Here is a 57,671-nt window from a genome sequence, read left to right as displayed (position 1 = left end):
GCTAGTTTGTTGCCGTGCGATTGCGATCAATCTACCGATGAACTTGAGTTCCATTGCACGCTCACGCGCTGCGGCGAATAAATGCGCCTCAGCAAGCGGAGTCGAGCAGTGTTTGATCGCCTTGAATGTTGCTGTATCGAGGGGTATATCCTGCAGCGATCCGACTGCGGACGAGTCGCGCTCGACCGCGGTTGTTTCTCTCTAATCTCTCGTGCTGCGGTAGCAGCCTCGACGTTGCCGCCCGCCCGCGCGAGCGATGGCTGCGATGTTCCTTGGGGATTACCGCAATGACAACATTCGCTGTGCGCGTTCGGCGCTCATTCCTCGCACTCGGTGTCGGTACTCTCGTGGTAGCAAGTGGGGCACCGCTCGCGGCCTCGAACAATTCAGAAACAGAGGAACGCAGCCGCATTGCCGCGGCGAATCTCGAAGATGCGATCGTCGTCGACTGTCAGCTGCCCGGAAAGCTGCAGAAGCTCGGCGGCATGCGCTCTTATCTAACACCCGGTCGCCTGGTGCGATTGTCGGCAGTCGACTGTCGCGCACGCGGCGGCGAGTACACCATCGGAGATCTTGCGAGCGGCACACTGTCTATCGAGCGCTGGATGCCACTCGCGAAAGCGGGTGAGCCAGAAGCTCAATACTATGTCGCGCGAATCTATGCGAACGGCATGGGCGGCGTGGAGAGCGATCCTGCGGTCGCGGCGACTTGGTATCAGCGCGCCGCCGATCAGAATTATTCGCCGGCGATCCAGGAACTGGGGTATCTGTACGAGCAGGGCCTGGGAGTCCAGAAGGATCCGATGCTCGCGCTCAATCTGCAGCGCAAGGCTGCGGGCCTGGGTGACGAGCTCGACTACGCGTGGAAGATTTCAGAAGCGGAAGAGGAAGGTGCCAAGCAAGTCGCGGCGCTGAGTGAGCAACTCGACGCTTCCAACGCGGAGCTGCAGAGCCTGAGGTCGCAGCTGTCCGATACCACGAATGCTGCCTTCCAGGCGCGAGCCCGACTCGCCAAGTCCGAATCCGCTGCACTCGATCTGCGCGAGCAGTTGGCTGCAGCCAAGCAAGGTCAGGGGGATGGAGCGAAGGTCGCGGAACTGCGCAATGCACTGGCCGCCAAGGAAAGTGAGCTCGGTGCGGCGCGTGACCAGATGAATGCTCTGAATGCGCAGCTCACCGAACAACAGACAAAACTGTCGAGCCGCATGGCGCAGTCGCAGGCCTCCAGCATGGAGCTCAATGAGCTGCTGACGGGCGAGCGGGCGAAGAATCAGCAGCTTACTGCGCGTCTGGCTCAAGCGGATCAGCGGCTGTTGCGCTCCGAACAGGAGCTTGGCGATCTGCGCACCCAATACCGTGCCGAGGTCGACCAACTAGTGGCCGAGAGGGAGGAAGTCGAGCGCGCCGCCGAGAAATCGAAGGATCAGGCAGCGGCGATGCTGTCGGCACGTGAGCGAGATCTCGATCGTCAAAAAATGCGCGCTGCCTCGCTCGAGAAAGCGTTGGCAGAGGCAAGCCGCGCGCAGGTCGATGCCGCCAAAGCTGCCGCGAAGTCGACAAACACGGACAAGCAAGCGAACGTGAATTCCTTACGATCGCAGCTGGAAGATCAGCAGAAGCAGATCAAACAGCGGGAGCAGGAAATCGCATCGCTGCGAACGCTGGCTAAACAAGACAAGGCCGCGCTCATGCGCGAGTTCGAAGGGCAGATGGCGGCCCGCAATGGCGAGCTTCAGGAGAAGCAGCGTCGCTTGACCGCCTTGAGCTCTGAAACCGAGACCTTGCGCTCGGAAGTGCAGCGGCTGAATCAACAGCGCGACAAGGATCAGGGCGGAGCAGCCGATGAAGCGGCGCGAGCACGCGCATCCTTGCGAATGGCACAGCAGAAGCTCAACGAGCAGCGCGAACGGCTCGATCAGCTGCAGACGGAAAAGGCCACCGACATGGCGGCACTGGCCCAGGCGCGCGATGAGCTGCAACGTCAGCTCTCGACGAACCGCCAGGCCAGCGAAATGCAGATCGCGTTCCTTAGAAAAGATCTGGAAGCGCGCCAACAGGATCTCAAAGCGAAGGATTCTCAGATCGCCGGCCTCAATGAGCGATTACAGGAGCAGTCGAAGCGATTCGACGCGCTGGTGGCGCAGACACTGTCTAACGACAAGACAGCGGATAAAGGCACGGTCCTGGCGAGCGCTCAGGTTCCGCCGACCCAAGGCATGGGCAAGATGCGCTCGGTCGACAGCCGGCCGACCCCGGTCCAGCTCTCGCTCGGCGAGCTTCGCAGTAGCAGTAGTGGGAACTATCACGCCATCGTCATCGGCAACAGTCTCTATCACTACATGGAGTCGCTGGATACGCCGGCGAACGACGCGAAGGAAATTGCGCAGCTGTTGAAGGAGCGCTATGGCTTCCAGGTGCAGTTGCTGCTCGATGCGACGCGCGAACAGATCATGGTGGCGTTGCATGATGCGAAGCGCACGCTGACGCCCCAGGACAACCTGCTTATCTATTACGCCGGGCATGGCGATGTGGATGCCGCCTCCGGTCGTGCGTTCTGGCTGGGCGTCGAGGCCGATCGGGACACGCATGCGGGCTGGCTCGAAGCCGATCACATTCGCGCCAAGATCAAAGAAATGAATGCGAAGCATGTGCTGCTGGTGGCGGACTCGTGCTTCTCCGGTGCCATCACTCATCCGAAGACCACAACCATCGGCCGGGGCCTGAACGAAACACGGCTGCGCGTTCAATGGAATCGCCGGGCGCGCATGGTTCTGACTTCGGGCGAAGTCACGCCCGTCGCGGACAGCTCAGGCGACAGCAATCACTCCGTATTCGCTCGATATTTCATCCAGGTCCTGCGCCAGAACGACAACGTCATGAGCGGCGAGATGCTGTCGCACGAGCTCAGCGGTCGGATGCTCGCGCAGCCCGTCCAGGTCGGGCAGAACGGCCAGCGTCAGCGGCCGACGTATTCGACCTTGCAAGACGCCAATCACGATATCGGCGATTTCTTCTTTGTGCCGGTGGCCGAGCCGGTGAAAGTCGCCGCGCTGAATTACTGACCATCCTACAAGACCAGGGAGACGCCGACGATGAATACAAAACTGGCAACGAGAACGGTGGCGTACTGTGCGATGGCGGCCGCCGGCGCCTGCGCGACCGCTGTGCACGCGCAGACAGCGAGTCAAACCGGTGCGCTCTCATTGTTCGTTAACGACCCGCTCAGCGCTGCCTCGAATCTACAGCAGCAGACCGGCTATGCCGTGCAGGGCATGTGCACTTCGCTGGCTGGGGAAGGCGGATTGCGACTGACGGGTGCCAAGCAGGATTTGTTTCTACGTTGCAACGAGATGGTAGAGACGGCGCGCGTCTTTCAAGGCATCCCGGCCGGCACTGGCCGCAACATGGGATATACCGACCGCAGCCAGCTGCTGGCGGCCGTTCAACAAGTGTCCGGCGAGGAACTGGCCGCGCAAGGCACGATGTCCACTCAGGTATCGTCGGGACAGTTCTCTAACATCGGCGGTCGATTGACGGCGTTGCGAATGGGCACGGCCAATCAGCGCTTCGGCGGAGGTGCCGCTGCCGACGAACAAGCCACATCGGCGGAAGGCAAGAAGCTGGGCTGGTTCGCCGAGAGCAGCTATGGCTTCGGCGACCAGGACCAGACCGTCGCCGTCGATGCCTTCGACTACGATTCCGTGAGCGTGACGACTGGCGTCGACTACAACTTCGGCTCGAGCGTGCTCGGCTTCTCCCTGGGCTACGACAACTACAAGGCGGATTTCGATCACGCGGTGTTCGTCAGTGGCGGCGACGTGGAAGTGAAGGGCATCAGCGGATCGGTGTTCGGCGGCTACTTTGGCGAAGGGTGGACGGTCAGCGGCATCGCTACTTATGGCTCGCTGTCGTCGGATGTTTCTCGACGGGTCGTCTACGATTCCGCCAATGCGGCTTGTAACCCGAGCTGCGGCGCTGTGCGAACGATGACAGGCAGCCCGGACGGCAGCTACATCGCGCTGGGTGCGACGGTCGGGTATGACTTCCACCTGGGCGGTTGGGATCTCACACCATCGCTGAGCGGCAGTTACCGCGATGTCGACATCGACGGTTACAGCGAGACCGATCAGGCCGGCGGCGGCCTGGCGCTGCGCTACGACGACCAGACGATCAAATCGACGCGATCCATTGTCGGCGTTGCTTTGTCTCGTCCCATCAGCCGCACCTTCGGCGTGCTGGTGCCGAGCTTGCGGGGCGAGTGGCACCACGAGTTCGAGGACGATGCGCGGACGGTTCGGGCCAAGTACGTGCTCGAGGATTCGCTGGCGCTGGGCGCGTCGGATCCAAAGAATTTCTCTTGTTCGATCTCGTGCTTCAGCATGCTGACCGATCAGGTCGATGCGGATTTCGGCGTTGCCAGCATCGGGCTGTCAGCCGTGTTCCCTCGGCGTCTGCAGGCTTATCTGGTCTACGAGGCGTTGTTGGGAACGTCCAATGTCAGCGGCAACTCGATTGCCGCCGGTCTGCGCGGCCAGTTCTAGTTGTGGGCTAGCGCATCCATCCGACAGAAGCTCTGTTCGAGCCGGAATAATTCCTGGCTCGAAGGGAGCACCTGTCGGCCGTAACGAATCAAATCGAGCGCCTCGGTCACGCGGTGCTCGTTTGCCAGTGTTCCTGCCCGTTCCGCGTATACGTTCGCCACATCCGCCTGCAGCTGCAGGGCGTCCCGCTGCGACGGGTCCATCCTTAGGACCGCGTTCAAGATGTCAGTGACGCTGTTGGGCCCGTCGCTGAGGATGTATTTGAGATCCTCGATGCGCGTGGCCGGGGTCGCGTCGAGCATATAGTCGCGTGCCAGCGCGATATGGTCGTCGATCTCCTGTTGCTGTTCGGCGGTCAGTGCCGGCCGCGGCTGTTGAGCATTCGTGACGGCGGGCTTGGGAATCTGCGCACACTGCAGGACTTCCATCGTCGAATCTTCCACGGCCACACGGTAGTAACGTGCGCCGACTGCCACTGCGCCGACAGTGACCAGCACGCCGGCAATCGCGCCGGGCAGGGCGTATTTCTTCAAGCGACTCTGCGGCATGAACGCTTTGAGGAAAGCACCGACACTCGGCGTGCGATCTTCGCGATTTAGTGCGAGCCCCTGCTTCAATCCTTCCCATTGATCGCGCGTGAGCGATGGGATGCGCTTCGGCACGAGCTTGCGCTCGTTGACGATCTTGGCCGATTGCCGGTCGAAGGGGTGACGCCCGCTCAGCAACTCGTAGGTGACACAGGCGAGCGCATAGATGTCGTCGCGCGGATCGGGCGAGGCTTGTTTCCACATTTCCAGCGATGCATAGGCTGGAGTCAGTCCATGCAACACCAGGGCTGGGTCGAAAATGGTCTGTTCGCTACGGGTATCGGTGGTTTGAATCAATCGGGCGATGCCAAAGTCGAGCACCTTCACCGTGCCATCGTTGCAGACGAAAATATTGCCGGGCTTGAGATCGCAATGAACGATGCGTTTCTGATGGCCGTACTCCAGCGCCATCGCCACGCCCCGAATAATCGGCAGAACTTCAGCGAGCGGCAGCCCTTCGGAACAGCGCGCGTCGATGAACTCGTCGAGGCCCTGGCCCTCGAGATATTCCATCGTCATATAGATGCGTGAGCCGTCGCGGTCGAAGTCGTAAACCGTGACGACGTTCGGGTGGGCGAGGGTGCTGGCGCGACGAGCTTCGCGCTGCAATGCCATAAACGATTCGGGATGCGCGCTCACTTCCCGATTCAATACTTTCAGCGCGATGTAGGGCTGTCGGTCGTGCGCTTCTTGCCGTCGCCGGTCGAGCGCTTTGAACACCTGGCCCATGCCGCCTCGACCAAGCCGCTCGACCAGCAGGAATCGTTCCTTCACGACCATGTTCGGAACCAGCGTTTCGCACGCGACTTCCGGATCGGGCTCGAACAGCGGCGGTTCCTCGCGCGCTTGAGCGGTTTCGACATGAGCCGACTGGCCGCGAGCGAGCACGGTCGCCTTCGATTGCATTGCACTGCGCGGCGGTTCCAGCGTCGCGGCCGGCGGTTCGAACAAATCTCTCAAGGTGAGCCAGATGGTCGCCGACAGCCGGCCTTCTTCGACGGTATTTCTCAACCAGCGTGAGATCGATTCCCGCTCTTGCGGATGTCGTGTGAGGTAGGCGCGAAACAGAGCGCGCAATTGATCGAGGTCGATCGCGCCGCTGATGAACCGTCCGAGTTCGTTGCTCAGCTCGTGCATGCGGGCAGTGTAACCAAAATCATGGTGACCGGATGAGCGGGCGCAAGATAAATCGTGCGGCGCGATGAAACATTCGCGTGCGTGTCTCACTGACACACTTTTGGCCGTGCCAAATAGATCGAACGAACAGTGGTGGCGGGATGAGAGGCTGCTATGCTTCATCCTCATTGCATCTCACATCGACGACGAACCGAATGGATTCGGTCGTGGGGAGAACACAGTGAACCACCGAGGTCCGCTTGATCGCGTCGAATGGATTCGAGCGCTGACACTGGCAACCGTCGCGACGCTCGTCGCCGGTTGCAGCACCGTCCAGGGTCCTGAGTACAAGCGCCCCGACGTTCCCGATAAACCGCAGTGGTCGCAGCTCGAAGGCCGCGAGATCACTGCCTCCGAAGTCATTCAGCCCGATTGGTGGCACGGCTTCGGCGATCCTTATCTGATCCAGCTCATCCAGCGCGCCATCGATCAAGGCCTCGACATGAGGATCGCGGCGCTGCGCCTCGACAAAGCCGGCGTGCAACTCGGCAAGGATCACTTTGCGGCCACACCGAAAGTGGCCGTCGTGCCAGCGGATGCCATCGCTCGCGGCAAAAGAAACAACGAGACGGCCAAGACCACTCGCGAGACCGAATCGCTCGGCGCCGGGCTCACGTGGGAGCTGGATATCTGGGGCAAGATTCACAAGGAAATGCAGGCGGCCGATGCGCGCTATCGGGCGACTGAAATGGACTGGCGGGCCACGCAGCTCGCGCTCATCGCGAGCGTCGCGGAACGTTATTTTCAGATCCGGCAGTTCGACGAGCAGGTCGCTCAGCAGATCGATTCGAAGAAGCAGGCTGAGCAGTTGCTGGATATCTACTACGCCCAGCACAAGGAAGGCATGGTGCCGGAGACGAAGATCCGGTCGCAGAAGGCAGAGGTGGCCAATCTGCAAAACAGATTGCTCGACTTGCAGCGCGGCCGGGCCGAGGCGGAGCTGAAGCTCGCGACACTGGTCGGCGTGCCGGCGGGTGAGTTGTCTGTGCCCGTCGGTAACTTACGCGACAGCGTGCGAATTCTCGAAATGCCTGAAGTGTTGCCCGCCGACGTGCTGGCGCGACGGCCCGATGTGCTCAAAGCGGAGTATGACGTGCTTGCCGCTCATCATCTGGTCGGCAAGGCGAGACTGGCGAGACTGCCGACGTTTTCTCTGACGGGCGCAGCGAAGACCGGCCAGAGCTTCACCTCGCGGGTGATCAACACCTGGACCTTTGGATTGGCCGCGACGTGGGGCGGGATGTTCGATCGCGATCTGAAGATGGATGTGAAGCTCAACGAGGCGGATCTGGCGATCTCGCGGGAGGAGTATCGGAAGACGGTGCTGGGTGCGTACGAAGAAGTCGAGATTGCGATGCTCAATCTGACGGCCCGGCGCGAACAGATCAAACAGCTCGAAGCCCAGGTTGCGGATCTGCAGGTCGTTCGCAATGTGCAGGACGCCCGCCTGCGTGAAGGGTTGGTGTCGCAGCTCGAAGTCTTCGATACCGAGCGCAGCCTGCTCGGCGCACAGCAGGAAATCCTCTCGACTTATGAGCAACTGCTGACTGACACCGTCACGCTCTACAAAGCGCTGGGCGGAGGTTGGGAGTCCGAGCAGGTGGGTGGGCGGGAAGTCGCCGACTCGAAGACGGTGAAGTGAGCGCTGTAGTTCATCATGAAAGCCATTCTAAAACCGGTTTCTCATCCGGGCCTCGGTGACATCAGTATCGTCGATGACCTGTTTGCGATCGGGCGCAATGAAGAGCCGTTCGCGTCCAGGCTCGGCGCGGAGGCTTCCAGCCTGTCGCGGCGTCATGCGCGCGTGTTCCAGGAGGACGGCAAGTTGTTCATCGCCGACCTGGGCAGCCTCAACGGCACTCGCATCAACGAGCGCGAGCTGAAGAACGACGTCGCTCTGCTGAACAATAACGATCACATCACACTGGGCGGCGCCGTCGAATTCCGCGTGGAGATCCGGCAGGCCGACGAGCCTACTGCGAACAAGAACGCGGCGATCCGTGTCACCTTGACCCCGGAACAGCCGGCTAGCGGCCTGGATGCGATTGCGATCCAGAACTTTCCGTTCTTGATCTCGCGGAACGAAGCCGGCTTCGATCAATACCGGGAGCGGCTGTCGAGTGCCTGGCGGAAGCTGTCCCGTCGCCACGCGGTGATCGCGCTCAAAGGCGGGCGTGTCAATGTCGAAGATTTGGAGAGTTCCAACGGGACGTTTGTATCGGGGGTGAGACTGGACGAGCGATCGCGCCAGCTCTCCGATGGAGACGTCGTCGCGTTCGGTGATCCCACGTTCTCTTACAGAGTGCGCATTGAGAACTTGCACGAGCCGACGCAGTTCGCCGCGACTGTGTTCGGGCGTTCGGAGCAGGCGGCGGCGCCGCCTCGAACGACACAGCAGCCGAGGATTGATCTGCAGCTGAGGTCGGCGACGCAGCCCGAGGTTGAGCAGCAGCAGCCCAGACCGGCCACGCAGCCCGAGGTTGAACAGCAGCCCAGACCGGCGATTCAGCGCGATGTGAAGCAGCAATTTGGGCGGGCAACGCAGCCTGATGTAGTCGAGCAACCCGGGTCGGTCAGGCAATTCGAACCAGTCGAGCACGCAGAACCGGCGGCTGCGGTCGAGCGACCGGCAGCGGCAGCAGCGGCGTCGCGCGGTGGCGCCAATCGCACCCGGTTCGTCAGCTCGGCGGATTCATTCATCAATGTGTTCTGCTCCGATGACGAAGTGGTTCAAGGTGCGAACGCCGGCGCCCACGCGGCGACGATGGAGACACCGCAACTCAACGTGCCGCCCAAGGGACTGCAGAAGTTGCGGGGCACGGTCAGGCAAGTGTGGCGTGCGCTGGGTGGTGGGACGGTTGATCGGCGCTTCCTGTGGGGCGCAACGGCATTGGTCGGCGTGATCGTGATGGCTATCACGATCACATATATCGTCGGCTTGGACCGTCACCAGATCAAACAGCTGCTCGACACTGGGCAGTACTCCGAGAGCGCGGTCGCTGCCAATCGTTACCTAGAACACAATCCGAAAGACACTGAAGTCAACGCCTGGGGGGAAGAAGCGCTGACCCGGGCCATCGTGCCGACCTGGATGGATCACATCGAGCACGACCGCTATCCGGAAGCCGATCAATATCTGGAGGCACAACGCAAGGCGCATCCTTTCATTCCACGCGGGCTGCAGATGATCGATACGCTCGCCTGGGCGGGGAAAATGGAAGCGCACATGGCGGAGCGCGGCGGCACGTCCGGTCCGATCGTGATGTTCCGGGACGAAGCGCCGATCCGTGCTCTCGTGGAGGAGTGGGGCGCCGATAGTTTCCGGCGTCAGCAGATCCTGGATCAGATCGTCACTCAGATCCCGCAGTTCGAACCCACTCACTCGCGGATCTTCAGCAGTCTCACCACTCTCCGCAGCGACAACTCGCTCTACGTGAAGGCCATCGACGAATTGAAGACGTCGATTCAATCGGCGCTGAAGCGCGATGAGCGCCAGAGTATCGACAAGCTGCTCAGCGAATTCACCACCAACTATCCCCGCGTCTCAGGCATCGATGCCCTGCGCGACGATCTGGCTCGCTATGACACGCTAAAGCAGCTCGTTCAACGCAAGGAGCTGTTGCAGCTGGCAGAGTTGCAGCGAACTGCAAAGTTCCAGACGCCCATCTTCACGGACTACGTCGATACCTGGCTCGCGAGGGAAATGCCGCCGCCCGATGTTGTCGCCAAGCATGCGAAGGCGGCCGAAGCCTGGCGGGCCGGCAATCATGACGAGGCGATCGCGATTCTCCAGTCCGTGACAGACGCCCCGTGGGGCGAAGTGGCGACGCGCCAGATCGCGCGCTACCAGAAGGTCGGCGCTGACTACGACGCCTTGCTGATGACCAAAGGAAAAGATGAGTACTGGGATCGCTTGCTGGTGGTGTGGTCGTCGCTGCGTCCTGACGAAGACGGGCACTTGATCGCGACCCTCGAGCCGGACTTCGTTGCTCACAAAGAAAAAGTACTGCCGCGAATGGATCAATCGCTCGCTCGCGTGCGCACCTACTGGAGCGAGTATCAAAGCGCCGGCGGCATTCCGGGCGTGATTCGCGTGGAGGAGCGTGTGTCGCCGCGGTTCTCGGGCCAAGCGAAGCGTCTATCTGGCGCATACCGCGAGATCAGCAGCGGCGCGCGAACCTATCAACTCCTGCAGGTCACACCGCCGCCTGAATGGCAATCGTTGCAGCAGGAAGTCGTCGATGAAGTGCAGCGTCAACGGCGCTGGCTGCAGGATCTGAACATCGTGCTGGAGCCGGTGCTCCTGCACGCCAAACTGGAGCTGCTGCCCGAAATCTCGGAGCAATCGTTATGGGTACAGTCTACTACCGATCCAAAAAAGGACTGAATCGTTTCCTCGAGGATCACGGCCCGGAAGGTGTCGCCATCGTGACGGATCAACCGTCACGACTGATACGCGGCACCATCCTCGTGTTCTTCGGGTTGCTGATCGCCGCGGTGCTGTGGTCGTTCATCGGCAAGTCCGACGTGGTCGTGGAAAGCACGGGCATGGTGAAGCCCGAGCTGGAACAGCAAGGCGTGTATCTGCCCATCAAGGGCGAACTGGTCAATGTCTATGTGACCGAAGGCATGCCCATCCAGAAGGGCGACGTGGTGGCGCGCATCGATTCTCCCAATGCCATTGAGCTGGCCGGGCAGGCGACGCAAGCCTCGGTGCATCTGGCGGCCGCCGAGCGCGGCTATGAAATGTTTCCCACCAAGAAGAAAGCCATGGAGAAGGAAATCGCGGCGCTCAAAGACAAGATCGCCGCCGACGAGCGCGACAACGATTGGCGGGTCGCGGAGAGCGTCAAGAAGCTCGCGGAAGAGCAGCAGTTGAAACTGGAAAAGGCCCGCGCCAAGCTGGCGAAGGCCGGCGCCGAGCGCGATCAGGCGCAGCGCGTGTTGGAGCAGCATGAACGGTTGTTCAATTCGCCGGGCAACGGCGGATTGTCCAGGGATCAAGTGGAGGAGAAGCGCGGGTTCCTGCGTGAAAAGACTCTGGACTACAAGCTGGCGGAAAGCGAGCTTGGCGAGTTCGAAGTGTCACTGATGCAGGAGTACGACAAGAAGAAACAGGACCTGCAAAAGAAATCCCAGGACCTGCTCGCGGCTCAGGCCCAGTACGAGAACATGCTGCTGCGTCTGACGCAGGACGAGGAACAGGCCGAGACGGATCTGCGGCTGGCGCGGGCCAAGTCCAAAGCCGCATCGCGCATCAGCTACGAGGATATCGACGAGGACAACTTCCTTCGCATCCGGGCGCCCATGGATGGAGTTGTGACCACCGTGACCTTCACCGACGTTGGCGCGCAGGTCGATGAGAAAACGCCCGTGGTGCTGATCGCGCCGAAGGGCGCCCGCAAGGTGCTCGAGATCGAGATCAACGAGCGCGATCGGGCCTTCTTGAAACCCGGCATGCCGGTGCGGATCAAAGTGAATGCCTTTCCCTATCAGCGCTACGGCGTGCTGACCGGCGAGCTGGAGCATATCTCGCCGGCCTCCAGCCCCAATCGCGACACCAAGCAGATCGTCTACAAGGCGCGGGTCGGGCTGCAGAGCGATCACTTCACCGTCAACAACGTGGCGACGCCGATTCGCTACGGCATGGCCGCCAAAGTCGAGATCGTCGTCGAGAGCCGGCGCCTGATCGATCTCGCCATCGATCCCTTCAGAAACTCCGTCGGATGACCGTCATGAAAGAACTCCGCTCCCTGGCCGACGATGCCGTGGTTGAATTTCTCGCCACGGTCGAGATGTTCTCCGCCTTCAGCCCCGCCGATCTGCAGGTCCTCGCGACCTATGTGGACTCGCGCTGGTACGAATTCGGCGAGCCGGTGTTCGAAGCCGGTCAAAAGAACGCCGGCTTGTACGTGATCCGATCCGGAACGGTCCGCCTGTTCAGCGAAGAGAACGGCAAGGAGGTCAGTCAGGGTGTTCGCAAGGCCGGCGACGTGCTCGCTGAAATCGGCGCGCTGCGGGATCATGTTCACGATGTCTCGGCACGCGCGTCGACGAAGACGGAAGTTCTGTTCCTGTCACGCGAGGCCATCGCACCGGTACTCGCCAACAACAAGGATGCCGCGGCGTTTCTCACCAGCTACACCGCGATTCGCATGGCGGGCGGCGTGGTCAGTCGCCTGTTCGAGCTCAAGGGGAAAGTCGATCAAGCCGAGCTCGCACAGCTCGTGCGTAGTCTGGGTGTCAAACGCGTCGAAGCGGGCGCGACGATTCTTACGCAAGGCGCTTCTGATGACCGGCGTCTCTATGTCGTGCGTCAGGGCAGAGTAAAGATCACGCGTGAGGAAGAGGGCGCGCAGTATCCGATCGGCGTTGCGCGCCAGGGCGAGTTCTTCGGTGAGTTCGCCGCCCTCAATCCTGGCGAGCAACCGGCGTCAGTCGTTGCCGAAACGGACGCGCTGCTGCTAGTCATCCCCACAGATACCTTGCGGCTGCTGCTCGAACGCAAGCCGCAGATCAAGGACTTCCTGGAAAGCAGGGTCAAGGCATCGGAGCGCGAGCTGGAGCGGCAGAAGCAGCTGTCCGAACGCAGAGGTCGACGCTTGTTGCTCGATATCGCGGGTCGCACCGGCGCCGGCGAAAAAGTCCTCCCACGCTTCGAGCTGGTCGAGCAGGCAGAGGAGGCGGACTGCGGAGCGGCGTGCCTCGCGATGATCAGCAAGCACTACGGAATCGCGATCACGCTGGGCAAGCTGCGAGAGATGGCGAATGTCACGACGGAAGGAGCGACACTCGACAGTCTCGCGCGGGTGGGTGAATCGCTCGGCTTCGCGGCTCGCGGCATGAAGTGCACTTACGAGTCGATGCTCGGTTTCGAGCTGCCCTTCATCGCGCACTGGGAGGGGTACCACTACATCGTGGTCTATGGCGTGTCCAGGCGGCATGTCTGGGTTGCCGATCCGGCGCGCGGCTTTGCCAAGATGACGACGGCGGATTTCGAGAAGGGCTGGACCGGGACTTGTCTGTTGTTCTCGCCCAGCGCCGACCTGTCTCAGTCGCGGGCCGGCCAGTCGCCCTGGATGCGGTTCGTCAATTATCTCGCGCCGTTCAAGCACATCATCGGCTATGTCGCCATGGCGACGCTGGTGATCGAGCTGTTAGGCGTGGCGCCGCCCATCATCGTGCAGAACATCCTCGATCGGGTCGTGGTCCATCAGAACATCCAGCTGCTGCACGTGCTGATCGTCGGGTTGATCATCGTGCACGTGTTCACTCGCCTGACCACATTGATGCGTGGCTTCCTGGCCAACTTCATCCGGCGCAATCTGGATTTCGAGATGATCTCGCAGTTCTTCAGGCACACCTTGTCGCTGCCCCTGGACTTTTTCAACCGGCGTCGCACCGGCGACATCTTCGCGCGCTTCCAGGAAAACATGAAGGTGCGGAATTTCCTCACGGAATCGACCGTCAGCACGCTGTTGAACACGCTGATGGCGTTCATCTACTTCATCGTCATGTTCCTCTATAGCGTCAAGCTGTCGTTGCTGCTCATCGCTTTCATCGTTCCCATCGGGCTGTTGACGGTGATGGCGACGCCGCGAATCAAGCAATACGCGCGGCGCGCCTTCGAGACGTCGACAGATGCCGAATCTGTATTGATGGAGACGTTGAGCGGTGCCGAGACGGTGAAGGCGATGGGCATCGAACGACCGATGCGCATGCGCTGGGAAAGCCGTTACGCGAAGGCTCTGGATGTGCAGTATCGAGCGCAGCGCTTCGACCTGCTGGTGGGATTCACCGGACAGATGCTCAGCGCCGCGAGTTCGGTGGTGATTCTCTGGATTGGTGCGAGCCTCGTGCTGGACGAGCAGCTCACCATCGGTCAGTTGATCGCATTCACCATGTTGATGGGCAGCGCGTTGGCGCCGGTCATGGGGCTGATCGGCTTGTGGGATCAGCTGCAGGAGACGGGCGTCGCGATGGAACGGCTGGGCGATGTACTGGATCTGGATCCAGAGCAGAAGCCGCAGGACATCGAGTCACGCATCATGTTGCCCAGCCTGAAGGGCGATGTTCGCTTCGATAATGTCTTCTTCCGTTACGGCGGCAAGGAGAACCGCTTCGTGCTGGAGAACATCCGCTTCTCCATCGAGTCGGGCCAGATGGTCGCGATCGTCGGTCAAAGCGGTTCCGGCAAGACCACCCTGGCCAAGCTCGTCGCCGGCTTCTATGCGCCGACCGAGGGCTCGATCTATGTCGATGGCTACGACATGAATCTGGTCGAGAAGGAGTACTACCGTGCCCAGCTCGGCTATGTGATGCAGAACAATCTGCTGTTCTCCGGCACCGTCGCCGAGAACATCGCTGCCGGTGAGGAGAATCCCGACCGGCGACGCGTAGTCGAGGTCGCGAAGATGGCCGATGCTCACAACTTCATCAGCGCCATGCCGCTCGGCTACGAGCAGGTCGTCGGCGAGCGAGGCATGGGGTTGTCCGGTGGGCAAATGCAGCGCCTGTGCATCGCCCGAGCGCTCTATCACGATCCGCGCGTCCTGATCCTGGACGAAGCGACGTCGGCGCTCGATAGCCAATCGGAGAGCAACATTCTTCGGAACATGCAGGACGTGCTGAAGGGGCGTACGTCGATCGTGATTGCGCACCGGCTCAGCACGATCATGAATGCGGACAAGATCCTGGTGCTCTACAACGGCAGCATCGTCGAGGAAGGCGTGCACCGGGAGCTGATCGAGCGCAAGGGAATGTATCACCAGCTGGTGCAGAAGCAGATGATGAGCAGCGCCGCCTAGCGGCGCAGTTGTCTCGGCGTAAAAAAGGAGGAGACCCTTGCGGGTCTCCTCTGGTGGCGGGGAACAACGTGCGATCAGACGCGGACGAAATGATCCCAGTAGCTGTACTCGGTGTCGGTGCGCGTGCGCTTCCAACCTTCGTACGTCTGGCGAGTCAGGTAACCGTCGTGGAACGTCTGGCCCACATACGTGCTGAACATTTGCGAGTAGGCGCTCCACGAACCGGTGTTGACGTAAGAGCTGCGCAAGTGCCAGTCGGCGCCGCCGGTCAGCTCCGTCATCGCCTTGCTATCCAGAGCCTGGGAGAGGTCGAGGTCATTGAGGTTCAACGTGATCATTGCAGTATCTCCGAGTGGTGTGAGGTTTCAGCCAAGCGCTGTGCGTCTGCGCTTGAGCTAGGAATAGCAGCCTGCGTGCCAGCCGTGCCAAGCCACCGAAAACTTTTCGTAAGTCGCTGAAGGCAGCGAAGAAATAGTCAGACGATGAAAAATCGATACGACACGCCGGGAGTTCGAGGATCCGAATTCGTTGGATCGCGGCCAACAAACACAGGCCGCGATGTTGGGTCGAAACCATCACTGGAGAGACCGATGAGCAAACTCGTCATCGCGGATCTGGAAGACAGCATCGAGCTCGATCGGGAAGCGATGCGCGCGATCGTGGGGCTCGGCGCGCGTCCGATGTGGCCCAGACAATCGACGGCTTTCTTTCTGATGAATCAATCGAAGAGTGCGACCGGTCTGCGCGCCGCAGCAGGTCGCTGGTCCGCGCACCTTCGTCCGCTGCCGATCGAATCGTTGCAGCGGCGAATGAAGCAGGACGACAAGCGCTGGAAGTAACATCGGCGGAGTGCCGATGCCCTTTTGACAGCCTGGACGAATACGACTGAACGGATCACAGTAACGACGTTCCCAGAGCCCGATGTTTCTTTTGTTTGCTTCGCGAGGAGTCTTCGTCATGACCAATCTCATTCGCATCAATGACGAGATCATCAGCTCCGACAGCTTCGTCAAGCTGCTGAGGTTGAGTGGCCGGTTCGACGGGTTGATCGATGATATCGTCCAGGAAAAACTGGCCGTGCATTCAGCGAGGAAGCACGGCGTCCGGATCACGCCGGAGTCGGTGCAGCAGCGCTCGGATCAAATGCGCCGCGTGAATGGACTGCATCGTGCCGTGGAGATGAAGCGCTATCTGGAAAGCATGAGAGTCACGCCCGAGGAGTACGAGATCTACGTGACTGAAACGCTGTGCTTCGAAAAGATGATGGAGCAAGTGGTGACCGAGGATAAGGTCGAGCAGTTCTTCCGCCTGAATTCGCCTCAGTTCGACTGCATCGACGTGAGTCATATCGTGCTGGACTCGGCGGGCAAGGCCAAAGAGATCCTGGCCATTCTCGGCGACGAGCCGGAGCGATTCGCTGAGCTTGCGCAGGAGCACTCCATCGCCGATACGCGCGGTGACGGTGGGCACATCGGCAGCGTGCTGCGTGGGGCGTTACGCGGCGACGTGGAAGCCAAAGTGTTTCACGCGCAGAAGGGCGAGATCATTGGCCCGTTTGCGTCGCAGGACGGCACGTGTTTCGAGATCTTCAGGATCAACGAGAAACGGCCGGCGGTGCTGGATGACGACACCAAGGCCGAAATCCGCCGTGTCCTGAAGGAGCAATGGCTGGCGGCCCAGGCCAGCGAGCATCGGCTCGAAGTGATGTAACGGCGCCGCGATGAAACCCGTCGACTCGAATCTCGAAGCGACGATCTCGTACGCGGCGCTGCTGGAGAAGATCGAGATCCTGCGCTCGACCTTGCGTTGGGCGCAGACTCTCGACCGGGCCCAGATTCAGAAGCTGCTGAATCAGTGCACCACGATGCGAGACGAGGTGCTGCGCTTGTCGCACACCGAGCGCTTCGTCAAGGCCAGCACGTCGGCACCTCGGAATCAGAGCATCGCTCAGCGGCGGCATGCGCTGTTGGAACGTGACTTTCAGTTCGACGGCGTGTTCGGCGACAGCCCGCGGCTCATCGAGGCGTTGGAAATCGCGGAGAAGGCCGCACGCACGGATCTGCCCGTGCTGGTCGACGGCGAGAGTGGCACCGGCAAGGAGTTGATGGCCAAAGTCATCCACGCCAATGGCAATCGCGCGGACCAGCCCTATATCACCGTGAACTGCGGAGCGATTCCCGAGAACCTGCTCGAGTCCGAGCTGTTCGGTCACAAGCGGGGCGCATTCACGGGCGCGAATACGGATCGCGCCGGCAAGTTCGAGGCGGCGAATGGCGGCACGATCTTCCTGGACGAGATCGGCGAGCTGCCGCTGATCGGGCAAGTGAAGCTGCTGCGGGTTTTACAGTCCAATGAGATCCAGCGGGTCGGTTCGGATCAGGTCATCAGTGTAGATGCGCGCATCGTTGCGGCGACCAACAAGAACCTGCTGGAAATGTGCAAGGCCGGCACGTTCCGAGAGGATCTTTATTACCGGCTCAGCATCATTCAGGTGACGCTGCCGGCGTTGCGCGACCGCCGCGATGAAATTTCGGTGCTGATCGAATATCTCTCCAACGAAGCTGCGTCCAGATTGAATCGCCAGCCGGTGAAGCTGTCGAGGCGACTCACCAGCTTCCTGAGCTCGTACGATTATCCAGGAAACATTCGCGAGTTGCGCAATATCATTTTCCGGATTTCATGCCTGGCTACGGAGACCGCGGATCTGGAACATCTGCCAGAGAACGTGCGTGCCAAAGTGCCGGAGCAGACCGCGCAGCCTGAGGTCGAACCAGCGACCTCGCTCGTGGACGCCAAGCGCAAGGCCAGTGATGAAGCGGAGCGCAGTTATCTGCTGGAGTGCCTGGCCAAAGCAAACTATCGCGTAACGGATCTCGCCAGGAACATCGGCATGAATCGCAGCCACGTGCAGACGCTGCTCAAGAAACATGGGATCAGCGCGCGTCAGTCTTTGAAAGCGCACGCCGATGGCGGGTCTCCCGCGAGCCTGACCTGATCCCATGCACCCGTCGGTATGGATCCAACGCAACTCACAACGTCGTATCGATATTGTTGTTGGTCAGCAGCGATGACAGGCTCAGTCCCGTGTGCCCGGTGAGAACGACAAAGTCCTCGAAGCCGTAAGCAGTGCCGGTGCCATCCCGGTCGATGCTGATGATGGAATTGCCGCCACTCTCGCGAACACTCAGGTAGCTGTTGATATTGCCGGTGGTAATGGCGGGTGCTCCGATCAACAGATCGCTGATGTCGAGCACATCGCCGCCAGAGCCTGGTGCCGCTGTGTTGAAGTCCGTGATCGTGTCCACCGATCGGGCATCTCCGGCGAGAAAGCGATAGGTATCGCTACCGAGGTCGCCGGTGAGTGTGTCCACGCCCGCGCCACCAATCAACACATCGGCTCCGGCGCCTCCGTTCAATGAATCGTTGCCGCCGCCACCCTGCAACACATTGTTGCCCGCGTTGCCGGTAATGGTGTCATTGCCATTGCCGCCGATGACACCTTCCATGTTTGAATAACTATCGATGCCATTGACGCTGGCGGTTCCCGAGCCACCGGCGCCCATGGTTATCGAGAAACCGGTGCCGACTTCGGAGAAGTCCAGCAGATCGATGCCGGCGCCGCCATTGAGCGTGTCGTTGCCACCGCCGCCTCGCAGGATGTCGTCGCCGCCGCTGCCGGTGATCGTGTCGTTGAACGCGCTGCCGATCACGCCTTCCACGTTCTTGTACGCGTCGGTGCCAATGCCCGCCAATGAGCCGGTGGACCAGGTCAGGTTCGGCGGATTGGCGCCGTTCGTGCCCTGATTGAGTGTGATGCTGATGCCCGCGGTGGCATCCGAAAGGTCGAGCATATCGACGCCCGTGCCACCGTCGATCGTATCGTTGCCCAGGCCGCCTCGGAGCACGTCGTTGCCGTTGCCGCCGACCAACGTATCGTCGGCCGCACCGCCGATCAATGTATCGGGCGCGACGCCTCCGCCGGTGAGCGTGTCATTGTTGCTGCCGCCGTCCAGGTAGGAAGCGTTGTACGTCAGTCCCGTCAGGTTGACGTTCGATGCGCCGTTGGTGCTGACGATGTTTACCGTGACCGTCGCGGTGCTCGTGCCCAGCGGCGTCCCACCGTCCCCTATGGTGTAGGTGAAGCTGCCGACGGTGCTGTTGTTGCTGTCGAATATGATCGTGCCATTGGAGCTCAACGCCAGGTTGGAGATCCCGCCTGACGCCGAACCGACCGAGGTCACCGTCAGCGCCAGACCATCGGCATCCCGATCGTTGCCGAGCAGGGCGCTGACCGGGATGGTGATTGCGTTGGTGTTATTTGAAACGTAGAGGACATCGTTTGCCGCGACCGGCGCGGCATTGGTCGCGGTGACGGTTATCGCGACCGAGTCGGTGTCGGTCAGTGCTCCATCGTTGGTTACAACGGTCAGTGTGTCCGCGCCAGCATAGGTGATGGCCGGCGTGTAGGTGACAGCAGTGGCCGTCGCGAGCAGTGTGTTGATCGCCGCTACGGTGCCTGTCAGTGTAACGCTGGCTGAGCCACTTCCAGTGACCGTCACACTTGGATTACCAGACACGGTCAGCGCACCGTGCATGACAGAGAGGGTCGTCGTCACGTTGCCGGCGCCCGCATCGACGTCGGCGATGCTCAGACCGGTGATGACTTTGCTGGTGTCTTGGTTCGTTGTTAGCGGACTCGCGGGCACGGTGTTTACTGGCGCATCGTTGCTGCCCGTCACGGTGATCGTGAGCGTGGCGCTGCTGCTCGCCCCGTGTTCGTCAGTCACTGTGTACCCGGCGACCACGTTCTGTGTGGCGCCGGCGGCGAGGTGCTGATAGGCAGCGTGGCTCGGGTTGAAGCTGTAACTGCCGTCGGTGTTGAAGGTTAGGCCGGCCGGAGCAGGAGCATCGAGGGCATAGCTCAGTGTGGCGCCATCATCGGCATCGGTGTCGTTGGTAGCAACCGTGCCCAGGACAACGGCGCTGTCCTCAGTAGCGGCGTTCGTATCCGCAACCGCGACTGGCGTATCGTTTGTTCCGGTCACGGTGATCGTGAGAGCGGCACCGCTGCTGGCGCTATGCTCATCGGTCACGGTGTAACCAACGACCACATTCTGTGTGGCACCAGCAGCGAGGTGCTGATAGGCCGCATGGCTTGGATTGAAGCTGTAGCTGCCATCGGTGTTGAACGTGAGGCCAGCAGGAGCGGGAGCATTGAGTGAGTAGCTCAGTGTCGCGCCGTCATCGGCGTCGGCGTCGGTGTCGTTGGCGGCAACTGTACCCAGGAGAATGGCGCCGTCCTCCGTAGCAGCGTTCGTGTCCGCAACCGCCACTGGCGTGTCATTCGTTCCGGTCACAGCGATCGTGAGTGCCGCGCTGCTGCTGGCGCCGTGATCGTCGGTCACGACGTAACCAATGACCACATTCTGTGTGGCCCCGGCGGCCAGGTGCTGATAGGCTGCATGGCTTGGATTGAAGCTGTAACTGCCGTCGGTGTTGAACGTGAATCCGGCCGGAGCAGGAGCATCGAGGGCATAGCTCAGTATGGCGCCGTCATCGGCGTCGGTGTCGTTGGTGGCAACTGTTCCCAGGAGAACGGCGGCGTCCTCTGTAGCAGAGTTCGTATCCGTCACTGCGACTGGCGTGTCATTCGTTCCGGTCACGGTGATCGTGAGAGTGGCATCGCTGCTGGCGCCGTGCTCATCGGTCACGATGTAGCTAACGACCACATTCTGCGTGGCGCCGGCGGCGAGGTGCTGATAGGCAGCATGGCTTGGATTGAAGCTGTAACTGCCGTCGGTGTTGAATGTGAGGCCGGCCGGAGCAGGAGCATCGAGGGCATAGCTCAGTACGGCGCCGTCATCGGCGTCGCTGTCGTTGGTGGCAACTGTGCCTAGGAGAACGGCGCTGTCTTCTGTGGCAGCGTTCGTGTCTGCAACTGCGACGGGCGTGTCATTGGTTCCGGTCACGGTGATCGTGAGAGTGGCGCTGCTGCTCGCGCCGTGCTCGTCGGTCACGGTGTAACCAACGACCACATTCTGTATGGCACCCGCAGCGAGGTGCTGAAAAGCGGCATGGCCCGGATTGAAGCTGTAGCTGCCGTCGAGATTGAACGTGAGGCCGGCCGGAGCGGGGGCATTGAGTGAGTAGCTCAGTGTCGCGCCGTCATCGGCATCGCTGTCGTTGGTGGCAACTGTGCCTAGGAGAACGGCGCTGTCTTCTGTGGCAGCGTTCGTGTCTGCAGCTGCGACCGGCGTGTCATTCGTTCCGGTGACGGTGATCGTGAGAGTGGCAGCGCTGCTCGCGCCGTGATCGTCGGTTACGGTGTAACCAACGACAACATTCTGCGTGGCGCCGGCGGCGAGGTGCTGATAGGCGGCATGGCTCGGGTTGAAGCTGTAGCTGCCGTCGGTGTTGAAGGTTAGCCCGGCCGGAGCGGGGGCATTGAGTGAGTAGCTTAGTGTCGCGCCGTCGTCGATATCGCTGTCGTTAGTGGCAGCCGTGCCCAGGAGAACGGCGCTATCTTCTATGGCACTGTTCGTGTCCGCAACCGCGACCGGAATGTCATTGGTTCCGGTCACAGTGATCGTGAGAGTGGCGTTGCTGCTCGCGCCGTGATCGTCGGTCACGGCGTAACCAACGACAACGTTCTGTGTGGCGCCGGCAGCGAGATGCTGATAAGCCGCGTGACTTGGATTGAAGCTGTAGCTGCCGTCGGTGTTAAAGCTGAGGCCAGCAGGAGCGGGGGCATTGAGTGAGTAGGTTAATGTCGCGCCGTCGTCGATATCGCTGTCGTTGGTGGCAACCGTACCTAGGAGAGCGGCGCTGTCTTCTATGGCACTGTTCGTGTCCGCAATTGCGACCGGAATGTCATTGGTTCCGGTTACGGTAATCGTCAGTGTGGTGCTGCTGTTCGCGCCGTGATCGTCAGTCACGGTGTAACCAACGACCACATTCTGTGTGGCCCCGGCGGCCAGGTGCTGATAGGCGGCATGGCTTGGATTGAAGGTGTAGCTGCCGTCGGTATTGAAGGTGAGGCCAGCAGGCGCGGGGGCATTGAGTGAATAGCTCAGCGTGCTGCCGTCATCAGCATCGGTGTCGTTGGTAGCAACTATACCCAGGAGAACGGCGCCGTCCTCTGTAGCAGCGTTCGTATCCGCCACTGCGATTGGCGTGTCGTTAGTTCCGGTGACGGTGATCGTGAGAGTGGCACCGCTGCTCGCACCGTGATCGTCGGTCACGATGTAACCAACGACAACATTCTGTGTGGTGCCGGCAGCGAGGTGCTGATAAGCCGCGTGGCTGGGATCGAAGCTGTAACTGCCGTCGGTGTTGAATGTGAGGCCAGCGGGAGCGGGCGCATCGAGCGAGTAGCTGAGTATGGCACCGTCATCGGCGTCGCTGTCGTAGGTGGCAACTGTGCCTAGGAGAACGGCGCTGTCTTCTGTGGCAGCGTTCGTGTCCGCAACTGCGACCGGAGTGTCATTGGTTCCGGTGACGGTGATCGTGAGAGTGGCGCCGCTGCTGGCGCCGTGCTCGTCGGTCACGGTGTAACCAACGACAACATTCTGTGTGGTACCGGCAGCGAGGTGCTGATAAGCCGCGTGGCTGGGATCGAAGCTGTAACTGCCGTCGGTGTTGAATGTGAGGCCAGCGGGAGCGGGCGCATCGAGCGAGTAGCTGAGTATGGCACCGTCATCGGCGTCGCTGTCGTTGGTGGCAACTGTGCCTAGGAGAACGGCGCTGTCTTCTGTGGCAGCGTTCGTGTCCGCAACTGCGACCGGAGTGTCATTGGTTCCGGTGACGGTGATCGTGAGAGTGGCGCCGCTGCTGGCGCCGTGCTCGTCGGTCACGGTGTAACCAACGACAACATTCTGTGTGGTACCGGCGGCGAGGTGCTGATAGGCGGCATGGCTTGGATTGAAGGTGTAGCTGCCGTCGGTATTGAACGTGAGGCCTGCAGGAGCGGGGGCATTGAGTGAGTAGCTCAGTGTCGCGCCGTCGTCGATATCGGTGTCATTAGTGGCAACCGTGCCCAGGAGAACGGAGCTGTCTTCTATGGCACTGTTCGTGTCCGCAACTGCGACCGGCGCGTCATTCGTTCCGGTCACGGTGATCGTGAGCGTGGCACTGCTGCTGGCGCCGTGATCGTCAGTCACGGTGTAACCAACGACAACATTCTGTGTGGCACCGGCAGCGAGGTGCTGATAAGCGGCATGGCCCGGATCGAAGCTGTAACTGCCGTCGGTGTTGAACGTGAGGCCGGCCGGCGCGGGCGCGTCGAGTGAGTAGCTGAGTATGGCGCCGTCATCAGCGTCGGTATCGTTAGTGGCAACCGTGCCCAGGAGAATGGCGCTGTCTTCTGTGGCAGCGTTCGTGTCTGCAACTGCGACCGGAGTGTCATTCGTTCCGGTCACGGTGATCGTGAGCGTGGCGCTGCTGCTCGCGCCGTGCTCGTCGGTCACTGTGTAACCAATGACCACATTCTGTGTGGCGCCGGCGGCGAGGTGCTGATACGCGGCGTGGCTTGGATTGAAGCTGTAGCTGCCGTCGGTGTTAAAGCTGAGGCCTGCAGGAACGGGGGTATTGAGTGAGTAGCTTAATGTCGCGCCGTCGTCGGCATCGCTGTCGTTGGCGGCAACTGAGCCGATAAGAATCGCTCCGTCTTCTGTAGCAGAGTTCGTGTCCGCAACTGCGACCGGCGCGTCATTCGTTCCGGTCACGGTGATCGTCAGCGTGGCGCTGCTGCTCGCGCCGTGCTCGTCGGTCACGATGTAACTAACGACAACATTCTGCGTGGCGCCGGCGGCGAGGTGCTGATAGGCGGTGTGGCTCGGATCGAAGGTATAGGTGCCATCGGTGTTGAAAGTGAGCCCGGCGGGGGCGGAGCCAGCAAGTGAGTAATTGAGCACAGCACCGTTGTCCACGTCGCTGTCGTTACCTGCGACCGTGCCGATGAGAACCGAGCCATCCTCCATTGCACTTCGCACATCCGCGACTGCAACTGGAGCGTCGTTCGTGCCGTGGATGGTAATGGTCACACTCTGTGTGACCGACAGCCCCTCATCGTCAGTGATTTTGACGACGTACACTTCCGTTCGTGTCTCGCCCGCGGCCAAGGACTGAGCGGCGGAGTCGCTGAGTGTGTAGGTCCAGCCGACCATTCCCTGGCCGTCACCGAAAGCAGCGTTCGTGAGCGACGCGCTGAAGGTCCCGAGACAAGTCCCGGCGGGCGGGACGACGCTGATGCTATGGGTATCGGAGCTGTCGAGGTCGAAGAACTTGATCGATCCGCTGCCGATTTCCGTGGTCGTCGAACTAACGTCGTCGTTCCCATCCTCGGTGACGATGCCGCCGAGCGTCGAATCGAAAGTGTCGATGACCGGTGCGTCGAGATTGCCGACGACCGCGCCATTCACGTAGATCTCGAGGCGCTCCATCATCTGCACCGTCAACGTCGAGGTGCCGAAGTTGAATGTGAAATCGCGGCTGCTGCCGTTGGACACCTCACCCTGCGCGTTGCGCTGGACGGAGGCGAGATGTGAGAAGTAGCGCGCCAGTTCGGATTGAACGGAGTCTTGCAGCCACTCCGAGTCCGTCAGCATCAGGCGGATGGTATCGATGCCGGCACCGCCGGTGTACAGGTCGCCGGTCCCGACGTTCTCCGCCAGTCGATACACCAGAATGTCGTTGCCGGAGTCGCCGTTGAGAATATCGCTGCCGCTGCCGCCGTCCAGCGTGTCATTGCCGGAGCCGCCGTTCAGTCGGTCGCTGCCGTCGCCGCCATAGAGAGTATCGTTGCCCGCGCCACCGTTGAGCTGATCCGCGCCGCTCGTACCGGTGATGATGTCATCGCCATTGCTGCCGTTATTCGTTGCCATCCGCCCCAAGCCTCCCGATATTTGTTTCAGGCGATGCTAGTGGCGTGGTGGAGGCGGTCTATCCGACTGCCGTCTGCCCATACTTTGGTATTGCCCGACCGTGCAAATGAGCATCGGGATGTGAGGGATACGTCACATTTCTTAGTAGTATGCTGCGCGTGCAGAAGGAGTAATGCGGGAGCCTACCGCTCGGCACTGGCTATCGGTGCGCAAAGAGCAGCGCGAGCTTGGTGCGATCGACGACGCCGATCTTGCGGAAGATCGCCGTGAGATGGCCTTTCACCGTTTGTTCCGCGATCGCCAGATGGCGCGCGATGCGCTTGTTACTCACGCCTTGGCCAATGAGGCGCGCGATTTCGGTTTCTCGAGGCGTCAGGATCGCGAACCGACCGGTGCAACCAGTCTCCGCTTCATGTCGGTCGGTGGCGAAGCCTTCGAGCAACTTCGGTACCAGCGCGCGACGAATCCACAGCTCTCCCTGCAAGACCGCGTTGGTAACTCTCAGCAGCAGATCGTCGGAAACATGCAGAGGGCAGACGCCGCGAACGCCCGCTCTGAACAGCGCGACTTCAACATCTTCGTTACAAGCGTCCGCCAATACGATGATGCGAGTAGCGGGGCTGGCCTTGCTCAATAGCGAAATGTCCTGGGGACGCACGGCTCGTGCCAGCCGCAGATCGAGCAGCAGCAACTGTGGCTGAAGGCGGGCCACGCACTCGCGCAAGGCATCGTTGCGCCGGACCTCGATCAACGACGCGTTCTCGCCGAGTCCCGCGCGCCAGCGGTCCAGCGTGTCCGGGTCCGGGCTTGCGATAACAAACATCGGGCCTCCTCAGCGCTCGCGCAGGGCGGTCTGCCTGGCGCGGAGTATCGGCTTCAACAGGTACTGCAGCACGGTCTTGTGTCCGGTGCGGATGTCGACCGTCGCCTGCATGCCCGGAATGATCTTGAGATGTTTATCGCCGGCGCCGCGACCGCCTCGGGAGGTGCGAACACGCACCAGATAGTAACTTTCGGGACGCGCGGCCGAGCGTTCGTCGAGAATCGCATCGGCGCTGATGTGATCGACAGTGCCCTCGAGCCCGCCGTAGATCGAGAAGTCATAGGCGGTCAGCTTGACCATCGCAGGCAACCCTGGCCGCAAGAATGCGATGTCCGCGGGACGCACGCGTGCTTCCACGAGCAAGCTGTCCTCCAGCGGCACGATTTCCACCAGATCCATGCCGGGCTGAACGACTCCGCCGATGGTGTTGACCTTCACTTGCTTGATGGTGCCTGTCAGAGGCGCACGCACGGTCGTTCGAGCAAGGCGATCCTCGAGCGCGACTTTCGTGGCGCTGATGACAGACTGCTCCGCACGCGCTTCGCTCAGCTCACGGCTCGCCGCCGACCGAAACTCAGCCGTGGCCTGATCTGCCCTCCGGCGCACTTCGGCCATGGCCGCTTGCAGGCGAGGGACGCTCAGCCGTGCGACATCGAGCTCGCCTTTCAAATCGTTCGCTTGCCGTTCGAGCCGGATGAGCTGGACCTTTGGAAACACACTTTGATCCGCGGCCTGACGGGTAATTGCGAGCTCCTGCTGCACCAGATCGTAGCTGTGCTCGAGTTGCGCCGCATGGGTCTGCACCTCCGACAACTCCTGCGCACGCTGTTCGCCTTGTCGTTCCAGCACCGCCAGACTCGCATCGAGATCGCGGCGGCGAGCGTCGAACACAGCTCGTTCGTGGCGAACCAGCTCCACTGCACGGCTTTGCAAGTCCGCTGGCGCGATGAATTCTCCGAGCGAGGCCTCCGCTTCGAGGCGGGCGATTCGAGCGCGCAGCGAATCGTCCTTCGCCGCACCTTCCTGGTACGAAGACGAGAAGCGCGTATCGTCGATTCGCATCAGGGTCTGGCCCTTGTTCACGACCTGTCCCGGTTCGACCAGAATCTCGGCGATGATGCCGCCCTCGAGGTTCTGCACGACCTGGATCTTGCTGGAGGGAATGACCTGGCCCTGGCCGAGCGTGACCTCGTCGAGCTGCGCCTGGCTGGCCCAGAGCAGCGCAATCACAAAGAACGCCAGCGTGCTCCAAAGGATCCAGTGGGCGAGGGGGCGGGCGTTCTGCAAGGGTTCAGCGTGAGCCAGCACCGATCTTTCCTCCGGCCAGCGCCGCGAGCACCTGGTCGCGCGGCCCATCGGCGGCGACGCGTCCGGCTTCGATAACGATGATCCGATTGACGAGCGACAGCAGCGAAGCCCGATGTGTGATGAGCAGCAGCGTGCGGCCGTCGAGTTGTCCGGCGAGCCGTGCTTTGAATTGCTCCTCCGTGCGATTGTCCATGGCGTTGCTCGGCTCGTCGAACAGCAGGATCGGCGGTTGGAGCAGATACGCTCGCGCGATTGCAATCGCTTGACGCTGACCGCCCGAAACCGCTTCGCCACGTTCACCGACAGGCATCGCGAACCCGCGGGGATGCGAGTTTACAAACTCGGTGACGCCGGCTTGTTCAGCCGCGCGTAACATCGATTCGTCCTCGATACGAGGCGCGCCGAGAACGATGTTGTCACGGACCGAGCCGTAGAACAGCACGATGTCTTGAGGCACATAGCCAACATCGCGTCGCAGTTCCACCGGGTCGATCTGTCGGGACTCGATGCCATCGATCAGGATACTCCCGGCGGTCGGCGTATGCAGGCCCAGCACCAGTTTCTCGATGGTCGTCTTGCCCGAGCCGATGCGTCCGATCAGCGCGACACGCTCGCCTGGTGCAATTCGAAAGCTCACATTGGCGAGCGCCGTGAGGTCCTGTCCGGGATATTTGAAGGTGACGTCGCGAAACTCGATCGCGCCTTGCAGACGAGGACGGCTCACGAGCTCATGTTCCGCCGGACGCTCCTCGGGCAGATGCATGATTCTGTTTATCGAAGCGAGCGCGGTCCGCGCATGGTGATAGCGAGTCAGCAAGCCGGCGATTTGGGAGAGCGGTGCGAGCACACGTCCGACCAGCAGCGTGCACGCGATCAGGCCGCCGACGGTGAGCTGTTCCGCCGCGATCAAATGCACGCCCCACACGACGACGGCGACATAGGCCATCTGCTGTACGAACGCCGAGAAATTGATCACTGTGTTGGACAACAGGCGCGTGCGCAAGCCGAGCATCGCGAGGTGGCTGACAGCCTGCTCCCAGCGCCGCTGAGCAGGGCCTTCGGCTCGCTGACCCTTGATGGTTTCCAGTCCTGCCAGCGTTTCGATCAGCGTCGCCTGGCGTTGGGCTGCGTGTCGAAAGCTTTCCTGGATGGAGCGCGACAACGGGCCCTGCAGCGCTATTCCAAAGCCCACGATGAGCGGAAAGGCGATCAGCGGTACCCAGGCAATCGGGCCGCCGATCCAGGCCATTACTACGATGAACAGTACTGCGAAGGGCAGGTCGACCAGCGTGGTAATCGTTGCCGACGTGACGAACTCACGTAACGATTCGAATTCCTGCACGTTGTTTGCAAACGCGCCCACGGACGCGGGTCGATCCGCCATACGCAGGCCGAGCACCTTGCTGAAGAGCTGGGCGGACAAAACCACATCGACGCGTTTGCCGGCGACATCGATGAAGTACGCGCGCAGCGTTCGCATGAGTAGATCGAACGCGAACACGATGCACACGCCAATCGTGAGCACCCAAAGTGTCTCGACGGCGAGATTCGGCACCACCCGGTCGTACACGTTCATGGTGAAGAACGGCATGAACAGCGCGAACAGGTTGATTAGCAGCGATGCAATCAAGACCTCCGCGTAGATGGGCCAGCATTGCGCAATGGTGTTCCAGAACCAGTGCTTGGCTCGCGGGGCGGCACTGTGCTCGCTGCGTGCGTCCAGCTTGATGCGAGGTCGGACGAAAATGACGGCGCCGGAATAGCAGGAGTTGAGCTCCGCCAGCGTCGTCTCGCGAACGCCGCCGGATTCGGGCTGCAGCAATTGCAGTCGGCCCGTGTTGTCGGTGTCGATGAGCACACAAGCTCGTCGCTCGTTGAGCAACACGACTGCGGGCAGGGCCAGCGATGAGATGTCTTCGAGCGTGCGGCGGATGATTTGGGCAGATAGCCCGGCACGAGTGGCCGCGCGGACGAACAGTTCGGGTGTGAGCCCGTGATCGGGCAGCGGCAGTCCGGCGGTCAGCGCTTCCGACGACCAGGGCTTGCCGAACAACCCTGTGACATGCACGAGGCACGCAAGCAATGGATCGCAGCCGCGAGGTGCGGTCGCTGGAATTTCCCAATCCTCGATGGGAACTACTGCTTCGACGATTGACTGACGCGCGGATTGCATACGCGCGACATTAGGTCAGCAAAACAGCTTGATTCCGCGCGGTCAGTCACGGACCGGGTGGGCACTTAGTGTGACCGGAATCATGGGACAGGGCTTCCCACATCGGCCGAGATCCAACACCGGAGGCGTCTGTGTTGGCTGCTCGCCGACAAATCAACGGCCCGCCACCGGGTGCCGCGTCGCACGAAATGAGGTCGGCGAGAATATTTCTTCGCTGACTTCAACCGTTTAGAGAAATTCACGAGCCGCTTGGCACGGCTGGCACGCCGCCTGCTATTCCTAGCTCAAGCGCAACGCACAGCGCTTAGCTGAAAACCTCACACCCCTCGACGGAGATACTGACATGACCACTTTGACCTTCACCGACCTCGACCTCTCCCAGGCTCTGGATCGCAAGGCGATGACCGAGCTGACCGGCGGCGCTGACTGGCACTTGCGCAGCTCCTATATCAGCACCGGCTCGTGGAGCGGTTACTCGCAGATGTTCAGCACGTATGTGGGCCAGACGTTCCATGACGGCTACCTGACCCGTCAGACGTACGAAGGCTGGAAGCGTACCCGCACCGAGACCGAGTACAGCTACTGGGATCATTTCGTCCGCGTGTAATCGCACGCTCCTCATCAGCGGAGGCCTGCAAGGGCCTCCGCTCTCGGAAGCCAAGCCATGAAATATTTCTTCCTGATTCTGGCGCTCGCCTCCGCAGCTTGCACCACCCCGAGAGCCGCCCCTCCCGCAACCGACACCGCACCTTCAACGATCCTTTGTAGCGAACATCCGCTCCCCGGATTCACACTGGCCTCCGACCGCACCTCGAACGACGCCGCCGTCTGCGATTGCATCTGGTCGAACCTCAGCGAGCAGGATCGCGAAGTAGCATCCAACCTTCGCAATGGTCTCAGTGATGAAGCATCCATCATGAAGTCCTTCCCGATCCGCTTCGGCCAGGCGATCGGAACCTGCACCTCTCCCGCCTCGTAGTCCGCCACAGGCCGTGGTGCCACCTGTACACCGCCGCCACCGTCGTATGCAGCGCCGCCCCCCGGACCATTCTGCAAGGATGGATTGGCCGGGGGCTTTGCCGTAGGCATACTCGTTCCAAGCACGCTGCTGCGAGCCAGAGATCATGATGTCTGCTGAAGACCGACGCCGGATTGATCCGCCAGCTCCCGCGCTTCCGTCCCGGAAGGGCCTGCCGCCATTCGACGCCTTGCGCGCATTCGATGCCATTGCCCGGCTCGGCGGGGTGAGGCGGGCGGCTCAATACTTGTGTCGCGATCACGGCGTGATCAGTCGGCACCTGCGCACCATCGAGGAGTGGACCGGCACCAAGCTGATCGCCCGTACCGCCAATGGCACGGTCCTGACCGAGGACGGGGTGCGTTATCACAAGCAGATCAGCGCGGCGATCGACGCCATTTCCAACGCCACCATCGATTTGATGAAGCGGGGCGACAGCCGGCGCCTGCATATCCATTGCATGCCGGCCTTTGCCTTGCATTGGATTTCCGGAAGGCTGGGCGATTTCGAGCTGGCCCATCCCGGGTTCGACATCGAAGTGCGGCCCATGGATCGCAGTCCGGACTTCCTGACCCATCACGCCGACGTCGATCTGCGCATCGTCGCCATGTATGGCGCGGCCTATGAGATTCCAGCCGAGTGCCGCAGCGTCGAGATCGCGCGGGCGCCCGTGATCGCGGTGGCGAGTCGCGAGTATCTGGCGCGGAATCCGAAGATTCGCGAGCCCAAGGACATTCTCGGCCACCAGCTGCTCCACGAGGACAACCTGATGCGCTGGCGGAACTGGCTCGCCAGTCATGGCGTGCACACCGACGAGGAGTTGTCCGGACCACGGCTGTGGCAGGCCCAGCTGGCGCTCGAGGCGGCACGTCATGGCCGGGGTATCGCGCTGATCAACTATCTGGTGGTGGCGGAAGAATTGAAGCAGCGCCAGCTGATGGACATCGGCGCGGGGCTCGACAGCTTTCAGCCGCACGCCATGGGAATGCTTCAGTTCGTCGCTCGCGCCGAGCGGTGGGACGCGCTCCCCATTCGCAGCTTCCGGAACTGGTTGACGACCACCATCGCCAGGGATCATCCGGAGCTCAAAGCTCCCGACGCCGGCTGATCGAAGTCACCGCCCGGTGTACCACGTACACCGGCGCTACCGCCCTATGCAACCGTCGGGCGGAACCTCGCGGGTATAAAAAACCATCGAATGCGCACACGCGAGCAGGACCCGATGGCAGGCGCCAGCAGAGTTGAGCCGATGAACGCCGCGATTGCAGCGGTGGGCAGTTATCAAAGCCCGCCAGTGCAACGGACGTTCTTCGGTCATCCGCGAGGCCTCGCGTACATCGTGTTCGCCGAAGGCTGGGAGCGGTTTTCGTTCTACGGAATGCAGGCGCTGCTGGTCCTGTACATGACCGGGCAATTGCTGAAGGCGGGCAGCGTCGAGAACATCGCCGGCTTTGCCGCGTTCCGCTCGCTGCTCGAGTCGGTGTTGGGGCCGCTGTCGACGCAGGCGCTGGCGTCGCAGATCTTCGGGCTCTACATCGCGCTGGTGTATTTCTTCCCGATCCTCGGCGGCTTGATCGGCGACCGGTTCACCGGCCGCACGCGGGCGGTCATCGCCGGCGCGTTGCTGATGGCCATCGGTCATTTCCTGATGGTGTTCGAGTCCGCATTTCTAATCGCACTGGGGGCGTTGATCTTCGGCTCGGGCCTGCTCAAGGGAAATCTCGCCGCCCAGGTGGGCGATCTCTACGACAAGTCGGATAGCCGCCGCGACTCGGCATTCTCGATGTACTGCCTGGCGATCAATGTCGGCGCATTCGTTGCGCCGCTGGTATGCGGGACCTTGGGCGAGCTGTATGGCTGGCATTACGGCTTCGGGGTCGCCGGCCTCGGCATGCTAGTCGGGATCGCTATATATATGAGAGGCAAGAGGCACCTGCCGCCCGACCGCGTTACGTCAAAAGCGTCGGCGCCCGTTCAGCTTCAGCCCGGCGACGCCTCCGCCATCGTGGCGCTGGCTGGGGTCATCGCCGTCGTGGCCCTGTATTGGATCGGACAGACCCAGGTCTGGAATACCTATCCGCTCTGGCTGCGCGATCGGGTCGATCGGGATCTGTTCGGCTTCAACATCCCGGTCACCTGGTTCCAATCGTTCGATACCCTGGCGGTATTGGCACTGGCGCCCGCGGTGATCTGGTACTGGCGTCGGCAAGCGAAGCGGGGCGCTGAACCGAAAGATCTCACAAAGATCGCAGCCGGTTGCGCGGCCTTCGCTATTGGCTGTGCGTTGCTCGGTGTCGGCGCGACGTTGTCGGGCGGCAGCCGGATTTCGATTCTCTGGCCGCTGGCGTTTCATTTCGTTTGTGCCATCGGTTATCTCTACACCTGGCCGATCACACTCACCTTTGTGTCGCGAGCTGCGCCAGCAGCGGTCAACGCGATGATGGTCGGCGCCACCTATCTCGCGATGTTTCTCGGCGGTCTGCTCAGCGGTTGGCTCGGCCGTTTCTACGAAACATTGTCGACGACTCAGTTCTGGTCGATGCACGGCGCCATCGTGGGCTGCGGCACCGTATTGATCCTGATATTGCGCGGACCGTTGCTGCGAGTGTTGCGCGTGACGGCGTGATTGCCACGAAATTGAAAATTGTTGTTGAGGGTTAGAGCGATGGCCGAGAAAAGAACGACGGGCGAATGGCAGGCGCTGGATCGGGCGCATCACATGCATCCGTTCACCGATTCCAAGACCCTGGCTGCCCGCGGCACGCGCGTGATCACTCGCGCAGAAGGCGTTTACGTTTACGACAACGAAGGCAACAAGATCCTGGACGGCATGGCCGGGCTGTGGTGTGTCGCAGTCGGTTACGGCCGGCGCGAGCTGGTCGACGCCGCGACCCGTCAGCTGCTCGATCTGCCTTACTACAACAGCTTTTTCCAGACCTCGACCCCGACGCAGATCGAGCTGGCGCAGAAGCTGTCCGAACTGACGCCGCCGGGCCTGAAACATTTCTTCTTTGCCAACTCCGGCTCCGAGGCCAACGACACCATCATTCGTCTGGCCCGTTTGTATTGGTCGTTGATGGGCAAGCCGAACAAGCGCACGTTCATCGGCCGCACTTGGGGCTATCACGGCAGCACGGTCGCGGCGTCGAGCCTCGGCGGCATGCCGGCGATGCATACCCAGGACGGCAAGAACCTCCCGGAGTTCGCGCATATCTCACATCCGCACTGGTATCTGCGCGGCGGCGACTTGTCGCGGGAGGAGTTCGGCATTCAGGCGGCTCGCGAGCTGGAAACAAAAATTCTCGAGCTCGGTCCCGAGAATGTCGCGGCATTCATCGGCGAGCCGGTGCAGGGCGCGGGCGGAGTCATCGATCCGCCGATGACGTATTGGCCGGAGATTCAGCGCATCTGTCGCAAGTACGACGTGCTGCTGGTGGCGGACGAAGTGATCTGCGGCTTCGGTCGTCTCGGTCACTGGTTCGGCTCGGAGATGTACGACATCAAGCCGGACTTCATGCCCATGGCGAAGGGCTTGTCTTCAGGCTATCTGCCGATCGCCGCCTCGGCCATTCACGAAAGAATCTTCGAAGTCATCAATGACAAGGCCGGCATGGTTCATCACGGGTACACCTACTCGGGGCATCCGGCCGCGTGCGCGGTGGCGCTCGCCAATATCGAGCTGATCAAGAAGGAAGAAATCATCGAGCGCGTGCGTCACGACACCGCGCCGTACTTCCGCAAGGCCATGGAGCAGGTGACGAATGGCCACCCGATCGTCGGCGAGCTGCGCGGCGTTGGGCTGCTTGCCGGCTTCCAGCTGGTAAAGGACAAGGCCAAGCGCACCGTCTTCGCGCCCGAACAAGAAGTCGGCATTCGTTGCCGTGAGTTCGCGACTCAAAACAATCTGATCATGCGACCGCTCGGACAATCGACGGTCGTGCTGAGCCCGCCGCTGGTCATTTCTCATAGTGAGATCGACGAGCTGGCGGACAAGGTCAAGCGCAGCCTGGACGCCACCGCCAAGCTATTCGGGTTCGCGTAAGAGGAGGGCACGTGCAAGCACAAGAGGAAATCGAGGCCTTGCTCAAGCGCTACTTCGACGGCCTCTACTATGGCGATGCGACGCTGCTGAAGTCGGTGTTTCATCCGCAGGTGCAGTTGATCGGAGACGTGCACGGCGCGCCTTATCAGAACTCGTTGCAAGGCTTTCTCGACGCGGTCTCCAGTCGGGAATCGCCGCATCAGCGCGGCGAGGAGTTTCAGATGGAGGCGCTCGGGATCGAGGTCATGAATCAGGTGGCGTACGTCAAGGCACGCTGCCCGATGCTCGGCTTCTACCATCACGACTATCTCTCGCTGGTGCACGACGGTGAACGCTGGCTCATCACAAAGAAGATTTTTACGCATGCTGCGGACTGACGGGCCGCGCATCGCGCTGTTGCATGCCTTGCCGGAGTCGATCGCGCCGATTCATGCGGCGTTCGACACGCTGTGGCCGCGTGCGATCACGTTCGATCTGCTGGACAGCTCGCTGTCCACTGACTTGACGCATGCGGGAGAAATGACGTCGGCCATTGTCGATCGCGTCGTTGCTCTGGCGCGGTATGCCGAGTCGTGTTCCGGCCGGGGCGGCGCCACCGCGGCTATTCTCGTTACATGTGCAGCGCTCGGCCCCGCGATCGATGCTGTGAAACGAGTGGTGAAGATTCCAGTCGTCCGGCCGAACGAGGCGACGTTCGAAGATGCCGTGACCCTAGGCGGACGCGTCGGTTTGCTCGTGAGCTTTGCGCCATCGCTATCGGCATCCCGTGCGGAGCTCACCGCGATGGCCCGGCAACGCGGCGTCAGCATGGAAGTGGATGCGCGGGTCGTGGAAGGCGCGCTCGATGCGCTCAAACGAGGCGACGGGCACACGCATGACTATCTGGTCACCGAAGCCGCCGCTCAGATGCCGATGACCAACAGTTTGGTCCTGGGCCAGTTTTCTCTGGCGCGGGCAGCGGCACCGATCGAGCAGATGACCGGACGCCCCGTGCTCACGACGCCCGCCAGTGCCGTGTTGAAGTTGCGCGAGCTCTGCGCGCGGTCAGGGCAACACGCGGTGTAGCAGATACACCGCGAAGGGCATGGTAGGCACCCGTGCGGGTGCGAGCAGGGAATATAAAGATTCAACACCGCTTTTCGAGTAACGAGGATTCCATGCGCACGGTTGATCAGGCAGCAGCGACTCACTTCAACGAGGCCCGGAATGCGGCCCAGGTCCGAGTTCGCAATGCCTATGCGGGCAAGTTGCTGCCGACAGATCTGGTCGATCTGTTCAAGACGCATGAGTGGACCTTCGCCCAGCGAACCATCGCGTGCGGCCCCAATCCATATCCGCTGCCTCGCGCGAGCACGACGCTGGAAGATGTGACCTTTCAATCGAACGGCAAGCAATTCGATCTCGCCGACTATGTCTCGCGCAATCGTGTCGCCGGTCTGCTGCTCATCAAGGACGGCAAGGTGCTGCGGGAACATTACGATCTGGGGATCGATCAGCAGACGCGTTGGCCGTCGATGTCGGTGGCGAAATCGATCAGCACGACCTTGGTCGGCGCGGCCATCCACGAAGGCGCGATTCGCAGTGTCGACGATTTGTTGACGCGCTATCTGCCGGAGTTGAACGGCACGCCGTACGCGCAGGTCACGATCAAGCATCTGTTGCAGATGGCGACCGGGTTGAGCTGGGATGAAGACCAGACCGATGCGCGCTCGCATCGACGCTCGATGCTGGAGTTGCAGCTGGATCAGAAGCCCGGCGCGATCACTCGCTATCTCGCCAGCCGCGATCGCATCGCCCCGTCCGGAGACCGGTGGGAGTACAGCACGGGTGAGGTTCATATCGTCGGCGCGCTATTGCGTGCCACGACCGGCAAGTGGCTGTGCGACTACCTCAGCGAGAAGATCTGGTCGAAGTTCTCGATGGAGCAGCCCGCGCAATGGTGGCTGGAAACGCCGGGCGGACTGGAGATCGCAGGCACCGGGCTGGATGCGACCTTGCGCGATTTCGGCCGCTTCGGGCTCTTCTTCCTCAACGGCGGCTATGCTGGCGGCCGGCAGGTGCTGCCCGACGGCTGGGTGCCCGAGGCGACGCTGTCCCGAAAGATGGGGGACAAACAGGTGCACTATGGTTACATGTGGTGGCCGGTGGCGGCGGCGGACGGAACATTCGCCGACGGGGCGTTCAGTGCGCGCGGTATCTTCGGTCAGTACATCTATATCAACCCGGTCCACCAGTTGATCGTCGTCACGTTGAGCGCCCGCTCCAAGCCGCGCTTCGCCGAGGGCGGCATGCTCGACAACGACTTCTTCAACGGTGTGGTCCAGGCCGTGCGATGAGGGGAGACAGTATGAAACTGTTGCGATCGATCATGGTGATGCTGGGACTGGCAATCGCTGCCACGTCCAGCGGGGCGGCTGACGACTCGAGTCCCAAGAAGCAATTCGAATGGTCCGACGTCGGCAACACGCCGTATCGGGCGGCTCGCCTCGATCCTCGCATGCTCTACACCTTGTTCGTGCCAAGAAACTACGACGAGAACGGCACCAAGGAATATTGGGTGATCGTCGTCGTGCACGGCACCGAGCGCGATGCTGCGGGCTATCGCTCGCGTTACGCGAAGTTTGCCGAAGAGCACGATGCCATCGTGCTGGCCCCGTTGTTCGCCGCGAACACGCAAGCCTCGAACGATCTCGAGAACTACAAGCTGATCGATTTCGCGAACACGCGCTACGACCTGGTGTTACTCAGCATGGTCGACGAGATCGCGGCGAAATATCGGCTGCGCGATGAGCGCTTCCTGCTGTTCGGGTTCTCGGGCGGCGGGCACTTCGCGCATCGTTTCTACTATCTGCATCCGCATCGCCTGTTGGGCGTCTCGATCGGGGCGCCGGGCGTCGTGACATTGCTGGATGACAAGAGCGATTGGTGGATCGGCGTGCGGGACGTGTTACCACGTTTCGGTGTGAAGATGAATTTGCCAGCGATGCGCAAGGTCCCGGTGCAGATGGTGATCGGGGCTGACGACAACAAGCCGTATCCGGGAGACATCGACAAGTCCTCTGCCTACTGGATGGGCGAGGGCGTGGAGGGCGCGAACTTCAACGCCGCCGGCAACTCGCGGGTCGAGCGCATGGTGAATCTGAAACGCAGCTTCGAAGCTGCGGGGATCAATGTCCGTCATGACATTGTTCCCGGAGCCGAGCACGAGTCCGAGAAGCTCGATGCGCAGGTGCAGGACTTCTTCGGAAAAATTCTCGAACGGGCCGGCAAGGCGCGTTGAATCGGCGCGGACGCCACCGCGTCCGCCAATCAAGGACGGGTCAGTTTTTAATTGTCGCAGCCCGACGGCGCGATGCTCTGAACGGCTGCCTGTATACTTAACAAAGGGGAGATCGACATGGTGCGTCATAGAACGATAGAAATCGCCGCGCTGTCAGCCATGGGAGTGCTGGCCACCGGCACGGCCAGTTCGGCGGAAAAGGCCAACACGAGCGGCGGCGATTCGGTGGAGGAGATCACCGTATCGGCCACCCGCTCACGCTTGCCCCAGAATCTCGAATCCGTGCCGGGCTCGGTCACGGTGCTGGACGCTGCGGATCTTCGCGAGCAGACGCAGTTCTCCAACGACCTCGGCGAAGTTCTGCAGCGAACCGTTCCTGGCATGGGCTTGTCGTCGGGCGGCAGCTACTCAAATGCGTTTCAAACTCTGCGTGGTCGCAAGCCCGCCGTGTTCATCGACGGCGTTCCCGCAACGGTGCCGCTGCGAGATGGCGGCCGCGATCTGCGGTTGATCAGCCCTTCGGCGATCGGTCGCGTCGATGTGATCAGAGGTGCGACTGCGATCTACGGTCTCGGCGCCGCCGGCGGTGTTATCAACTATGCGACGCGCGAGGCTCAGCCGGGAGAGAGCGAGCTGCGTACGAGTGTGGGCGTGGGCGGCTCGCTCACGCACCTGAGCGACAGTCTCAACTGGTCTGTCGAACAAAGCGCTGTCACGGCGGGCGATCGGTTCTCGTTCGTCGGCAGCGGTTACTACGAAGCTTACAACTCGCTGTTCGCCGCCGACGGTAAGCGCATCATCCCCGATCCGCAGCGACAGGGCGGTATCGCCGATACCAACACTTATAACTACTACGGCAAGTTCGGTTTCAACATCAACGACAACGCCAGCATTTATCTCTCGACCAACGCGTACCAGAACATCCAGGACACCGACTATAGCGCGGGTACGGTTGGCGTGTTCGGTTCGGTGGCGACCAATTCGATTCGGGCCGAGCCGCCGGGCGAGGACAAGCTCACCAAGAGTCAGACGACTATCCTCCGTTACGTACAGCGCGGCTTGTTCCACGACAGCGAGCTGAACCTGTCCGGCTATTACAACGAGTACGACGCGCGTTACGGCTTCGCGCTGCCGCCGGCGAATTTTCCGCCCAATGGCGGACAGACGCAGATCGAATCCGAACGTTGGGGCTTGCGTTCCGACGTTTATACGCCGCTTACCTTCGGCGGCCGGACCGGCAGTTTGCTCTGGGGCGTCGACTATACGCACGACAACTCGGTGCAAGTGCTGCTCGACGGCCGCGTCTATGTGCCCGAGCTGGTCGCGAAGTCGATTGCGCCGTTCGTGCAATTGGAAATGCCAGTGAGTGACTGGCTGAACGTTCGCGGCGGCGTGCGCTACGACGACACGAAGATTTCCGTCGACACGTTCACAACCATCGCCAGCTCTCCGACGTTGCTCGGCGGTGTGACGGTGCAGGGCGGTGAAGTGGGCTTCGATGGTCTCGTGGGCAACATCGGCGTCGTGACGACGCCGATCAGCTCTGGAGCGTTCGAGGGATTCAGTTACTACGCGGGCTTCTCACAAGGCTATTCGATCGGTGACTTCGGCCGCGCGCTGCGTTCGACGTCGGCGACCAGTGTCGAGGTGTTCAACTTCAAGGCCGATACCGTGAACAGCTGGGAACTCGGCATGCGTACGGACCGCGGCGGTGTGAAAACGCAGTTCGCCGTGTTTTACAGCACGTCTGACTACGGCTCGACCTACAACGCTTTGACATTCGAGCTGACGCGGGCGCCTGAGAAGTTGTGGGGCGCGGAGTTCTCGGTTGACGCCGAAGTGTCGGATGACTGGCAACTCGGCGCATCGGTCAGCTGGGTGGATGGCAAGACGCAGAATGTGACGACCGGCCGGTGGTCGAAGCTCGACACGACTCGTATCGGACCGGTGAAGTCGACGGTGTACATCGACCGCGCTCTCGGCGAAACCTGGAAGGTGCGTGGACAGTTCATGCATTCCGCGCGACAGAGCCGCTTCCCAAACAATCCGGCCGTGTTCGGTCAGGCGGATGTCGAAGCGTATTCGCTGCTGGATCTGTCGGTCAGCGGTCAGTTGGGCCGAGGCGTGCTCGCTATCGCCGTCAACAACGCGCTCAACGAGGACTACTTCACGCCCGACAGCTGGCGTTACGCCAACAGCTCCTACTTCAGCCAGGGCCAGGGCGCGACGATGCGCATGACGTACACCGTGACTTATTGATGAAGATCACGAGGCGGAGCTTCAACTCGCTGCTGCTCGGAAGTGCGGCAGCGAGTGCTTCAGGTTGCGCGTCGGTGGTCCCGGCGCGCGAGCTGGGCGTCGATTCGCGTGCGGTGCTGGCATTTCTCGATGAGGCAGCGGCGCAAGAGATCGAGCTGCACAGCCTCATGCTCTATCGTCACGGTGCGTTAGCCGTTGAAGGCGGGTGGTGGCCGTATCGCAGCGACCGTCTTCACATGCAGCACTCGCTCACCAAGAGCGTCACGGCCTGCGGCGTGGGGTTGGCTATCGCTGAAGGTCGCTTCGGTCTGGAAGATAAGGTTGCCGCGTTCTTCGAAGACGAGTTGCCGGCGAACGCCGCGCCGGCCTTGTCACAGCTGACCGTGCGCGATCTGCTGACCATGCAGACCGGGCACGGAGAGGGCGTGTCCGGTTCGGTGTGGCGGCAGATCACCTCGAGTTGGGTCACTGAGTTCTTCAAGCTGCCGCTGGTGCACGAACCGGGCACAACGTTTGTTTACAACAGCGCCTCCAGCTTCATGCTCTCGGCGTTGATCACACGGACCACGGGGCAGTCGCTTCGGGACTATCTCCAGCCGCGACTGTTTGCACCGCTTGGCATGCAAAATCTGCTGTGGGATCTGGGGCCGGGCGGCATCAATCCCGGCGGCAACGGCTTGAGCTGGACCGCGCTCGATACTTTGAAACTGGGCCGTCTGCATCTTCAAAACGGCCAATGGCAGGGGCGGCAGATTCTGCCCGCCTCCTGGGTGAGCGAGGCCACCCGAGCGCAAGCTCACAACGGTCGGTATGGGTATCATTGGTGGCTGGGGCCCGGCCACGGAATTTATTACGCGGCGGGTTTGTTTGGGCAGTTCTGCTTCGTGTTTCCCGAGCACGACGCGGTGCTGGCCTGCACGGCCGGCACGACCGACGAGAAACTGCGGGATGCTGTCTGGCGCTATTTTCCGGCGGCCTTCGAGAGTGCACGCGGTGGCGATGGCGAACTCGCGGATCGGTGCCGAAAGCTTCGATTGCTTACGCCGCTGACTCTGACTCGCTCGCCCAAATCGAAGGAAATATCCGGACGAAAGTTCGATATGCAGCCGAACGAAGATCGAGTCGTCAGCGTTCAATTCGACTTCACCTCCGAGCGCTGCGTATTCTCAATGCAGGATGCACGCGGCACGCACCGGATCGCGGTCGGCCTGCGTGACTGGATCGAAACGGACACCACCATGACGGGCGGCAAGCTCCATCATCAATATGAGCCCGACAAACTGCGAGTGCTCGCCGGCGGACGCTGGCTCGATGAGCGCACGTTCGAGATGACCTGGCAGTTCGTCGAGACCGCATTTCGGGATACGGTGATCTGCCGCTTCGATGGCGACGCGCTGACTCTCGACCGCAGCGTCAATGTGAATTCCGCCGCAACATCGCGTCCGACGTTGCACGGGGCAGTGCACGCTCTATCGTCCGAGGTCGATGTCGCTCGAGCCGCGTCGAGCGCACATCCTTGAGCGAATCGATGCTGTCGCTACTGGCGTTCGCGATGGTCGCGACTTTCATGGCGCTGATCATGACGCGGCGGTTGTCCGCGTTGGTGGCATTGATCATCGTTCCCACCGTGTTCGGCGTGCTCGGCGGATTTGCGCCTAGCCTTGGCGAGATGATGATCGATGGCGTGAAGCAGCTGGCACCGACGGGCGTCATGTTGCTGTTCGCGATTCTCTACTTTGGCATCATGATCGATGCCGGGCTGTTCGATCCGTTGATCGTGAGAATCGTGAAGTTCGTCGGCAACGATCCGGTGAAGATCCTGGTCGGAACCGCGGTGCTGGCACTGCTGGTGTCGCTGGATGGCGATGGCACCACCACTTATATGATCACGGTGTCGGCGATGTTGCCGCTGTATCGGCATCTCAAACTGGATGTGCGATGCATGGCTTGCGTCATCATCATGGCGGCGGCGGTTACCAATCTTTTGCCTTGGGGCGGGCCAACGGCGCGTGCGGCCAGCGCATTGAAGCTTGACCCGGCCACGGTGTTTCTGCCGATGGTGCCCGCCATGTTGGTCGGTGCCGCGTGGGTGATCGTCGTGGCGTGGTGGTTCGGGCGGCGGGAACGCATTCGGGTGGCGTCGCAGAGCACTCTGGTGGCTGATGTGCTCGTCCAAAGCGATCTCATCTCCGAAGAGCCCGAACGCGATCAGGCCGCGCTGCGCCCGAAGTTGTTTGTGTTGAATCTGTTGCTGACAGCGACGTTGATGGTGATGTTGGTTCTCGGTGTGCTGCCGCTGGCGGTGCTGTTCATGCTCGCATTCGCGGTGGCGTTGATGCTGAACTACCCGTCGCTCGCCGAGCAGAAGCAACGGTTGGCGGCACACGCGGGAAATGCGCTTGCCGTGGTTGCGTTGATTTTCGCGGCCGGCATTTTCATGGGCATCCTGTCCGGCACTCACATGGTCGATGCGATGGCCCAGTCTGTTCTGCGGATGCTGCCGCCGGAACTCGGGCCTTACCTTGCGCCCATCACGGCCTTGCTCAGCATTCCGTTTACGTTCTTCATTTCCAACGACGCTTTCTATTTCGGCATGCTGCCCATCCTGGCGCAGGCCGCTGCCGCCTATGGCATCGAGCCGGCCATGCTGGCCCGTGCGTCTCTGGTCGGCCAGCAGATTCATTTGCTCAGCCCGCTGGTGCCGTCGACCTATCTGCTGGTCGGCATGGCCCGGATCGAATTCGGGGAGCATCAGCGGTTCTCGCTGCGCTGGGCATTGGCGGCCTGCGCGGTCATGCTGGTCAGCTCGCTGCTGTTCGGGATATTCCCTTTGGCAGGGTGATTCGTGCCTGGAGGGATCTCCGCTCAACCCCTACGAATTATTCAGGTTGAGAGAGCGACGCAGGAGACCGGGATGAAACGAATCTGGCGCGACAACGGGCTGTCGCTGGTGCTGTTCGCGCTGTTTTTGCTGTTCTGGGCCGGTCAGGCGGTGACCGGCTGGCTCGATGAGTCGGAAGAGCAGCGGGATCATGGCGCACCTGCACCGACGTTCGTGCAGTATCTCGGCAGCGGCAGTTTCGTGGAAGCGACCGCGGAAAACTGGGAAAGCGAATTCTTGCAGATGTTTGCTTACGTACTATTTACAGTCTTTCTGTATCAGCGCGGCTCGGCTGAATCGAAGTCGCCGGACGAGCCGGAAGAGGTTGATCGCGATCCCCGGCTGAGTCGCAAGCCGGACGCTCCCGGTCCAGTGAAGGCGGGCGGTTGGCGACTTCGGCTGTATGAGCACTCGTTGAGTCTCGCGTTTCTGGCGCTATTCATCGTGTCCTTCGTGTGTCACGCCCTGGGTGGGTTGGCATCGTTTAACGAGGAGCAGCGTCTGCACGGGGAAGCGGAAGTCACGCTCCTGGAGTTCCTGACGCACGCGCGCTTCTGGTTCCAATCCTTCCAGAACTGGCAAAGCGAATTCCTGGCGATCTGGTCCATGGTGATCCTGACGATTTTCCTGCGGCAGCGGGGCTCGCCGGAGTCCAAGCCGGTCGACAGCCCGCACAGTCAAACGGGCGAATGACCGCCGACACTCAGGTAAGATTCGTGCCGCTGACCGAAGGAGCGGCCCCTGAGTCTCGACTACACGGATCCCAATGCGGCGGTCAATTTCCGCGATGTCGGGTTGTTCATCAACTTGATCGCCGGCAGGACGCTGCTGCCTGAACGGCGTCTGCTACGCGGCGGCACCATCAAATGGTTGCAGGACCTCGCGGCCATCGGCCATCCGCGAACGATCTTTTGTTTACAGGGCAGCGCCGACCAGCAGCATCCGCAGATTTGCAATCATCACTTCCCGATTGCGAACGACATCGAGAAGTACGACACCTCTCGGGCCGAAGTACGAACCTGGCTCAGAGGAATCGTGCGCACGGTCGCGAGCGGCACGATCGAATTTCCTCTCTATGTGCATTGTCTTTCTGGAAGAGATCGCACCGGCATCGTGGTGGCGGCATTCCTGAAAATCTGCGGCGCGGACGACGATCACATCGTCCAGGAATATCAATTGAGCGCGGGCGCCGAAAGTCCCGACCCCATTCGGCTGGCACTGGCCGGCATGCAAGATCTCACAACCTATTTCAAAGGGGTCGATCTCGCTCAGGTGCGGGCAGTGCTCACACGCTAGGGCAGATCATCGAGGCGGTGACACTGGATTCACTGCCAGCTCGCCCACGACGGTGGACCACTCGCGCACATACCAGTGAGCGACCAGCCCGTTCTGGACATAAGGATCCGATTTCGCGAAGGCCTCGGCAACCGCTCGCGACTCCCCGCGAAACAGAATGACCGCGCCGTCGGTGGGATCGGCCAGGGCGCCGCCGAGGATCATCTCGTTGCGGGCAATGGAGTCCCAGGCTTTGCGCAGATGAGCGTCCCGGAACTGGGCGCGCTTTTCCACATAGTCGGCGCCCACTTCATAAAACAGCAGAAAGTGCTTCATGCCCGCTCCCCTGGGTTGTTCCGGTCGCTAGTTTGCGCCCGAATCGGCAGCCGCTGCACGTATTCAGTAGATTTTCCGATGAGCGCGGGGCGGAGTTGCCGCATCCTGCAGACATGCAGAGCGTGAGCGCCGATGATGTGAAGTTTGCCGCCCGGCGGCTGGTCGGCCAGGTGCTGGAAACACCGCTGATCCAGAGCGCGGCCCTCGATCGACGCACCGGCGGGCGGATTCTGGTGAAGGCCGAATGTCTGCAGGTGACGGGATCCTTCAAGTTTCGGGGCGCGCTCAATCGGCTCATGCAATTGGGGGCCGAACAGCGGCGCGCCGGCGTCGTTGCGTTTTCTTCCGGCAATCATGCGCAAGGCATAGCGGCGGCGGCACAGCGGCTGGGAATTCCGGCCACTGTGGTCATGCCGCGCGATGCGCCGGGGATCAAGATCGAGAACGCGCGAGGCTACGGAGCGGAGATCGTCTTCTACGATCGCATCACCGACGTCAGGGAAGAGATCGCCGATCGACTCGCGCGCGATCGAGGCGCAACCGTGGTTCCTTCCTTCGACGATCCCCACATCATTGCCGGGCAGGGCACGGTGGGGCTGGAGATCGTATGGCAGGCTCGCGCGCTTGGCATGGAGCTGGACGCGTGCATCGTTCCAACCGGCGGCGGCGGGCTGCTCGCTGGCACCTGCCTCGCCATCAAATCGGAGAATCCTGGGGTCGATATCTACAGTGCGGAGCCGGCGGGCTTCGATGACACCGCACGCTCGCTGCGTTCGGGCCGACGCGAAACCAATCCGCCCGGTCCCGCCACCATCTGCGACGCGTTGATGGCGCCCACGCCCGGCGTGTTGACATTCGCCATCACCGGTACTCAGCTGGCGGGCGGGTTGACGGTGACCGACGCAATGGTCATCGACGCGATCCGCTTTGCCTGGCGCGAGTTGAAGCTGGTCGTGGAGCCGGGCGGCGCGGTGGCACTGGCGGCGGTGCTGTCGAATCAGATCGATTGCCGGGGCAAGCGCGTCGTGGTCGTGTTGAGTGGCGGCAACGCCGACGCCGGCAGCTTCGCCCGCTGGATTACCTGAAGCCGCGCCATCCGGTATTGTCGGGCCGGGGAGGGCCGCTTTCCGCGAGTTGATCGTCATAGGTCCGCGGGGAGTGCTGACGTGCCTAAAACATGAGCCTAGAGCCTGATCAGCGGCGACAAGCGGAACCGGCGGGGACTGCGGCGGACCGGAATCCGTCCGTTGACTCGTCGGCGGACCACTATGGTGTGGTCCGGCAGCTGTTTCGCGAGCACAACCGTGCGCTGGTCAATTTCCTGAGGACCCGTGTGGCCTCCGAACAGGAGGCACAGGATGTGGCGCAGGAGGCGTATGTCAAATTGCTCCAGCTGCATCAGCCCGGCGCTGTCAGTTTCCTGCGGGGCTATCTGTTCCGGATCGCCGCCAATCTCACCGTCGATCGCGCCCGACACACTGTTATCCGCCATCGCTATGCCCGCGAGCAGGTCGATGCCGGGACGCTAGATGACGTCACCGGGCTGGGGGCGCTGGATGTTCAAGCTATCACGACAGAGGAATTCGAGTGCGCGGTGACGGCTTTGAACGAGTTGTCGCCGCGCTTACGCCAGGCGTTCGTGAAGCACGTGGTCGAGGGTTACAGCACCAGTGAAATCGCCGCCGAGCTCGGGGTCGACGAGCGCACGGTACGCAAGTTCGTGACCCGGGCGATGTTGCATTGTCGAGAGCGCATCGAAGCGGATGGTTCGAGACAAGGAGAATGAACATGGAACTCAAGCGCGCGAACGATGCCAGCGAGAGCCCGTACGAACTGGCGGCCGATTGGCTGCAGCGGCTCGACGATCCCGAGCTGAGCCAGGAAGATTTGCAGGCCTGGCTCGAATGGTTCGAGGCTGCCGATGACCATCGCAAGGCGTTCGAGGAGCTGCAAACGATGCGACAACGCTTCCGCGTGTTGCCGCCGCGAGATCGTGAAGAGCTGAAGCGTCGGGTCGAGCCACCGGTGCGCCGCCGGAGATTCGCAAATGTCTGGCCGCTGGCGGCCGCCATTGGCGCGATGGCCGTCGGCGCGGGGTGGTGGATTGCTCAGACTCACGGCACGAACACTTATGCGGCCGCCGAGAATCGTCATCGCACAATCATGCTCGATGACGGCTCGTCGCTGGTGCTCGGCGCGAATTCAGTAGTCGATGTGACTTACTCGCCGACGCGTCGTTTCTTGAATATTCAGCGGGGCGAAGCGTACTTCGAAGTGGCGCACAACCGGTTCCGTCCATTCATGGTGCAGGCGGGCGAGGTGCGCGTCACCGCGGTCGGCACTGCTTTCAATGTGCAACGTCGCTCCGATCAAGTCACGGTCACTGTGACGGAAGGAAAGGTGCGCGTCACTCGAGGTGACGAATCGCCTCGAGCGACAACCACGGTGTCATCCGGCACGACGCGTACGATTGAGACTGAGCGCGTGCTGGCGATGGGGCAGCAGGCCGTGCTTCCGATCGCGACGACGGCGGAAACGCCGCCGGCTGCAACGGTCGCGCCCGACTGGTCCGGCGATCACGCGCGCTTTATCGATACGCCGCTGCGCGATGTGCTGCCGATCATCAATCGTCATGCGTCGACGCGATTGTCTATCGAAGACCCACGGGTCGCCGATCTGACTTACTCGGGCACCATCTTTCGCTCGCATGTCGATGAGTGGATCACTTCTCTACCGCAAGTGTTTCCTGTGCGCGCAGTGACGTTGCAGGATGGCTCGGTGACGCTCGTCAGTCGCGAGCGCGGCGCCGAGCCCTGATCCCCAGGGCCGCTTTTTCTCTCTGACTCGTCATTACGGCGTACAACCAGAACGAATCGGGGAGAACGTTTCATGCAGCTCAAGACACTGACCCTGTTGGCACCGATCGCGGTGTACTCGACGTGGGCGGGCGCGGCCGATATTCGTGAGCGTGAAGTCGATTTCAAGATCCGGCCGCAGCTGCTGGCGAGCGCGCTGCTGGATTTTTCGGAGCAGGCCAAGCTGCAGGTGATGTCGCAAGGCGTGAATCTGGCGGAGCGCAAAGCGCCGGGCGTGTCGGGACGTCTCACCGTCGCGAATGCGTTGAGCATGTTGCTGGCCGACAGCGATCTGAGCTTCGTCGAAACCGCGCCGAACACGATTGCCATCACGCCGAGTCACCCCGCGACTACCGTTCCAGCATCGAATCGCAATTTCATCCGACTCGCGCAAGCGAAGCCGATGCCCGCCGCCGCGCCGGCGCGGCCAGTGGAGGAGCTGCAAGAAGTCGAGGTCGTCACCGTGTACGGCCGAGGCGCGCAGGCAGCGACGATTCGCGAAGTGCCGCAGACCGTCGCTGTGTTCAATCCGGAAATCATCGAAGTGCTCTCGGGCCCGCACATCGATGACGTGATTCGTTTCCTGCCAAGCGCCAACAATCTGCTCGGCGACTACGCCCTCGGCAACAACTTCAACATTCGCGGCTCGGGTCCGAGCTATGCCTATAACGGCATGATTCCGAGCCCGGTGAAGCCGGGGCGCATCGGCCTGGTGAATGTCGAGCGCGTGGAAGTGTTGAAAGGCCCGTCCTCGATCACTTATGGATCGATGCAGCCGGGCGCGGTGATCAACATCGTCACCAAGCAGCCCACCAGCGAGTACTACTCGCAGCTCGGCGTGGAAGTGGGCAGCTTCGATACCTACGGCGGCTCGCTCGATCTCGGCGGTCCGCTGGGTGACAACGTCGGTGCCCGCGTCAATGCGTCTTATCAGGATCGCGGCGCGCCGTTCGATCACTGGCGGCAGGTTACGACGGTGGTGGCGCCGGTCGTGTCGTTCGATCTGTCCGATCGCACCCTGCTCACGATCGAAGGTACGTTCGACAGCATCAGTTCCCCGAATGGCATCTACGACGGTCGCATTCCGACGGTAGGCACGCTGTTGCCGGCGCCGAATGGCGAGATTCCCATCGAGACCAACACCGGCTATTTCGCCGGTGTCACCCAGCAAACCGAAGAATACAAAGATGTCGGTGCGCGCCTGACGCACGAGTTCACCGACAACCTGTCGATGAATGTACAAATGACGTGGGCGGACGTGCACCGCTGGGGCGTGGACGGATTCGGTGCCGGCTTGACAGCGAACAATCGCACGATCACGCGCACGATCACGCCGCGCGATCAAGGTTCGAAGAGCTTTACCGCCGCGATCAATATCGCCACGAACTTCGATACCGGATCGGTGCAGCACAAGGTGATCGCCGGTGTGGACTATCTGTCGTACCGGTCCTTCGGCAAGCTCGGAACCTACGCGCCCGCAACCGGCACCATGCCGCAACTCGACGTCTACGATCCAGACTACTCGGTGCTGACGCCGCTGCGTTTGACCCGAACGACAGAGTCGCTGTTCACGTCGAGCACCGATGCGGCGTTCATTCAAGAGCGTGCGACCATCGGCGATCTGTCGCTCGTGCTCGGTGGACGCTATACGGATTCGCAGGCGGAGACCTATACGACGCAGGTGGCCACCGGCGTCAGGACGCGTGCGCCGGACACGATTGCGAAAGAGTGGTCGACGCAAATCGGCGCGCTCTATGACTTCACCGACGCGTTCATGATGTACGCGAACCGTAGCACCTCGTTCTCGCCGCGTTCACCCGTGCTCATGCGAGACGGCACTTACTTCACGGCGCCTGAAACAGCTGTGCAGTACGAAGTGGGGGCGCGCTATCTGGTGCCGGGAACGAGCACGGCCATCAACCTGGCCATCTATCACATCGTGACGCCTGACGTGCTGGTGCGCGACCCGGTGGATTTCAATTTTTTCATTCCGGCCGGCGAGCTGACCTCGAAAGGCGTGGAGCTCACAGTGGCCGGGCATGTCGCTCCGGGCGTGACCGCGATGGCCTCGTACGGCTACAACCCGACCGAAGTGACCAAGTCGCCCATCCCCGGGCAGGAAGGCCTGGAATTCCAGAACGCGCCCGAGCAGACCGCGTCGCTGGTGACCCGTTATGACTTTTCGCAAGGAACGATGGACGGGCTGAGCCTGTCGCTGGCCACGAACTACGTGGGCAAGCGCTGGGCCGAAGCCACCAATCAGCGCGAGCTGCCGGCGTACACGCGAGTGGATCTCGGCCTGCATTACCGGTTCAACGACAGCATGGAATTCAGCCTGCAGGGAAACAACTTGACCGACGAAGACATCTACAGCGGCTTCCAGACCGCGGTCATCGCTCGCAACGCCGGTCGCAATTACATGTTCAGCGTCAGGTTCACGCCGACGGCGCTTTGAAATCATGCGTGCCAAAATTTCTCTGCGCGGCTCTGCGTTGACGTTGCTCGGCCTGAGCGTTTCGGCGGTCAGCCTGGCGGACGCCGACATCGACATTGCCATCGACAAAGTTTTCTCCAGTCAGGATTCGACGCGCGGCCCCGGCTGCGCCGTCGGCGTCATGCGCAAGGGGGAGATCGTTTTCCAGCGCGGCTATGGCATGGCGGACCTCGAGCAAAAGGTGCCAGTCACGCCGCGGACGGCGTTCTCGATCGCGTCGATCTCCAAACAATTCACCGCGACCGCCATTGCGTTACTGGAAGAGCAGGGCAAGGTCTCGGCGGACGACGATGTTCGCAAGTACGTGCCGGAGTTGCGCGATTACGGTCACGTCATTCGCATACGGCATTTGATTCATCATACGAGCGGCCTGCGCGATTACAGCAATCTGTGGGGACTGTCGGGCCGCAATCGTTCCGCGCCCATTACGCGAGGCGAGGCGCTCGATCTACTGGCGCGCCAGAAACAACTCAACTTCGTTCCAGGCGAGCAGTACTCGTACAACAACTCAGGCTATCTGTTGTTGGAAGTCATCGTCGAGCGTGTCAGCGGCCTGTCGCTTGGCGAGTTCGCTGCGCAATACATCTTTCGTCCTTTGGGCATGCGCCATACGCTGTACTACTACGGCGATCGCACGGCCACGCCGAGCAACGACGACACGGTGCCGATTATCGAGAACCGTGCCCAACCGTATCTGAAGACCGCCAGTGGCGAGTATCGCCTGGTACGCACCAGCTACGATTCCATCGGTGCCGGCGGCGTGATCACGACGCTCGAGGATCTGGCGCGCTGGGACGCAAACTTCTACGACAACAGACTCGGCAAAGGCGGTCCGGCACTGATCGAGCGGTTGACGAGGCTCCGGCCGCTCAACGGCGGTCAGGAAGGCACTTACGGCTACGGCTTGATGATCGAGCAGTATCGCGGCGTGCCCACGGTTTTTCATAGCGGCGGCGCGGGCGGGTACAGCGCATTCCTGCAGCGATTCCCGAACCAACAACTCAGTGTCGCGGTTCTATGCAACGAAGGCCGCCTCACAGTCGGCAAGCTCACGCGCAGCACTGCAAACGTATTTCTGGGAGAGCAATTGCCGGTGCCCGCCGCGGAAGAGCTGCCGGACTCCACGTTGGCGGACATGATGAAACGTGTGAATGCGGCCGGCCCGCCGGATTCGAAGACGATGTCCGAGTACGTGGGCGAGTATTTCAGCAACGAGCTCGATACCACGTTCCGTGTCGCGGTGAAGGACGGCAAGCTGCTGGTCACCGCGGGCTATGCGCCACCGCGCGAGCCGAAGCGATTCGCGCCGGACCAATTTTTCTATGACGGCGTGAATCGCTTGACCTTTAAACGCGACGGCCGTGGCCGCGTGACGGGTCTGCAATTCAACGCGGAACGAATCCGTAGCCTGGATGCGCCGAAGCGCTAGTGGCCGGCGAAGCAACGATGAAGCAGATCTGCGCTGTACTCGTGGGACTATTGGCGTTCACCCAAGCGCTCGCCGATTCGCGGCAGGTGCGTTTCAGCACCGACGAAGGCACCTGGATATCGCTGGACGTTGCACCCGATGCGTCCAGCATCGTGTTCGAGCTGGTCGGCGATTTATATGTAATGCCCGTCGGCGGCGGCCACGCGCGGCGACTGACCGACGGACCGGCGTTCGACGCTCAGCCACGTTACTCGCCGGACGGTCGTTCGATTCTGTTCGTGAGCGATCGTAGCGGTGCCGAGAATCTGTGGACGCTCGATGTCGAAACGTCCGCCACACGCGCGCTCACTCGAGAGACCGGCGCATTCTTCATTTCGCCGGAGTGGACGCCGGATGGCAAGCAGATCGTCGTCAGCAAGAGCACCAAGGATGTGAGCCACGGTCGTCACTATCAGCTGTTTGTATATTCGGCCGACGGTAGCGCTGCCGCCCGACAGTTGACCGGTGCCGACTCGCGTCAGCCGCCGGGCTCTTTGGCGGTGCTTGGTGCCGCCTTCGGCAACGATTCGCAGCGCCTGTTTGCGGCCTTTCAAGTGAAACCGAAATGGCCCAGCACGGCGACCTGGCAGATCGGCACTGTCGATGTGGCGAGCGGAGTCGTCAAACAACTGACGGAAGAGCTGAACAGCGCCGTACGCCCCATCGTCAGCCCGGATGGCCGCCACCTGATCTATGCAACCGAGTGGGAAGGCCGGACGCATCTGAAATTACTGGAGCTGGCCTCGCGAAAATCGCGCTGGCTGGTCTCCGATATCGATCGTAGTGCCAGAGAAACGGCGCCTCGTCGGGACCTGTTGCCGAGCGCAGCGTTCACGCCCGACGGCGATGCTCTGATCTACTCGAATCATGGCCGCCTCTGGCGCGTCGCTCTCGCGGACGGCGCGATCAGGCCGGTTCCGTTCACTGCCGATGTGGACGTGCAGTTGGCTCCGCTTGCGCACTTCGAGTATTCCATCGATGAGCGACATGTCGATGCGCGTCGGATAGAGCAGCCGCAGTTGTCGCCGGATGGGAAGATGCTCGCGTTCTCGGCGCTGGGGCGCATCTGGATGCAAGACATGCGCTCTCGCTCGCGCCCCCGTCAAGTCAGTGACGAAGGCGACACCGCGTTCTTTCCAACGTGGTCGCCCGATGGTCGTTGGCTTGCGTATGTGACCTGGAACGATCTGCAGGGCGGCGGCATCTCTCGCGTGGACGTGCAAGGGCGACGGCCGCCGGAGCGATTGCCGGTGGCCAATGACTTCTATGAAAAGCTGGCGTACTCGCCGGACGGCCGACGATTCGTGGCGGCCCGCTCGCTGTTCAATGAGCGTTTCAGTTTCTACAACGAGAATCTGGGCATCGGGCGCGGCAACAGTCGCGAGCTGGTGTGGTTGCCCGCCGAGGGCGGTGCCGCCACCGTCATCACTCATATCAATCCGGTGACTTATTGGGGCGCGTCGTCTCACTACGGCCGTCCGCATTTCAGCCAGGATACGACGCGTCTATATTTCACAGACCCGGTGGATGGACTGGTCCGTGTCGCTTGGGATGGCTCACAGCGCGAAGCGGTGCTGCGTATCGAAGGGCCGGGATTTGCAAAGCAGGAGATCGCAACCGAGATGATGTTGTCGCCCGACGGCACGAGAGTGCTATCGATGGTGAACAATCAGGCGTGGTTGGTGGATCTGCCGGTCCGGGCGCAGTCGGAGCCGAAGCTCAAATTGCCCATCGTTGTGCTGCCCGCCGATTCGCCGGCGTTGCCGTCGCGGCGACTGAGCCGTCAGGGGGCCGACTTCCCGCAATGGAGCGCCGACGGTCGCACGGTGACCTGGTCGCTTGGCAGCACGTTCTTCATTCGAGATATTGCAACCTCACGCGATGAGCGCCATGACGTTCTCGTCCGCGTGCCGCGCGATGTTCCCAAAGGATCCATCGTCCTGCGAGGCGCACGTGCGATCACGATGCGCGGCGACGAAATCATCCAGCCCGCCGACATTGTGGTGACCGACGATCGAATCGTCGCGGTAGGCGCGCAAGGAACGCTGCGGGTTCCGAAGGACGCGCGAATCTTCGATGTCACGGGCAAGACGATTCTGCCGGGCTACGTGGATGTGCATTGGCATGGCGCAGCGCCTTGGGGTGTTCATCGCACGCAAGTTTGGGAGTTCCAGGCGAATCTCGCCTATGGCGTCACCGGCATTCGCGATCCACAGCCCGCCTCGATGGACGCGTTGACTTACGGCGACCGGATCGCGAGCGGCGAGGTGCTCGGCCCGCGTTACTTCACGACGGGGCGGGGCATCTTTGTGAACGATGGCATTCGCAGTCCGGAGGACGCACGCGATATCGCGGAACGTCATGCGAAGTTCTATCGCACGGAAACGCTGAAGGACTACATGACCAATGCCGACCGTCAGGTACATCAATGGCTGATGGCAGGCGTGCGGGAGTACAAGCTGACGCCGACGGCGGAAGGGAACAGCGACTTCAAGTGGAGTCTGACGCGCGTTTTCGACGGATTCAGCGGTCAGGAGCATATGACGACCGCGACCCCGTTCTATCGCGATCTGGCGCTACTGTTTGCGAACAGCGGCATCACGATCACCCCGACGGTGCTGGAAGGGCAGCCGGGCGGGCAGGATCGGCTCGAGCGCTTTGTGCATGAGCACGGACTGCATCGGGATGCGAAGGTCCGGCATTTCTTTCCGACCGCGGAGATCGAAGCGCTCGAAGTGGCGGCTCGCAAAGGACCGCTTCAAAGCACATACACGTCCGCCGAACTCATGGCCCAGCCGTTGGCGGTGCTCGCGGCTGGAGGCAAGATCGCGCTTGGCGTGCATGGCGCCATCCAAGGATTGGGTGCGCACTGGGCGCTGTGGACTTATGTCGATGGCGGCATGCGACCTCACGACGCGCTACGCGCCGCGACTATCGTTGGCGCCGAAGCCATCGGTCACGGGAAAAACTTCGGCTCCATCGAAGCGGGCAAGCTGGCCGACCTGCAGGTGCTGGAGGGCGATCCGCTGCAAGACATCCGGCAATCGCTGTCGCTGCGTTACGTGATGATCAACGGGCGTCTGTACCAGACGGACGAGCTCGATCAAGTGTGGCCGCAAGCGAACCAACTTAGCCCGCAGTGGTGGCAGCAGGAGCCGCGGGTCCGCACGCAATGACTCGAATGCCAAGTTGTCGAAGCAGGCGGCTAAGCTGTCGGGTCGCAATGCGTATCAAGCTGACTCGTTGAGTTGCCCATTGTTGCTCGAGGTTTTCGATGATGACATGCGCGTGGCTGAAACGGCTGGCGGTATCGACCGCACTGTGCGCGGTGCTGTATTCGGTGCCGGGCCTGAGTCACGACCTGATCGTGGCGCCGGACCTGATTCGCATGGGGGGCGAGCCGGCGTTGGAGGCCGAGCGCGGTCTGATCTTCGTGCCGGAGAATCGCGCCGATCCGGCCAGTCGCAAGATAGCTGTGCATTTCCTGCGCTTCCGTGCGCTCGCGGCGCCGGCCGGTGCCAGCGAAGCGAAACGCGCGCCGGTGTTCCTGATGGCGGGCGGACCCGGCAGCGATTTCACTTTTACGAATCGATGGGAACGCGAACAGCTGCGCCTTCTGCGCGCCACGCGCGATGTGATTTACGTCAGCCAGCGCGGTAACCCTCGCGCACCCGGACTCGTGCCGGCGATGACGCTGCCTCCGGCCACGCTCCCGTTGGATCTGCCGGGCTCGGCGGAGCAGACCCGTCAAAGTCAGCGATCCACGCTCGAGTCGGCGTTGCAGGAGTGGACTCGCAGAGGCGTCGACCTTCGCGGCTATGACATTCTCAATATCGTCGACGATCTGCACGATGTGCGCGCCGCGCTTGGTTACGACAAGATCGTTCTGCGCGGCTGCAGCTTCGGTTCGCAGTGGAGCCTTTCTTATCTCAAGCGATGGCCGCAGACGGTGGACCGTGCGTTGCTGAGCGGCGTCGAACCGCTCAATCACACCTATGACGATCCGCGAGGCCTGTGGGCTTCGATGGTTCATCTCGCGCAGCTCGCGGAAGCCGATCCGTCATTCGCCAACTATGTGCCGCGGGGAGGATTGATCAAGTCGTTGCAGAATGTCTTGCAGCGTCTGGAAGCACAGCCGGCGAAGGTCGAGATCGAAGAGCCGAAGACCGGGCGACGGGTGCAGATCACGGTGGGCGCGGACGATCTTCGCGACCTCGTGCGCAATCCTAATGGTTTCTCTGCCGGCACCCGGCTGGACAGCCTCGCGAACTGGCCGCGATTCCTTGCCGAGCTGGACGCCGGCGATTATCGCTATCTGGCCGCGAAGACTTGGGAAGCTCGCACCAGCACCGAGCGTCGGCCGCTGATCCTGTTCTTGATCGATAACAGTCTCGATATCACCGCGACGCGCGATGCGTATTTGCGTAAGGCGCCGGAAGAGAAATGGCTCGGCGACATCAACGATTACTATCACAACACGCGGGACATGACGCCGACCCGCAGAGTCGCTGACGACTTTCGTGCCGACTCGTCCATCGACGTGCCGGTGCTGCTGCTCAACGGCGACCTGGACTGGTCGACGCCGATCGAGAATTCCCGGCACCTGCGCGGTTTCCTGAAACAAGGTCATCTGCTCGAGATCGCCGGCGGCACCCATTGCACCGAGATGAACGAAGTGATGGCCCAGCAGCCCGAGCTGATGCAGAAGGTTTACTCGTTCATCGATGCCGACTTCGAGACCACACCCGCCAAGCAGTTCTTTGCATCGATGCCGAAGCAGGCGTCGCTCGCGCCTCTGAAGTTTCAGGCCGTGACCGGGCCTTCGCTGTACGAGCAGTGGCGCGGGCAACGATAAGACGCTTTACGACCTTGGGGGAGGGCAACGGCGACGGATATTTCCCAGCCGAGCCCTGAACCGCTGCATGAATGAGCGGATACTGGGCGCCGCCGCGCTTTTTTTTTCCGCTCGTCACTAAACCGACCTTCGAAACCCTGGATTTATCTGGAAAGCCGAGCCACGACGCCGTGGTCGCGGACATCCATTACGAATTCTGAAAGGGTTGCGACATGGTAGCGGTAGTCAGCGGGTCGGGACTGGGTCTGTTCGGCTCTTCGGTGACGACGTTGGGGGGCGTGGGCGCATCGGGCAGCGCGAGCTTGGGACGCGGCACCGATCGCGTATACGCCAACAGCACCACCGGCAACCTGGTCGTTCAGAGCCAGGACGAGCGCTTGAGCGCGCTGGGCCTGGACCTGTCGCTGGTCCGCACCTACAACTCGCAAGGCCTGCTCGATGACGACAATGGCGACAACTGGCGGCTCGGCGTGCACCAGCGCGTGCACGGATTGGCCGGCGGGGCGCTCAATACCGCCGGCAGCACCATCAGGAAGGTGTTCGGCGATGGTCGCGAAGTGCTCTACACATACAACGTCGCACAGGCGCGATACATCAGCACGGAAGGCGATGGCGCGCACGACACGCTGACCAACAGCGGCGGCACCTGGACCTGGACCGATGGTTCCGGCCGCAACACTGAAACGTATAACAGCTCCGGCCAGCTCACGCATTCGCGCGACGCCGATGGCAACACGGTGACCTACGCCTATACGGGAAATTTGCTCACGTCGATCGCCGACGCTTCCGGCCAGACCACCTATCTCGACTACACCGGCAATAACCTCACCAGCATTCGCGTGGTGAGCGACGGCCAGACTCAGACGCTGACCCGCTACTACTACGACAGCTCGAATCGCCTGCGGCAGGTCGTGCTGGATCTGAGCCCGGCCGACAACACTGTCTCGCTGGTCGATGCGAACAGCGACGGCCTGTACGAGTCGGTCAACGATCAGATGTATGTGACGACGTACACCTACGATGGCACGAGCCGCCGGATCGCGAGCATCTCGCAGGGCGATGGCAGCTCGGTGTCATTCACCTATCAACAGGTGAGCGGGCAGTATCGCGTGCGCACGTACACCGATGCCGAAAATCGCACGACGACGCTGACCTATAGCGAGTCAACCGGCGGTACGGGCTCTACTCAGGTATCGGCGAATCCGGCGGCGCTGTCCACCACCCATACCGAAAATCGCAGCCTGAACAGCGGCGCGCTCACGTCCTTGCCTGGCGCTGGGACGTGGACAGCGGCACAGCTGTTTGAGACCACCAATGGCGCCGCGGCGGGTGCATCGAGTCTGGCGTTCGATGCCTACGGCAATGGTTTTGGCGCGTGGATCTTCAGTGGCGGCGTCTATGTGCGGCGCTATGACGCGGCGAGCGCGCAATGGTCAGCGGCGGTTCGTGTCGATAGCGGGACCGTCACGTCGAGCGCCGTGCAGGTGGCGGTCGATCGGGCGACTGGCAAAGCGGTGCTCGGATGGATACAGAGCACGGGCGTGGCGGTTTCGAGCTACGACCTCGCGACTGGCACGTGGGGCGCCGTGCAGCTGATGGCGTCCAGCGACAA

General features: G+C 61.6%; 39 protein-coding genes (1 of these 39 running past the window's edge). 32 read left to right on the top strand and 7 right to left on the bottom strand.

The window, feature by feature from the left end; all coding sequences use genetic code 11:
* From ACFPN2_RS26935 to ACFPN2_RS26925, 3 genes are all read left to right on the top strand, one after another.
* Positions 1 to 5 carry the end of a glycoside hydrolase family 31 protein gene (locus ACFPN2_RS26935; protein WP_380602858.1) on the top strand. The gene continues 2,308 nt to the left of window position 1, outside the view, so the window shows 5 of its 2,313 coding nt (coding positions 2,309-2,313); its start codon lies off the left edge, out of view; it ends in the stop codon at positions 3 to 5.
* Positions 6 to 287: 282 nt separating this feature from the next.
* Positions 288 to 3,062, top strand: coding sequence for a caspase family protein (locus ACFPN2_RS26930; RefSeq protein WP_380602409.1), 2,775 nt, complete (start codon positions 288 to 290; stop codon positions 3,060 to 3,062).
* A gap of 30 nt (positions 3,063 to 3,092) precedes the next feature.
* Positions 3,093 to 4,541: an autotransporter domain-containing protein gene (locus ACFPN2_RS26925; protein WP_380602407.1), complete on the top strand. Its 1,449-nt coding sequence runs from the start codon at positions 3,093 to 3,095 to the stop codon at positions 4,539 to 4,541.
* Here the strand turns inward: ACFPN2_RS26925 and ACFPN2_RS26920 are convergent.
* Positions 4,538 to 6,265: a serine/threonine-protein kinase gene (locus tag ACFPN2_RS26920; RefSeq protein WP_380602405.1), complete on the bottom strand. Its 1,728-nt coding sequence runs from the start codon at positions 6,263 to 6,265 to the stop codon at positions 4,538 to 4,540. The genes ACFPN2_RS26925 and ACFPN2_RS26920 overlap by 4 nt on opposite strands.
* Before the next feature lie 220 nt (positions 6,266 to 6,485).
* Here ACFPN2_RS26920 and ACFPN2_RS26915 point away from each other — a divergent pair, with 220 nt between their 5' ends.
* From ACFPN2_RS26915 to ACFPN2_RS26900, 4 genes are read left to right on the top strand one after another with little or no spacing between them, the layout of a single operon-like run.
* A complete protein-coding gene (locus ACFPN2_RS26915; RefSeq protein ID WP_380602403.1) occupies positions 6,486 to 7,946 on the top strand; it encodes an efflux transporter outer membrane subunit in 1,461 nt (486 codons plus the stop codon).
* Between the two features lie 15 nt (positions 7,947 to 7,961).
* Entirely contained in the window at positions 7,962 to 10,691 is a 2,730-nt protein-coding gene (locus tag ACFPN2_RS26910) for an FHA domain-containing protein (RefSeq protein ID WP_380602401.1), read from the top strand.
* Positions 10,655 to 12,034, top strand: coding sequence for a beta-barrel domain-containing protein (locus ACFPN2_RS26905; RefSeq protein WP_380602399.1), 1,380 nt, complete (start codon positions 10,655 to 10,657; stop codon positions 12,032 to 12,034). Before ACFPN2_RS26910 ends, ACFPN2_RS26905 begins: the two co-directional genes overlap by 37 nt.
* Positions 12,031 to 15,111 carry an ABC transporter transmembrane domain-containing protein gene (locus ACFPN2_RS26900; RefSeq protein ID WP_380602397.1) on the top strand — a complete coding sequence of 1,027 codons (3,081 nt, stop codon included), beginning with the start codon at positions 12,031 to 12,033 and terminating at the stop codon, positions 15,109 to 15,111. The genes ACFPN2_RS26905 and ACFPN2_RS26900 overlap by 4 nt, the downstream gene beginning before the upstream one ends.
* A gap of 74 nt (positions 15,112 to 15,185) precedes the next feature.
* Here the strand turns inward: ACFPN2_RS26900 and ACFPN2_RS26895 are convergent, their stop codons facing one another.
* Positions 15,186 to 15,449, bottom strand: a complete 264-nt coding sequence (locus tag ACFPN2_RS26895) for a hypothetical protein (protein ID WP_380602395.1) — start codon at positions 15,447 to 15,449, stop codon at positions 15,186 to 15,188.
* Between the two features lie 252 nt (positions 15,450 to 15,701).
* On the opposite strand from ACFPN2_RS26895, the gene ACFPN2_RS26890 reads away from it, so the two are divergent.
* The 3 genes from ACFPN2_RS26890 (at position 15,702) to ACFPN2_RS26880 (ending at position 18,106) form a co-directional block, all read left to right on the top strand.
* Positions 15,702 to 15,950: a hypothetical protein gene (locus ACFPN2_RS26890; protein ID WP_380602393.1), complete on the top strand. Its 249-nt coding sequence runs from the start codon at positions 15,702 to 15,704 to the stop codon at positions 15,948 to 15,950.
* Positions 15,951 to 16,068: 118 nt separating this feature from the next.
* Positions 16,069 to 16,821, top strand: coding sequence for a peptidylprolyl isomerase (locus tag ACFPN2_RS26885; protein ID WP_380602391.1), 753 nt, complete (start codon positions 16,069 to 16,071; stop codon positions 16,819 to 16,821).
* Positions 16,822 to 16,831: 10 nt separating this feature from the next.
* Positions 16,832 to 18,106, top strand: coding sequence for a sigma-54 interaction domain-containing protein (locus ACFPN2_RS26880; RefSeq protein ID WP_380602389.1), 1,275 nt, complete (start codon positions 16,832 to 16,834; stop codon positions 18,104 to 18,106).
* Between the two features lie 34 nt (positions 18,107 to 18,140).
* On the opposite strand, the gene ACFPN2_RS26875 is transcribed toward ACFPN2_RS26880, so the two are convergent.
* From ACFPN2_RS26875 to ACFPN2_RS26860, 4 genes are all read right to left on the bottom strand, one after another.
* Positions 18,141 to 24,992, bottom strand: coding sequence for an Ig-like domain-containing protein (locus tag ACFPN2_RS26875; protein ID WP_380602387.1), 6,852 nt, complete (start codon positions 24,990 to 24,992; stop codon positions 18,141 to 18,143).
* A gap of 199 nt (positions 24,993 to 25,191) precedes the next feature.
* On the bottom strand, positions 25,192 to 25,815 hold the full coding sequence (locus tag ACFPN2_RS26870) for a response regulator transcription factor (RefSeq protein ID WP_380602385.1): 624 nt from the start codon (positions 25,813 to 25,815) through the stop codon (positions 25,192 to 25,194).
* 9 nt (positions 25,816 to 25,824) lie between these two features.
* On the bottom strand, positions 25,825 to 27,171 hold the full coding sequence (locus ACFPN2_RS26865; protein WP_380602383.1) for an HlyD family type I secretion periplasmic adaptor subunit: 1,347 nt from the start codon (positions 27,169 to 27,171) through the stop codon (positions 25,825 to 25,827).
* The gene (locus tag ACFPN2_RS26860; RefSeq protein ID WP_380602381.1) at positions 27,107 to 29,296 is read right to left on the bottom strand and encodes a type I secretion system permease/ATPase; all 2,190 of its coding nucleotides are present in this window, start codon (positions 29,294 to 29,296) and stop codon (positions 27,107 to 27,109) included. The genes ACFPN2_RS26865 and ACFPN2_RS26860 overlap by 65 nt, the downstream gene beginning before the upstream one ends.
* 343 nt (positions 29,297 to 29,639) lie before the next feature.
* Between ACFPN2_RS26860 and ACFPN2_RS26855 the strand changes: the two genes are divergently transcribed.
* From ACFPN2_RS26855 to ACFPN2_RS26790, 14 genes are all read left to right on the top strand, one after another.
* Positions 29,640 to 29,903 carry a hypothetical protein gene (locus ACFPN2_RS26855; protein ID WP_380602379.1) on the top strand — a complete coding sequence of 88 codons (264 nt, stop codon included), beginning with the start codon at positions 29,640 to 29,642 and terminating at the stop codon, positions 29,901 to 29,903.
* 57 nt (positions 29,904 to 29,960) lie between these two features.
* Complete coding sequence (locus ACFPN2_RS26850; RefSeq protein ID WP_380602377.1) at positions 29,961 to 30,275, top strand: hypothetical protein; 315 nt, start codon at positions 29,961 to 29,963, stop codon at positions 30,273 to 30,275.
* Between the two features lie 145 nt (positions 30,276 to 30,420).
* On the top strand, positions 30,421 to 31,422 hold the full coding sequence (locus ACFPN2_RS26845; RefSeq protein WP_380602375.1) for a LysR substrate-binding domain-containing protein: 1,002 nt from the start codon (positions 30,421 to 30,423) through the stop codon (positions 31,420 to 31,422).
* A 114-nt stretch (positions 31,423 to 31,536) separates the two neighbouring features.
* Positions 31,537 to 32,940: a peptide MFS transporter gene (locus tag ACFPN2_RS26840; protein ID WP_380602373.1), complete on the top strand. Its 1,404-nt coding sequence runs from the start codon at positions 31,537 to 31,539 to the stop codon at positions 32,938 to 32,940.
* 39 nt (positions 32,941 to 32,979) lie between these two features.
* The gene (locus ACFPN2_RS26835) at positions 32,980 to 34,356 is read left to right on the top strand and encodes an aspartate aminotransferase family protein (protein ID WP_380602371.1); all 1,377 of its coding nucleotides are present in this window, start codon (positions 32,980 to 32,982) and stop codon (positions 34,354 to 34,356) included.
* An 11-nt stretch (positions 34,357 to 34,367) separates the two neighbouring features.
* Positions 34,368 to 34,733, top strand: coding sequence for a nuclear transport factor 2 family protein (locus ACFPN2_RS26830; protein WP_380602369.1), 366 nt, complete (start codon positions 34,368 to 34,370; stop codon positions 34,731 to 34,733).
* Complete coding sequence (locus ACFPN2_RS26825; protein WP_380602367.1) at positions 34,720 to 35,421, top strand: aspartate/glutamate racemase family protein; 702 nt, start codon at positions 34,720 to 34,722, stop codon at positions 35,419 to 35,421. The genes ACFPN2_RS26830 and ACFPN2_RS26825 overlap by 14 nt, the downstream gene beginning before the upstream one ends.
* A gap of 92 nt (positions 35,422 to 35,513) precedes the next feature.
* Positions 35,514 to 36,692 (top strand): serine hydrolase domain-containing protein, encoded by a 1,179-nt coding sequence (locus ACFPN2_RS26820; protein WP_380602365.1) that lies wholly within the window; start codon positions 35,514 to 35,516, stop codon positions 36,690 to 36,692.
* Between the two features lie 11 nt (positions 36,693 to 36,703).
* Positions 36,704 to 37,636 carry an alpha/beta hydrolase gene (locus tag ACFPN2_RS26815; RefSeq protein ID WP_380602363.1) on the top strand — a complete coding sequence of 311 codons (933 nt, stop codon included), beginning with the start codon at positions 36,704 to 36,706 and terminating at the stop codon, positions 37,634 to 37,636.
* 117 nt (positions 37,637 to 37,753) lie between these two features.
* Positions 37,754 to 39,895: a TonB-dependent receptor gene (locus ACFPN2_RS26810; RefSeq protein ID WP_380602361.1), complete on the top strand. Its 2,142-nt coding sequence runs from the start codon at positions 37,754 to 37,756 to the stop codon at positions 39,893 to 39,895.
* Positions 39,895 to 41,415, top strand: coding sequence for a serine hydrolase domain-containing protein (locus ACFPN2_RS26805; RefSeq protein ID WP_380602359.1), 1,521 nt, complete (start codon positions 39,895 to 39,897; stop codon positions 41,413 to 41,415). The genes ACFPN2_RS26810 and ACFPN2_RS26805 overlap by 1 nt, the downstream gene beginning before the upstream one ends.
* An 8-nt stretch (positions 41,416 to 41,423) precedes the next feature.
* A complete protein-coding gene (locus ACFPN2_RS26800; protein ID WP_380602856.1) occupies positions 41,424 to 42,737 on the top strand; it encodes a CitMHS family transporter in 1,314 nt (437 codons plus the stop codon).
* 72 nt (positions 42,738 to 42,809) lie between these two features.
* Positions 42,810 to 43,469: a DUF6766 family protein gene (locus ACFPN2_RS26795; protein ID WP_380602357.1), complete on the top strand. Its 660-nt coding sequence runs from the start codon at positions 42,810 to 42,812 to the stop codon at positions 43,467 to 43,469.
* 48 nt (positions 43,470 to 43,517) lie between these two features.
* Positions 43,518 to 44,072 (top strand): tyrosine-protein phosphatase, encoded by a 555-nt coding sequence (locus ACFPN2_RS26790; protein WP_380602854.1) that lies wholly within the window; start codon positions 43,518 to 43,520, stop codon positions 44,070 to 44,072.
* 6 nt (positions 44,073 to 44,078) lie between these two features.
* Here ACFPN2_RS26790 and ACFPN2_RS26785 read toward each other — a convergent pair whose 3' ends face one another.
* Entirely contained in the window at positions 44,079 to 44,387 is a 309-nt protein-coding gene (locus ACFPN2_RS26785; protein WP_380602355.1) for a YciI-like protein, read from the bottom strand.
* Between the two features lie 113 nt (positions 44,388 to 44,500).
* On the opposite strand from ACFPN2_RS26785, the gene ACFPN2_RS26780 reads away from it, so the two are divergent.
* From ACFPN2_RS26780 to ACFPN2_RS26745, 8 genes are all read left to right on the top strand, one after another.
* Positions 44,501 to 45,472, top strand: coding sequence for a threonine ammonia-lyase (locus tag ACFPN2_RS26780; RefSeq protein WP_380602353.1), 972 nt, complete (start codon positions 44,501 to 44,503; stop codon positions 45,470 to 45,472).
* A gap of 92 nt (positions 45,473 to 45,564) precedes the next feature.
* Positions 45,565 to 46,173, top strand: a complete 609-nt coding sequence (locus tag ACFPN2_RS26775; RefSeq protein WP_380602351.1) for an RNA polymerase sigma factor — start codon at positions 45,565 to 45,567, stop codon at positions 46,171 to 46,173.
* A 2-nt stretch (positions 46,174 to 46,175) separates the two neighbouring features.
* A complete protein-coding gene (locus ACFPN2_RS26770; RefSeq protein ID WP_380602349.1) occupies positions 46,176 to 47,204 on the top strand; it encodes a FecR family protein in 1,029 nt (342 codons plus the stop codon).
* Positions 47,205 to 47,276: 72 nt separating this feature from the next.
* A complete protein-coding gene (locus ACFPN2_RS26765; protein ID WP_380602347.1) occupies positions 47,277 to 49,697 on the top strand; it encodes a TonB-dependent siderophore receptor in 2,421 nt (806 codons plus the stop codon).
* Positions 49,698 to 49,701: 4 nt separating this feature from the next.
* Positions 49,702 to 51,165, top strand: a complete 1,464-nt coding sequence (locus ACFPN2_RS26760) for a serine hydrolase domain-containing protein (RefSeq protein ID WP_380602345.1) — start codon at positions 49,702 to 49,704, stop codon at positions 51,163 to 51,165.
* Between the two features lie 17 nt (positions 51,166 to 51,182).
* Positions 51,183 to 54,380 carry an amidohydrolase family protein gene (locus tag ACFPN2_RS26755; RefSeq protein WP_380602343.1) on the top strand — a complete coding sequence of 1,066 codons (3,198 nt, stop codon included), beginning with the start codon at positions 51,183 to 51,185 and terminating at the stop codon, positions 54,378 to 54,380.
* A 98-nt stretch (positions 54,381 to 54,478) separates the two neighbouring features.
* Positions 54,479 to 56,059: an alpha/beta fold hydrolase gene (locus ACFPN2_RS26750; RefSeq protein WP_380602341.1), complete on the top strand. Its 1,581-nt coding sequence runs from the start codon at positions 54,479 to 54,481 to the stop codon at positions 56,057 to 56,059.
* 212 nt (positions 56,060 to 56,271) lie between these two features.
* Positions 56,272 to 57,671: RHS repeat domain-containing protein (locus ACFPN2_RS26745; RefSeq protein WP_380602339.1), on the top strand; the 1,400-nt coding region annotated here is incomplete at its 3' end.

Origin of the sequence: Steroidobacter flavus, assembly GCF_042651805.1 — a bacterium.
GTDB lineage: Bacteria > Pseudomonadota > Gammaproteobacteria > Steroidobacterales > Steroidobacteraceae > Steroidobacter > Steroidobacter flavus.
Note: the sequence above shows the minus strand (reverse complement) of the source record. Positions and strands in the feature narration are given on the sequence as shown.

Excerpts from the sequence above, each read along its gene's own strand:
- ACFPN2_RS26860 (WP_380602381.1), bottom strand. The coding sequence starts at position 29,296 with ATGCAATCCGCGCGTCAGTCAATCGTCGAAGCAGTAGTTCCCATCGAG.
- ACFPN2_RS26880 (WP_380602389.1), top strand. The coding sequence starts at position 16,832 with ATGAAACCCGTCGACTCGAATCTCGAAGCGACGATCTCGTACGCGGCG.
- ACFPN2_RS26815 (WP_380602363.1), top strand. The coding sequence starts at position 36,704 with ATGAAACTGTTGCGATCGATCATGGTGATGCTGGGACTGGCAATCGCT.
- ACFPN2_RS26795 (WP_380602357.1), top strand. The coding sequence starts at position 42,810 with ATGAAACGAATCTGGCGCGACAACGGGCTGTCGCTGGTGCTGTTCGCG.
- ACFPN2_RS26910 (WP_380602401.1), top strand. The coding sequence starts at position 7,962 with ATGAAAGCCATTCTAAAACCGGTTTCTCATCCGGGCCTCGGTGACATC.
- ACFPN2_RS26750 (WP_380602341.1), top strand. The coding sequence starts at position 54,479 with ATGATGACATGCGCGTGGCTGAAACGGCTGGCGGTATCGACCGCACTG.
- ACFPN2_RS26875 (WP_380602387.1), bottom strand. The coding sequence starts at position 24,992 with ATGGCAACGAATAACGGCAGCAATGGCGATGACATCATCACCGGTACG.
- ACFPN2_RS26885 (WP_380602391.1), top strand. The coding sequence starts at position 16,069 with ATGACCAATCTCATTCGCATCAATGACGAGATCATCAGCTCCGACAGC.
- ACFPN2_RS26760 (WP_380602345.1), top strand. The coding sequence starts at position 49,702 with ATGCGTGCCAAAATTTCTCTGCGCGGCTCTGCGTTGACGTTGCTCGGC.
- ACFPN2_RS26770 (WP_380602349.1), top strand. The coding sequence starts at position 46,176 with ATGGAACTCAAGCGCGCGAACGATGCCAGCGAGAGCCCGTACGAACTG.
- ACFPN2_RS26840 (WP_380602373.1), top strand. The coding sequence starts at position 31,537 with ATGGCAGGCGCCAGCAGAGTTGAGCCGATGAACGCCGCGATTGCAGCG.
- ACFPN2_RS26850 (WP_380602377.1), top strand. The coding sequence starts at position 29,961 with ATGAAATATTTCTTCCTGATTCTGGCGCTCGCCTCCGCAGCTTGCACC.
- ACFPN2_RS26820 (WP_380602365.1), top strand. The coding sequence starts at position 35,514 with ATGCGCACGGTTGATCAGGCAGCAGCGACTCACTTCAACGAGGCCCGG.
- ACFPN2_RS26900 (WP_380602397.1), top strand. The coding sequence starts at position 12,031 with ATGACCGTCATGAAAGAACTCCGCTCCCTGGCCGACGATGCCGTGGTT.
- ACFPN2_RS26920 (WP_380602405.1), bottom strand. The coding sequence starts at position 6,265 with ATGCACGAGCTGAGCAACGAACTCGGACGGTTCATCAGCGGCGCGATC.
- ACFPN2_RS26870 (WP_380602385.1), bottom strand. The coding sequence starts at position 25,815 with ATGTTTGTTATCGCAAGCCCGGACCCGGACACGCTGGACCGCTGGCGC.
- ACFPN2_RS26925 (WP_380602407.1), top strand. The coding sequence starts at position 3,093 with ATGAATACAAAACTGGCAACGAGAACGGTGGCGTACTGTGCGATGGCG.
- ACFPN2_RS26755 (WP_380602343.1), top strand. The coding sequence starts at position 51,183 with ATGAAGCAGATCTGCGCTGTACTCGTGGGACTATTGGCGTTCACCCAA.
- ACFPN2_RS26865 (WP_380602383.1), bottom strand. The coding sequence starts at position 27,171 with ATGGGCCGCGCGACCAGGTGCTCGCGGCGCTGGCCGGAGGAAAGATCG.
- ACFPN2_RS26835 (WP_380602371.1), top strand. The coding sequence starts at position 32,980 with ATGGCCGAGAAAAGAACGACGGGCGAATGGCAGGCGCTGGATCGGGCG.
- ACFPN2_RS26800 (WP_380602856.1), top strand. The coding sequence starts at position 41,424 with ATGCTGTCGCTACTGGCGTTCGCGATGGTCGCGACTTTCATGGCGCTG.
- ACFPN2_RS26890 (WP_380602393.1), top strand. The coding sequence starts at position 15,702 with ATGAGCAAACTCGTCATCGCGGATCTGGAAGACAGCATCGAGCTCGAT.
- ACFPN2_RS26845 (WP_380602375.1), top strand. The coding sequence starts at position 30,421 with ATGATGTCTGCTGAAGACCGACGCCGGATTGATCCGCCAGCTCCCGCG.
- ACFPN2_RS26805 (WP_380602359.1), top strand. The coding sequence starts at position 39,895 with ATGAAGATCACGAGGCGGAGCTTCAACTCGCTGCTGCTCGGAAGTGCG.
- ACFPN2_RS26810 (WP_380602361.1), top strand. The coding sequence starts at position 37,754 with ATGGTGCGTCATAGAACGATAGAAATCGCCGCGCTGTCAGCCATGGGA.
- ACFPN2_RS26930 (WP_380602409.1), top strand. The coding sequence starts at position 288 with ATGACAACATTCGCTGTGCGCGTTCGGCGCTCATTCCTCGCACTCGGT.
- ACFPN2_RS26775 (WP_380602351.1), top strand. The coding sequence starts at position 45,565 with ATGAGCCTAGAGCCTGATCAGCGGCGACAAGCGGAACCGGCGGGGACT.
- ACFPN2_RS26785 (WP_380602355.1), bottom strand. The coding sequence starts at position 44,387 with ATGAAGCACTTTCTGCTGTTTTATGAAGTGGGCGCCGACTATGTGGAA.
- ACFPN2_RS26855 (WP_380602379.1), top strand. The coding sequence starts at position 29,640 with ATGACCACTTTGACCTTCACCGACCTCGACCTCTCCCAGGCTCTGGAT.
- ACFPN2_RS26905 (WP_380602399.1), top strand. The coding sequence starts at position 10,655 with ATGGGTACAGTCTACTACCGATCCAAAAAAGGACTGAATCGTTTCCTC.
- ACFPN2_RS26765 (WP_380602347.1), top strand. The coding sequence starts at position 47,277 with ATGCAGCTCAAGACACTGACCCTGTTGGCACCGATCGCGGTGTACTCG.
- ACFPN2_RS26825 (WP_380602367.1), top strand. The coding sequence starts at position 34,720 with ATGCTGCGGACTGACGGGCCGCGCATCGCGCTGTTGCATGCCTTGCCG.
- ACFPN2_RS26895 (WP_380602395.1), bottom strand. The coding sequence starts at position 15,449 with ATGATCACGTTGAACCTCAATGACCTCGACCTCTCCCAGGCTCTGGAT.
- ACFPN2_RS26780 (WP_380602353.1), top strand. The coding sequence starts at position 44,501 with ATGCAGAGCGTGAGCGCCGATGATGTGAAGTTTGCCGCCCGGCGGCTG.